Source organism: Pseudomonas sp. Root562 (assembly GCF_001427125.1).
Taxonomy (GTDB): Bacteria; Pseudomonadota; Gammaproteobacteria; order Pseudomonadales; family Pseudomonadaceae; genus Aquipseudomonas.
Genome location: NZ_LMGK01000006.1, coordinates 471 through 58141 on the forward strand (window position 1 = coordinate 471; position 57671 = coordinate 58141).

The 57671-nt window shown below is 56.9% G+C and carries 50 protein-coding genes and 2 pseudogenes (1 of these 52 only partly in view); 25 read left to right on the top strand and 27 right to left on the bottom strand.

Annotated elements, in window-relative coordinates; genetic code table 11:
• The 5 genes and pseudogenes from ASD60_RS29340 to ASD60_RS07020 all read right to left on the bottom strand — a co-directional run.
• A pseudogene (locus ASD60_RS29340) lies at window positions 1-172 on the bottom strand (aldehyde dehydrogenase family protein); the annotation flags it as partial.
• 75 nt (window positions 173-247) lie between these two features.
• Complete coding sequence (gene phnX, locus ASD60_RS07005) at window positions 248-1075, bottom strand: phosphonoacetaldehyde hydrolase (RefSeq protein WP_056853302.1); 828 nt, start codon at window positions 1073-1075, stop codon at window positions 248-250.
• Between the two features lie 39 nt (window positions 1076-1114).
• Window positions 1115-2455, bottom strand: a complete 1341-nt coding sequence (locus ASD60_RS07010) for an MFS transporter (RefSeq protein WP_056853303.1) — start codon at window positions 2453-2455, stop codon at window positions 1115-1117.
• A gap of 271 nt (window positions 2456-2726) precedes the next feature.
• On the bottom strand, window positions 2727-3893 hold the full coding sequence (locus ASD60_RS07015) for a 2-aminoethylphosphonate--pyruvate transaminase (RefSeq protein ID WP_056853304.1): 1167 nt from the start codon (window positions 3891-3893) through the stop codon (window positions 2727-2729).
• A gap of 246 nt (window positions 3894-4139) precedes the next feature.
• A complete protein-coding gene (locus tag ASD60_RS07020) occupies window positions 4140-5531 on the bottom strand; it encodes an FAD-dependent oxidoreductase (RefSeq protein ID WP_056853502.1) in 1392 nt (463 codons plus the stop codon).
• Window positions 5532-5695: 164 nt separating this feature from the next.
• Between ASD60_RS07020 and ASD60_RS07025 the strand changes: the two genes are divergently transcribed.
• Window positions 5696-6568 carry a LysR substrate-binding domain-containing protein gene (locus ASD60_RS07025; RefSeq protein WP_056853305.1) on the top strand — a complete coding sequence of 291 codons (873 nt, stop codon included), beginning with the start codon at window positions 5696-5698 and terminating at the stop codon, window positions 6566-6568.
• 16 nt (window positions 6569-6584) lie between these two features.
• On the opposite strand, the gene ASD60_RS07030 is transcribed toward ASD60_RS07025, so the two are convergent.
• The 4 genes from ASD60_RS07030 to ASD60_RS07045 all read right to left on the bottom strand — a co-directional run bounded on the left by ASD60_RS07030 (window position 6585) and on the right by ASD60_RS07045 (window position 11124).
• Window positions 6585-7043 (bottom strand): glycine zipper 2TM domain-containing protein, encoded by a 459-nt coding sequence (locus ASD60_RS07030; RefSeq protein WP_056853306.1) that lies wholly within the window; start codon window positions 7041-7043, stop codon window positions 6585-6587.
• A 14-nt stretch (window positions 7044-7057) separates the two neighbouring features.
• On the bottom strand, window positions 7058-7486 hold the full coding sequence (locus tag ASD60_RS07035; protein WP_056853503.1) for a hypothetical protein: 429 nt from the start codon (window positions 7484-7486) through the stop codon (window positions 7058-7060).
• Window positions 7487-7543: 57 nt separating this feature from the next.
• A complete protein-coding gene (locus tag ASD60_RS07040) occupies window positions 7544-8812 on the bottom strand; it encodes an OmpP1/FadL family transporter (RefSeq protein WP_056853307.1) in 1269 nt (422 codons plus the stop codon).
• 275 nt (window positions 8813-9087) lie between these two features.
• Window positions 9088-11124 (bottom strand): alkyl/aryl-sulfatase, encoded by a 2037-nt coding sequence (locus ASD60_RS07045; protein WP_056853308.1) that lies wholly within the window; start codon window positions 11122-11124, stop codon window positions 9088-9090.
• A 153-nt stretch (window positions 11125-11277) separates the two neighbouring features.
• Here ASD60_RS07045 and ASD60_RS07050 point away from each other — a divergent pair, with 153 nt between their 5' ends.
• From ASD60_RS07050 to ASD60_RS07065, 4 genes are all read left to right on the top strand, one after another.
• Entirely contained in the window at window positions 11278-12237 is a 960-nt protein-coding gene (locus tag ASD60_RS07050; RefSeq protein ID WP_056853309.1) for a LysR family transcriptional regulator, read from the top strand.
• Window positions 12238-12428: 191 nt separating this feature from the next.
• Entirely contained in the window at window positions 12429-12875 is a 447-nt protein-coding gene (locus ASD60_RS07055; protein ID WP_056853310.1) for a hypothetical protein, read from the top strand.
• Window positions 12876-13152: 277 nt separating this feature from the next.
• The gene (locus ASD60_RS07060; RefSeq protein WP_056853311.1) at window positions 13153-14865 is read left to right on the top strand and encodes an arylsulfatase; all 1713 of its coding nucleotides are present in this window, start codon (window positions 13153-13155) and stop codon (window positions 14863-14865) included.
• A 345-nt stretch (window positions 14866-15210) separates the two neighbouring features.
• Window positions 15211-16869, top strand: a complete 1659-nt coding sequence (locus ASD60_RS07065) for an arylsulfatase (protein ID WP_056853312.1) — start codon at window positions 15211-15213, stop codon at window positions 16867-16869.
• 116 nt (window positions 16870-16985) lie between these two features.
• Here ASD60_RS07065 and ASD60_RS07070 read toward each other — a convergent pair whose 3' ends face one another.
• On the bottom strand, window positions 16986-17180 hold the full coding sequence (locus tag ASD60_RS07070) for a hypothetical protein (protein WP_056853313.1): 195 nt from the start codon (window positions 17178-17180) through the stop codon (window positions 16986-16988).
• A 325-nt stretch (window positions 17181-17505) separates the two neighbouring features.
• Window positions 17506-18240 carry a FadR/GntR family transcriptional regulator gene (locus ASD60_RS07075; RefSeq protein WP_056853314.1) on the bottom strand — a complete coding sequence of 245 codons (735 nt, stop codon included), beginning with the start codon at window positions 18238-18240 and terminating at the stop codon, window positions 17506-17508.
• A 359-nt stretch (window positions 18241-18599) separates the two neighbouring features.
• Between ASD60_RS07075 and ASD60_RS07080 the strand changes: the two genes are divergently transcribed.
• Together ASD60_RS07080 and ASD60_RS07085 are read left to right on the top strand one after the other, a co-directional pair.
• On the top strand, window positions 18600-19610 hold the full coding sequence (locus ASD60_RS07080; RefSeq protein WP_201783974.1) for a mandelate racemase/muconate lactonizing enzyme family protein: 1011 nt from the start codon (window positions 18600-18602) through the stop codon (window positions 19608-19610).
• A gap of 117 nt (window positions 19611-19727) precedes the next feature.
• The gene (locus tag ASD60_RS07085; protein WP_056853316.1) at window positions 19728-20669 is read left to right on the top strand and encodes an AEC family transporter; all 942 of its coding nucleotides are present in this window, start codon (window positions 19728-19730) and stop codon (window positions 20667-20669) included.
• On the opposite strand, the gene ASD60_RS07090 is transcribed toward ASD60_RS07085, so the two are convergent.
• Complete coding sequence (locus ASD60_RS07090; RefSeq protein WP_056853317.1) at window positions 20636-21064, bottom strand: hypothetical protein; 429 nt, start codon at window positions 21062-21064, stop codon at window positions 20636-20638. The genes ASD60_RS07085 and ASD60_RS07090 overlap by 34 nt on opposite strands.
• A 168-nt stretch (window positions 21065-21232) precedes the next feature.
• On the opposite strand from ASD60_RS07090, the gene ASD60_RS07095 reads away from it, so the two are divergent.
• Window positions 21233-21931 (top strand): TetR/AcrR family transcriptional regulator, encoded by a 699-nt coding sequence (locus ASD60_RS07095; protein ID WP_056853318.1) that lies wholly within the window; start codon window positions 21233-21235, stop codon window positions 21929-21931.
• A 173-nt stretch (window positions 21932-22104) separates the two neighbouring features.
• On the top strand, window positions 22105-22935 hold the full coding sequence (locus ASD60_RS07100; RefSeq protein ID WP_056853319.1) for an alpha/beta fold hydrolase: 831 nt from the start codon (window positions 22105-22107) through the stop codon (window positions 22933-22935).
• A gap of 98 nt (window positions 22936-23033) precedes the next feature.
• Here the strand turns inward: ASD60_RS07100 and ASD60_RS07105 are convergent, their stop codons facing one another.
• Entirely contained in the window at window positions 23034-23576 is a 543-nt protein-coding gene (locus tag ASD60_RS07105) for a cytochrome b (RefSeq protein ID WP_056853320.1), read from the bottom strand.
• 199 nt (window positions 23577-23775) lie between these two features.
• Between ASD60_RS07105 and ASD60_RS07110 the strand changes: the two genes are divergently transcribed.
• From ASD60_RS07110 to ASD60_RS07140, 7 genes are read left to right on the top strand one after another with little or no spacing between them, the layout of a single operon-like run.
• Window positions 23776-24453 carry a thermostable hemolysin gene (locus tag ASD60_RS07110; protein ID WP_056853321.1) on the top strand — a complete coding sequence of 226 codons (678 nt, stop codon included), beginning with the start codon at window positions 23776-23778 and terminating at the stop codon, window positions 24451-24453.
• The gene (locus tag ASD60_RS07115) at window positions 24443-25924 is read left to right on the top strand and encodes an AMP-binding protein (protein WP_056853322.1); all 1482 of its coding nucleotides are present in this window, start codon (window positions 24443-24445) and stop codon (window positions 25922-25924) included. Before ASD60_RS07110 ends, ASD60_RS07115 begins: the two co-directional genes overlap by 11 nt.
• Window positions 25921-26595, top strand: coding sequence for a TenA family transcriptional regulator (locus ASD60_RS07120; protein ID WP_056853323.1), 675 nt, complete (start codon window positions 25921-25923; stop codon window positions 26593-26595). Before ASD60_RS07115 ends, ASD60_RS07120 begins: the two co-directional genes overlap by 4 nt.
• Window positions 26582-27391: an SDR family oxidoreductase gene (locus ASD60_RS07125; RefSeq protein WP_056853324.1), complete on the top strand. Its 810-nt coding sequence runs from the start codon at window positions 26582-26584 to the stop codon at window positions 27389-27391. Before ASD60_RS07120 ends, ASD60_RS07125 begins: the two co-directional genes overlap by 14 nt.
• Window positions 27388-28032, top strand: coding sequence for a tetratricopeptide repeat protein (locus tag ASD60_RS07130; RefSeq protein ID WP_056853325.1), 645 nt, complete (start codon window positions 27388-27390; stop codon window positions 28030-28032). The genes ASD60_RS07125 and ASD60_RS07130 overlap by 4 nt, the downstream gene beginning before the upstream one ends.
• A gap of 11 nt (window positions 28033-28043) precedes the next feature.
• Window positions 28044-28706 (top strand): response regulator, encoded by a 663-nt coding sequence (locus tag ASD60_RS07135; protein ID WP_056853326.1) that lies wholly within the window; start codon window positions 28044-28046, stop codon window positions 28704-28706.
• Window positions 28703-30070, top strand: a complete 1368-nt coding sequence (locus ASD60_RS07140; protein WP_056853327.1) for a sensor histidine kinase — start codon at window positions 28703-28705, stop codon at window positions 30068-30070. The genes ASD60_RS07135 and ASD60_RS07140 overlap by 4 nt, the downstream gene beginning before the upstream one ends.
• A 173-nt stretch (window positions 30071-30243) precedes the next feature.
• Here ASD60_RS07140 and ASD60_RS07145 read toward each other — a convergent pair whose 3' ends face one another.
• Entirely contained in the window at window positions 30244-31074 is an 831-nt protein-coding gene (locus ASD60_RS07145) for a type 1 glutamine amidotransferase domain-containing protein (RefSeq protein WP_056853328.1), read from the bottom strand.
• A gap of 667 nt (window positions 31075-31741) precedes the next feature.
• Here ASD60_RS07145 and ASD60_RS29815 point away from each other — a divergent pair.
• Window positions 31742-31831 (top strand): annotated as a pseudogene (locus ASD60_RS29815) (DUF6124 family protein); the annotation flags it as partial.
• Between the two features lie 156 nt (window positions 31832-31987).
• On the opposite strand, the gene ASD60_RS07150 reads toward ASD60_RS29815, so the two are convergent.
• Window positions 31988-32431: a GNAT family N-acetyltransferase gene (locus ASD60_RS07150; protein ID WP_056853329.1), complete on the bottom strand. Its 444-nt coding sequence runs from the start codon at window positions 32429-32431 to the stop codon at window positions 31988-31990.
• Between the two features lie 214 nt (window positions 32432-32645).
• On the bottom strand, window positions 32646-34826 hold the full coding sequence (locus ASD60_RS07155; protein WP_056853330.1) for a TonB-dependent siderophore receptor: 2181 nt from the start codon (window positions 34824-34826) through the stop codon (window positions 32646-32648).
• Window positions 34827-35433: 607 nt separating this feature from the next.
• Here ASD60_RS07155 and solA point away from each other — a divergent pair.
• The 3 genes from solA to ASD60_RS07170 all read left to right on the top strand — a co-directional run bounded on the left by solA (window position 35434) and on the right by ASD60_RS07170 (window position 37832).
• Entirely contained in the window at window positions 35434-36612 is a 1179-nt protein-coding gene (gene solA, locus ASD60_RS07160) for an N-methyl-L-tryptophan oxidase (protein ID WP_056853331.1), read from the top strand.
• Window positions 36609-37388, top strand: a complete 780-nt coding sequence (locus ASD60_RS07165; RefSeq protein WP_080758108.1) for a MetQ/NlpA family ABC transporter substrate-binding protein — start codon at window positions 36609-36611, stop codon at window positions 37386-37388. Before solA ends, ASD60_RS07165 begins: the two co-directional genes overlap by 4 nt.
• Window positions 37389-37466: 78 nt before the next feature.
• Window positions 37467-37832, top strand: a complete 366-nt coding sequence (locus ASD60_RS07170; RefSeq protein WP_056853332.1) for a histone-like nucleoid-structuring protein, MvaT/MvaU family — start codon at window positions 37467-37469, stop codon at window positions 37830-37832.
• 103 nt (window positions 37833-37935) lie between these two features.
• Here ASD60_RS07170 and dctA read toward each other — a convergent pair whose 3' ends face one another.
• Window positions 37936-39237 (bottom strand): C4-dicarboxylate transporter DctA, encoded by a 1302-nt coding sequence (gene dctA / locus ASD60_RS07175; RefSeq protein ID WP_056853333.1) that lies wholly within the window; start codon window positions 39235-39237, stop codon window positions 37936-37938.
• Between the two features lie 71 nt (window positions 39238-39308).
• Window positions 39309-40664: a class-II fumarase/aspartase family protein gene (locus ASD60_RS07180; protein WP_056853334.1), complete on the bottom strand. Its 1356-nt coding sequence runs from the start codon at window positions 40662-40664 to the stop codon at window positions 39309-39311.
• A 116-nt stretch (window positions 40665-40780) separates the two neighbouring features.
• Here ASD60_RS07180 and ASD60_RS07185 point away from each other — a divergent pair, with 116 nt between their 5' ends.
• The 3 genes from ASD60_RS07185 (at window position 40781) to ASD60_RS07195 (ending at window position 43724) form a co-directional block, all read left to right on the top strand.
• On the top strand, window positions 40781-41521 hold the full coding sequence (locus tag ASD60_RS07185; RefSeq protein WP_056853335.1) for a GntR family transcriptional regulator: 741 nt from the start codon (window positions 40781-40783) through the stop codon (window positions 41519-41521).
• Window positions 41522-41836: 315 nt separating this feature from the next.
• Window positions 41837-42232 (top strand): hypothetical protein, encoded by a 396-nt coding sequence (locus ASD60_RS07190; protein ID WP_201783975.1) that lies wholly within the window; start codon window positions 41837-41839, stop codon window positions 42230-42232.
• 238 nt (window positions 42233-42470) lie between these two features.
• The gene (locus ASD60_RS07195) at window positions 42471-43724 is read left to right on the top strand and encodes a HEPN/Toprim-associated domain-containing protein (protein WP_056853336.1); all 1254 of its coding nucleotides are present in this window, start codon (window positions 42471-42473) and stop codon (window positions 43722-43724) included.
• A gap of 392 nt (window positions 43725-44116) precedes the next feature.
• Here ASD60_RS07195 and ASD60_RS07200 read toward each other — a convergent pair whose 3' ends face one another.
• From ASD60_RS07200 to ASD60_RS07210, 3 genes are all read right to left on the bottom strand, one after another.
• Window positions 44117-45862: a hypothetical protein gene (locus ASD60_RS07200; RefSeq protein WP_056853337.1), complete on the bottom strand. Its 1746-nt coding sequence runs from the start codon at window positions 45860-45862 to the stop codon at window positions 44117-44119.
• Between the two features lie 154 nt (window positions 45863-46016).
• On the bottom strand, window positions 46017-46241 hold the full coding sequence (locus tag ASD60_RS07205; protein WP_056853338.1) for a hypothetical protein: 225 nt from the start codon (window positions 46239-46241) through the stop codon (window positions 46017-46019).
• Window positions 46242-46610: 369 nt separating this feature from the next.
• Window positions 46611-47264, bottom strand: a complete 654-nt coding sequence (locus ASD60_RS07210; protein ID WP_156386255.1) for a hypothetical protein — start codon at window positions 47262-47264, stop codon at window positions 46611-46613.
• Window positions 47265-47917: 653 nt separating this feature from the next.
• Between ASD60_RS07210 and ASD60_RS07215 the strand changes: the two genes are divergently transcribed.
• On the top strand, window positions 47918-48313 hold the full coding sequence (locus ASD60_RS07215; RefSeq protein WP_056853340.1) for a hypothetical protein: 396 nt from the start codon (window positions 47918-47920) through the stop codon (window positions 48311-48313).
• Window positions 48314-48776: 463 nt separating this feature from the next.
• Window positions 48777-49136, top strand: a complete 360-nt coding sequence (locus ASD60_RS07220; protein WP_056853341.1) for a DUF6124 family protein — start codon at window positions 48777-48779, stop codon at window positions 49134-49136.
• A 72-nt stretch (window positions 49137-49208) separates the two neighbouring features.
• Here the strand turns inward: ASD60_RS07220 and katG are convergent, their stop codons facing one another.
• The 6 genes from katG to ASD60_RS07250 all read right to left on the bottom strand — a co-directional run.
• A complete protein-coding gene (gene katG, locus ASD60_RS07225) occupies window positions 49209-51470 on the bottom strand; it encodes a catalase/peroxidase HPI (protein WP_056853342.1) in 2262 nt (753 codons plus the stop codon).
• 341 nt (window positions 51471-51811) lie between these two features.
• Window positions 51812-52579 (bottom strand): phosphonate ABC transporter, permease protein PhnE, encoded by a 768-nt coding sequence (gene phnE, locus ASD60_RS07230; protein ID WP_056853343.1) that lies wholly within the window; start codon window positions 52577-52579, stop codon window positions 51812-51814.
• On the bottom strand, window positions 52576-53403 hold the full coding sequence (locus ASD60_RS07235) for a PhnE/PtxC family ABC transporter permease (protein WP_056853344.1): 828 nt from the start codon (window positions 53401-53403) through the stop codon (window positions 52576-52578). The genes phnE and ASD60_RS07235 overlap by 4 nt, the downstream gene beginning before the upstream one ends.
• Window positions 53397-54194, bottom strand: coding sequence for a phosphonate ABC transporter ATP-binding protein (locus ASD60_RS07240; RefSeq protein WP_056853345.1), 798 nt, complete (start codon window positions 54192-54194; stop codon window positions 53397-53399). The genes ASD60_RS07235 and ASD60_RS07240 overlap by 7 nt, the downstream gene beginning before the upstream one ends.
• Window positions 54191-55042 carry a putative selenate ABC transporter substrate-binding protein gene (locus ASD60_RS07245; protein ID WP_056853346.1) on the bottom strand — a complete coding sequence of 284 codons (852 nt, stop codon included), beginning with the start codon at window positions 55040-55042 and terminating at the stop codon, window positions 54191-54193. The genes ASD60_RS07240 and ASD60_RS07245 overlap by 4 nt, the downstream gene beginning before the upstream one ends.
• 183 nt (window positions 55043-55225) lie before the next feature.
• Window positions 55226-57671: the 3' portion of a bifunctional nitrate reductase/sulfite reductase flavoprotein subunit alpha gene (locus ASD60_RS07250; protein WP_056853347.1), read on the bottom strand. It continues 1658 nt past the right edge of the window; only the last 2446 of its 4104 coding nucleotides appear in the window; its start codon lies beyond the right edge, outside the window — the gene reads right to left on this strand; it ends in the stop codon at window positions 55226-55228.

The window sequence follows — 57671 nt, forward strand, 5'->3', positions numbered from 1 at the left end:
TGTCTTCGGCCGTGGAACGGGGGAATTCGGCAATCGGTTGGCCATTGACTGGCGAAGTATTGGTGAAGTACTGACCTTTGACAGGCGCGACGAACTCGCCACCGATGTAGTTACCGTAGCGCGACTTGAAGGAAACAATGGCACCGGGAGTGCCTGGATGGGCGTAGATCATGATCGGGTTCTCTTGTTGTTTTTGGGTGTGACCGTCCCGGGGACGGTCACTGTCAGGAGCACAAACGGCAACGGGTCAGCAACCCTGAGGGGTTTCGCCACGAGCCAGGCGCGCATTGATGTCTTCAATGACCGCTGGCAAATCGACGATGGTGTCGATCACGTAGTGCGGGCGCGAGCCTTCGAACATTTTGATGATGCGCGCGCGTTCCTCGGCCAGCTTGTCCGAGGGCAAGTCCCTGAACTGGTCATAGGTCAGGCCCAGTGCGTTGCCGGAGCAGGTCAAGGCAACCGTCCACATGCCGGCGCTGCGGCCTTCGAGAATGCCTGGCCAGGTGTCGTCGACCTTGACGCAAGCCGCCACATCGCTGATCCCCAACGCGATTACGTTGGCCAGTGCCTGGGCCGGGTGAGGGCGGCCATTGGGCACTTCGTCAGTCGCCACGACGTGGTCGGCGACATAACCGTTCTGGCGTGCCAGCTCGACGACTTTTTCCATGACCACAGCCGGATAACCGGAGCACGAACCGATTTTCAGGCCCTTGTCGCGCAAGGCATCGATCGTACTGAGGGCACCGGGAATCAGCGCCGAGTGTAGGGCGATCTTTTCGATCTGCAAGGGCATGAAACGCTCATAAAGGGCAGTGACATCATCGTCGGTCGGCAAGCGACCGAACGCCGCGCGATAGCGTTCGGCAATCTCGGGCTCGTTGCACAGCGTGCGAATGTGATCCCATTTACCCATGCCCATGGGGCCACGGGCTTCTGCCAGAGAGACGGCTACGCCAAACTCGGCGAAGGCTTCGACAAAAATCTGCGTGGGGGCAAAGGAACCGAAATCAACGACGGTGCCCGCCCAGTCCAGAACCACGGCTTGCAGGTGGGAAGGTTGTTGGTATTGCATGATGATTGCTCCTTGGAAAGGTAAGTGAGTAGTACGAATTCAGGGTGTGGTGCTGACAATGACCGGTTGTACCGGGGTCGATACCAGCAGCGGGTTTTCCAGTGTTTTCGGCCGGCTGTTCCAGAAGGGCACCAACATCAGGCTGGCCAGCAGTGCTGCACCGGTGAACACCAGGAACACGGTGATGGTGTCGAAGTAACCCGGCAGCAGGCCGCCAAGGACCGCACCCACCGAACCACAGCCGTTGACGAAGCCCGCGGCGGAGGCAGCCCCGTCCTTGCTGCCGAAATCGATGGCCGCCGAGCCGCTGATCATCGAGTCCGGCCCGTAAAGCGTCAGGCCCATCATGAACAGCAGGCCGACCACCATGTACAGACTGCCGCTTTGCATGGCGGGAACGAACAGTCCCAGGCAGACAGTGAGGACCACCAGGCTGAGCACGCAGGCCGGTATACGGCGAGCGCCGAAGTATTTGTCCGATGCGATACCGATGAGGATGGGGCCTACCAGACCTGCCAGTTCAAACGCAGTGGGGACGATGGCCGATGCAACCTTGCCGATCTCGGGCATGCGTTCGTAAATGATCACCGGGCCCCACAGCAGAATGGCGTAGCGCGCGGGCTTGAGCATGAAGTAGGCCAGGCCGAGAATCAGGACGGTGCGATTTTTCATCACGGTCCGTAAACCGGCCCACATGCTTTCGCGGGGAACCACGACGCCGCTGACGGGTTCGATCTCGATTTCGACAGCAGGCAGTCCCACGTCTTCCGGACGGTTGCGTTGCAGGAAATAGAACAACACCGCCACCACCAGCACGACAAGGGCACTGCTGATGAACGCGATGCGCCAGTCGTGATAGGCCTGATAAGCCCACCAGCCGGCAAACGGCGTGGCGACCAGACCGCCGAAGGCGTAGCAGGTGCACCAGTAACCCAGTACACGGCCACGTTCGCCAGTGCTGAAGAAACTGCCGACGTTCTTGCACAGGCCTGACCAACCGGTGGACTGCGCAAGCCCCTGTACCAACATGCAGGAGACGAAAATCGGCAAGGTGGCGTAGGTGCCCATGAGCAGCGCCGCCAGGGCCGAGATGACCAGGCCGCTAAGTACCACGACCCTGGGCCCGAAGCGGTCAGCGAAATTGCCCCAGAGGAACTGACCCACGGCATAGGCGATCAGGTAAAGGGCGTCGAGATTGGCCATCATGGACTTTTCGAGCATGAAGTCCGGGTCTTCGCCAATACCCAGCTTGGCGACGGAGAACGCTTTGCGAGTGAAGTAGAAGGCGGCATACGCCACCCAGGTGATCAGGAAAATCTGCACGCGCCAACGCTGGAGGGATTTCCAGCCTGTTGCGAGAGGGCTTGTCGTGTTCGTCATGGTGTTCTGATCCCGTATGAGGTGCCAGACAGCGCAAATTAGGTCGGTTTTTGTTTTTGTTTTCGGTGCACAAGTCTGTCCAGACGCACGCCATCGATCCGATGGCCGTGAGAATGGCATCAGGCTTTAAACGTTATGAATGACTGTGGTCGCTGACTCCTGCCCGGCACTGCCGAGCGATTCGCCACCGAATCCATGGTTTGAAAAAGATCCCTGCCCCCAGGTGCTACCCATTGCACCTGTGCTCGAATTGGCAGAGACCTTAAAGCGCTCAGGCCGCGGGCTTCAGAATGTCTACGTCCATGGCGGCAAGACAGTCAGCGATAGCGCGAAGCAACTGGTGGACGATGTATTCGTCGATCTGGCCGATGCAGCCGATGCGGAAACTCTCGGCAACGGTCAATTTGCCGGGGTAGATGATGAACTGCCGGGCCTTGAGTTCTTCGTAGAAACGCGTGAAATCGAAGTTGGGATGTTCAGGGCTGAAGAACGTGGTGATGATCGGCGACAGCCAACGGTCTTCCAGCAGCGTCTTGAAGCCCAGTTCGCGCATGCCGGCAACGAGTACATCGCGGTTGCGGGTGTAGCGCGCCAACCGGCCGTGCACGCCACCTTCGTCGCTGTGCTGTTCCAGTGCTTTGTGGAACGCCACCACGCTGTGGGTTGGAGGTGTGAAGCGCCATTGGCCGGTGCGCTCCATGTAGGCCCATTGTTCGTAGAGATCGAGGGACAGCGAATTGGCGCGGCCTTTGGCGGCTTCCAGCACGGACCGGCGGATGATCACGAAACCGAAGCCCGGGATGCCCTCGATGCATTTGTTGGCCGAAGACACCACCACGTCGAAAGTTATGTCGTTCACCGTCAGCGGCACGGCACCGAAGGAGCTCATGGCATCGATGATCAGACTCTTGCCGTGGGCCTTCACCACATCGGCAATTTCACGCAGCGGGTTGAGGATGCCGGAGCTGGTTTCGCAATGGACCACGAAGACGTTGGTGACGTCTGGGTTGGCCTTGAGCAGGGCGTCCACTTCTTCGGGTTGGGGCGGCAGGTAATCGCCCTTGTCCAGGGTAATGAATGCGCGACCGAGGTATTCCAGGGTCTTGGTGGCGCGCTGGCCGTAGGCGCCATTCATCAGCACCAGGGCCTTGCCGTCACGGGGGATGGCGGTGGCCAAAGCGGCCTCGACCGAGTAGCTGCCGCTGCCTTGCAGTGGCACGCAGGCGAAGCTGTCATCCTCTACGCCAGCCATGCTGAGCAATTGCTGGCGAACTTGCGCGGTGACCTTATTGAAGGCACCGTCCCATGACCCCCAGTCCCGAAGCATGGCTTCCTTGGTGGCTTTCGAGGTGGTCAGCGGGCCTGGCGTCAGCAGGTAGGGTTCACCCAGGGCAGGGCTTGCCAGTGGCTGGGTTGTCGGGAATTGGGCTTTGGTCATGATCTTCTCCGGCGATGTTGTTTTTGTGGGGAGTGATGCATGGATTGATAAAAACATTTGGCAAGAAATAACTGAAATCGATTTATCACATGTCACAAACAATCTGAGCTTATAAGTTGGAGTGTATGAGGCCTGAGCAGGGTCGGCTCATCTGCCGAAGCAATTTTCAAGCAACGCAAAACCCCGCGCGGTGAATCCCGGGCGGGGTTCTTTGTGGTCAAGGATCAGCGTTTTGGGGGGCGGGACTCAGCCCTTGTCTGCCTTGCCGGCGGCTGCCGCGAATTTTGCCAGGCGCACATCGAGTCGGCGGGGAGGCCGGTTGCGGTCCTCGGCGTGTTCTTTGCGGCGAATGGCGTTACGCACCATCAATGAACCCAGGTAGCGGATCGGCTCTGGCGGGAAATACCCCAGCGGGCCCTGCACCAGCGGCGAGCGCGTCCAGGGATTGTCCAGGCCCAGCACCAGTGACGAAAGGATCTGGCCACCCATATGGCACGGTCCGACGCCGCTGCCGGAGTAACCGAAACCGTAGAAGATGTTGCCGCCCGCGCCCATGCGGCCGAAGAAAGGCAGGCCGGTGACCGAGCGATCGGAGGGGCCGTTCCAGGTGGCGGCGATACCAACATCGGCGAAGTCCGGAAAGAACTCCGTCAGCGTGTTGCGCAACAGCCCGGCGTAGGGCGAGGGCTGGTCGAAAACCGGCAGGATGCGACCGCCGTAGGCAAAGGTGTTGCCGCCTTTACCGAGCATGATCCGGCCGTCCGGGGTGTTGTGGTAGTAGTGCACGAAAATCCGCGAGTCGAGTACGGTGACCCCGCTGGTCAGACCGATCCGTTCGAGCAAGTCGGGTCGCGGCTCGGTGATGATCATGTCACTGGAGACGATCGCCACCGAACGCGAGAACTGCGCAAAGGCGCGGGCCATCCAGGCGTTCATTGCCAGCACGACGCGGTCACAGGTCACTTTGCCGTTCGGTGTATTGACGACAGCGGGCATGCCTTCTTCCAGCCCGGTCATCGGCGTGCCCTCAAAAATCCGCACGCCCCGTTCCAGAGCCACCCGGCGTAGTCCACGGACCAGTTTGCCTGGCTGCACACTGGCAGCCGCCGGCGAGAACCAGCCCTCGATGTGCCGGACCGAGCCGGCCATGCGTTGCACCTCAGGTAGCGCGCATTTGGAGAAAGAGTTGATGCCATGGCGCTCCAGCGCCGCGATGACCCCGTCGGTCGAGCCGACCTGAGCGCGGTTGGTTGCCGTGTAGAGCGTGCCGTCGAGACGGTAGTCGGCATCCACCGCATACCTTTCGCAAAAGGTACCGATGGCGTAGATGCTCTGCTCAGACTCCTTGACCAGGCGGATTGCCTCGTTGACGCCGAACAAGCGCTCAAGAGTGAAGTACTTGGCCGACCAGGACAGCGCGCAGCCGCCGTTGCGCCCGCTGGCACCGGCACCGCAGATATCGGCTTCGACAATGACCACGTCCAGTTCGGGATTCTGTTCCTTGAGCATGATGGCGGTCCACAGACCGGTATAGCCGCCGCCGACGATACAGACGTCGGCGCGGGTGTCCTGTTGCAGCGCAGGGCAGGGCGTAGCGGGTTGATTCTTCAGGGCCTGGTCCAGCCAGTAGGGGCGCATGAGGTCATTTCGTTTGGCCACGGCGAAACGTTCAGTTTCCATAGAGCTTTCCTGATGAGTACGAGGGGCGGCACTTGTGAAAAACATGCTTGCAGTTCATCGTTCATAAATAAAATCGATTTAACGTATGGACGAATAAGCTGAATCTATAGCGAGGTGCGCCGATGATTTCCCATACCCAGCTCAAGGCGTTTCACGCCGTTGCGATGAACGGCAGCTTTACCCGGGCAGCCGAACAACTCTGCCTGTCGCAACCCGCGGTATCCGACCAGGTGCGCAAGCTTGAGGATTACTACGGCGTGATGGTGTTCTATCGCGACAAGCGCCTGGTGCGCTTGACCGAAGTCGGCGAGCGGTTGTTTGGCCTGACCCAGCGCCTGTTCGATATCAGTATCGATGCCCACGACATGCTGACGGACTATCGTACGCTGTCGACGGGCACACTGAATCTGGCCGTGGATGCGCCGGTGCATGTCCTGCCCTACGTTTCACGTTTCTGCAGGCGTTACCCCGGCCTCGACGTGAAGATCGAAACCGCCAACACCGATGAGGTGTTGCAGCGGTTGTTCAGCCACCAGGCCGACATTGCCTTGCTGGGACGCAGCATCGAAGACGACCGGCTGCTGACGTTGCACCTGCGCAGCGATCCCATGCTCGCCTTCGTCGCCCATGACCATCCCTGGGCGCAACGTGACTCCATCTGCCTGGCCGACCTGGACAACACGCCCATGGTCCTGCGTGAACAGGGCTCGGTCACGCGCTTATCCCTGGAGGAGGAGATGGCCGCGGCGGGTCTGCAAATCTGCAAGGCCATCGAAGTGGAGGGGCGTGAAGCTGCGCGCGAGGCGGTGGCGATCGGCATGGGGGTCGGTGTGGTCTCCGCGGCCGAGTTGGGCTCGGATTCACGGCTTCGTGGCTTGCCGATCGCCGACTGTCAGCGGCATTTCACCGAGACATTGGTGTGCCTGCGAGCACAGAGCTCGCGGCGTATTTTGACGACCTTTCTGGACATGGTTAGAGAAGGCTTGGCCGACTGATGTTCACCGCCGCAAACTAACCCCCTTGCGGCATTACCCGGGCATTGTTGCCGGAGCCTTCGATGTAGACGTTCATGCCTTTGTTCAGGGCCGGATTGATCGGCTGGGTCACCGATACCAGCACTCCACTTTTCACCCGCACGATGATCTGTTGCGCGGCGACCGGCTGATCGTACTTTTTCTTCTCTGCATAGTTGCCGCCTACCGCACCGGCAAGGGCACCGGCAACCATCGCGACGTCGCGTCCGGTGCCACTGCCGATCAGGCTACCGATGCCGAGACCGCCGAGACCACCGAGAACGGCGCCGACGCCACTGTCGTGATTGGTCTGCATCTGGGTCAGCGATATCTGCTCGATCTTGCCCGAGCGAATTTCCATTTCACCCGCGCCGCCCTCATTCGACCCCACGGCGGAACAGCCGCTGATCAAGATCGCCGTCAATGTGACCGTCAGCCAGGACATGATTGCTTTCATTGCTGTGCTCCTCGTCATTGGTATTTGATGGCAATGCCTTTGAGTTTGCGGCCCTGAATCGTATCGATGTCGCGGCTCCACAGAGGGCCGGTCACATAGGCGGCGACGGGTTGGATCTGGTCATAAACCACTACCACTGCATCCGCGCCCAGTTTGGCGCCTTCTTCGCGCAGCTTCTGTTCGACCTGGGTGATGGGCGGCGCCGGATCGATGCTGGCATCGATCAGGATTTCGCCCAAGCGCACACTGGGGCGCGTTGGCTCGGTGCGTAATATCTGCACTTCGCTGGGCAGGGTCGGCGCGGGATGCTCGACCCCGACGTAAGCGGTGGTTTGCGCATCGACGGTGGCGCAGGCGGCTAACGCCAATGCACTGGCGATGAGCGCGGCGATGAAAAAAGATCGGTGCAAACTCGAGAATCGAAGCAATGCTTGGGAAGCCATCTCAGCCATACCTCTGTCGGGATCGTTCCAACCGTCGCCACGGGGGTGGCAAGGTACTCAAAAGCGCCAGGTCATGTTCCCGGTCACAGCTTGAATCCAGGCGCTGTCGAATTGACCGGAAATTCGATTGCCCGAAACGTTTTTGGTCTGGTCCACCGGCATGTCGCCGATCCAGATCATGGCCCAGCTGACGTTGACGTCGGTGTCCTTGTTCAGTGCATAGGTGGCGCCTGTCGCGAAGCGCCAGGATTCGGCCATCGGTACCGTCACGGTGCGCTTGTTGTCGGACACTGCGCTGCTGTCGTAAGCCACGCCGACGTTCCACAGCCATTGTGGCGTGGCCTGGTATTGCGCCCCGAGCGACAGGTGCCAGGTGTCCTTGAAGTCGGCGTCGACCGTGGTTGATTGGGCACCGAAAGCCGTGGTGTCGACCTGCACGGCGATGTCGCCGAATTTTGACCAATCCTGCCAGTTGACCGATGCGAGCAAGGCCCACTGCCGGTCGAGTTGCTGGAACAGGCTCAGGGTGACTGTCTGTGGCACGGTCACGTCGAGTTGGGTGTTCAGGCCGTTGAGGCGATCCAGTGCCGGACCGTTACCTTTCACATCCAGCCCGTCTTCGAAATCCAGATCGACTTTGCTGGTGTAGGTCAGGCCGATGCGGGTGCCGGTTTGCGGTGCGTAGATCACCCCGACATTGGCGCCGAACCCCCAATCGTTGTCCTTGTATTTGAACTGGCCGTCGCCGCGGTCGGTAAAGCCGAACGGCGAACGGTCGATGGCGGTTTGTGCCTGCAACATGCCGTACATGGCTTTTACGCCCACCCCGACCGACCACTGCTCGTTAAAGCGATAGGCCACGCTGGGCACCAGCGACAATCCACCGATGCTGGCGTTCTGCGCGAAGTAGCGTCCGGACCATTCGTTGTCGTAGTTGACCGCCAGGCCGAAGTCGGCGTACTGGCCGAAACCGACGCTCCAATGATCATCCAGTTCATGACTGATGAAAAAACTGCCGCCGGGAATCGGATCAAGGCCATTGCCGCTGCCGCTGCCAGACACATTGGTGTCGGCATCGCGATCGAAGCTCAGGTCGCCATACAGCACCTGCAAACCACCGGTGATCTGCGTGCCGGGCAGGTAGCTCAGCCCCGCCGGGTTGCTGGCAATTGTCGAAGGGCCTTGCGCGCGGGCGGCGGCACCGGCGTTGGCCAACCCGGCGTTATCGGTGCCGATTTCGTAGAGCATGATACCGCCGGCCCAGGCTTGTTGACTGCACAGGGCCAGTAACGTGAAGGCGGGCATTGCACCTGTTCTTGTTTGCATGGATTAGATCCCGGCAAGTGTGCATTTTCGAAATAAGGCTAATAGCAAATGTCGAATAACTTTAACTGCATTGAATCAGCGCGATTCGATCACTCATAAGTGTTAGTTCATATTCGTGACATTGGAAGGGGCAAGGGACGAATAAAGTTGCTCGCGCCGCATCATGAAAGTCCGATGTCTGGCTTTTCAAGTAAGGCGGACCAAGTTAGGCCATAGTTACGGTCGAGTACGAAAGCGCTTCACCCTGGGCAGGATGAAACGCTATTTCTTACAACTTACTGACGAGTACCCGGCAGGAGTTCAAACGTCGGCGTGAACGGAGTGATGGCCGACATCAACAGTTCGAAGGGTTTACGATCGCCTTCGAAAGTGGCTTTGCCGGCTGCAACAAGTTGATCGAATCCGGTTTTCCTGGCCATGACACCTTCCAGATCAGCTCGGTCGACGGTGATGGTGAGATCAGGTTTGCTGGCTTGTTGCCCCTTGATATTGGTCAGCGTCGAGTTGCTCAATTCCACGACAAATTGCTCGCCGTTATCCGGTGTCTTGAGATTGAAAGTGAAGTGCTGATCCGCCACTTTGCTGCCATCCAGGGCAATGCCCAGGTACTCCAGCCATAACTCGGTGCTCATGCCGCGGATCATGTCCGCGCCGCCGGTTTTTGGCGGCACGCCCTTGGGCATGCCATGGCGCAGTTCATACGCTGCCGAAAGGAAACTGTTGCGCACACCGGCACTTTCCTTCTGATAACCGACTTGCTCATAGACGTCCGCCAGCAGGTCCTTGGCCTTGCTGTTCTGCGGTTCGGCATACACCAGCTTGTTGAGGATTTCATACGCTTCGCGGTACTTGCCCTGATCGAACAAGGATTGTCCCTTGCTCATGATCTTGTCGGCGCCGCCCATCATTTCCACATACAGCGGGGCCGAGTCCTTGGGCGACAGTGGCATCAACGTCGCCGGATTGGCATCCCAGTAACCCAGGTAGCGGTTGATCACGGCGCGACTGTTGTGTTCTTCCGAGCCGTGGTAGCTATGGGTCGCCCAGTTGTTTTTCAGGCTTTCGGGCAATTTGTAGACGTTTTGAATCTCGTTGATGGTGACGCCCTGGTTGGCGGCATGCAGCACGGCGTTGTTCAGGTTTGCATAGGCATCGCGTTGCGCGCGCATCACATCCTGAATCCGCTCATTGCCCCAGCGTGGCCAACTGTGGGAGGCGAACATGACGTCTGCCGTTTGACCGTAGCGATACAGGGCATTGTTGATGTTCTTCGACCAGACCAGCGGGTCGCGGACAAGGGCGCCGCGCAGGGTATAGATGTTATGGATGGTGCCAGTGATGTTCTCGGCTGCCCAGAACGCCTTGAACTGTGGGAACCAGGTGTTCATCTCGGCGGGCGCTTCAGTGCCTGGCGTGCTCTGGAATTCCATCTCCACACCGTCGATGGTCAGGGTTTCGAAATCTTTGGTAATAAAGCGATTAGGTTCGATCAGGCCCATGTTGCCACTGGAAGCGTTTTTACCAATGGCCATGTCGACATGCCCATAGGGGCTGTGCGGCAACAGCAAACCATATTGCAAGAACGCCCGTCGGTTCATGGCGTTGCCGGCGTAGACGTTTTCAGCCACGGCATGCTCCATGAAACCTTGCGGCGCAATCAGCGGGATCTTGCCGCTGCGGACATCGGCCTCGTCGACCACGCCGCGGATTCCGCCAAAGTGATCGGCATGGGAGTGGGAGATCACCACCGCTACGACCGGGCGCTTGCCCAGTTTTTCGTTGATGAAGTCCAGGGCGACCCTGGCGGTTTCCTTCGACAACAGCGTGTCGAAGACAATCCAGCCGGTGTCGCCCTTGATGAACGTAATATTGGCCAGGTCAAACCCGCGCACCTGGTAAATCTTGTCCGGCACGACTTCATAGAGGCCATAGGCCGTATTGAGCACCGCCTGACGCTGCAGCGACGGATTGATGCTGTCGTAATCCTTGCCTTCATTCAGGAAGTTGTAGCTCCCCATGTTCCACGCGACGTTCCCGGCGTCGGCCATGATCTTCTTGTAGGGCGGTGCGGCGATGAAGCCTTTTTTCGCTTCTTCAAGGTCGCGCTTGTCTGCAAAGGGGAGTGTCTTGCGCACAGTGTTTTGCATGTCGACCGTGTAGGACGAAGGCGCCTTGCCCTTGCTGTCGAAGTGCACGTTTTGCGATGGAGCCGGATCGGAAGCTGCGCCGTTTGCATCGGCAGCGAAAACGCAAGGGCTGATGCCACCGCCAAGTGTGATCGCCAGTGCCAGATGGAGGGTCTTGTTGTACATGAAAGGTTCCTGCGCCAGATGAAGTGTTCAAGGGCGTCAAGGCAACGCGAGTGTTCTGCGTTGTCAGCTTGACCAGCCGAACCATGAATAGCATATTCATTTGATTCCAAAAAATTCCTGTTTAACGCGTTTCGATAGCATAAAGGTTATGAGATGACGCCCACCCGTTTACGCCAGTTTCTGGCATTGATCGAACACGCCCACTTTGGCCGCGCGGCAAAGGCGCTGGGTGTTTCTCAGCCGGCGTTGAGCAAAAGCATTCAGTTGCTTGAGCGCGAACTGGGCGTCACGTTGTTCGATCGTCGCAGCGATGGCGTGGCATTGACCGCATTTGGTCATTTGCTGCGGGAGAAGAGCCAGCGCTTGTTGGTGGCTGAGCAGGATCTGCGGCGCGACATCGCCTTGCTCGCGGGCGGGGACATCGGCGCGCTGAAAGTCGCTTTTGGCCCTTACCCCAGCGTCATCAGCGGCTATGCCGCCATTGCGCGGATGCATGCCCGCCATCCGCAAATCAAAGTGACGGCCCATGTCGCCGGGTGGCGCGAGGTGGCGCATCAAGTGCTGACAGGCGTGGTCGACCTGGGCATCGCTGAAATCAGTACGCTGCAAGGCCGGGAAGAACTCACCTGTCAATTGTTGGGCGAGCACGAGGGCCGGCTGTTTTGTCGCCCCGATCATCCGCTGCTGGCACAAAACCGCCGCGTGACCCTTGCGCAAACGCTCGATTACCCGTGGGTGGCATCGCGCATTCCCTTGCGATTGGCGACCCACTTGCTTCCGGCAACCCTCGGTTGTGCGGGTGCCTATGATGCGCTGACCGGGGACTTCGTTCCGGCAATCGAAATTGATGTGCCCATGCAAATCGTCCAATTCGTCGAGCACAGCAATGCCCTGACGCTGGGGAATCTGTCGACGTTCGAGCGCGAACTCAACGCAGGCGAAATCGTGCCGTTACCGGTTCAAGACCTCGCACTGCGTACGCGCTACGGCTTTATTCATCTCAAGGAGCGCTCGCTGCCGCCTGCGGTGGAGGTGTACATGAACGAAGTCAGGGAAGTGGAGGCCGATGTTCGTCAGCGTGAAAGTCTGTTGATCAAGATCATGGAGGCGTGAGTCCGAATGCCCGTCGCAGAGCCTTCGCTTGAGAGTGGCGGTCGCTACCTGCGATTCTTCCATTTTCCGTCCGGGGCAGTGAGTGACGGAAGTTAAGTTTCACGACGCGGATCTATTGAGAACCGCCCATTTATTTATGAGCTATACCCAATGTTCCCCCCATGCACTTCTTCCACTTTTGGAGGTTGTTTATGAATATTCGCAGCGTCCCGTTAGCGCTTCTCGTGGCAAGTCTGTTCGGTTGCAGTACCGCTTCAAACCACTCCATGAATTTGCCTCTGGCGGCCACCCACGCCAATGTCGGACATACCGGCAACGCCACGTTGACCCCCGAGGGCAATCAAACCAACTTCGATTTCTTCATCTCGGGTGTTCCGGACGGAACGATTCTGCCACCGCGCATTTACACCTTCATCAATAAAGGCAGTTGCCAGAAACCCGGGCCAGTGGCTTACGCGATGAACGATAAGGTCAATACAAAAGACGAAGCCGGGTCCAACGGTTGGAGTTTTTACCGTAATGCGCCTATTGCAACATCAGAGTTGCTGTCCGGGCAGTATTCCGTCGTCGTACGAACTTCACCCGAGGACGGCAACGTCGATATCTTTTGCGGCGATGTCGCCCAGGCAAAGCGGTGAAATGACCTGAACCCTGACGCGCCTTTGCGGCCGGCACTTGGTAAATGCGCGTCTATACTCACTCTCCTGTTAGTGGCAGGGGCTGAATTGGGTATGTACAAGGCAAGAGCCACAAGCCATTACGGTCAAAGCTCAATTTATTAAGAGTCCCACACGAAAGGCGGATGACCGTCGGTACAGGGATTGGGGTAGTTGCAGTTTTTGAGCCTTGAGAGATGAGAGCACGACGTATCCGAGACGGGTAGTTCTGTGAATCAACTGCGAGAGGATCAAATTCATGAAGCTCAGAAAACTTGTACTGACGGGATTGGCGTTGAGCAGTCTGGCAGCAGGCGCCAGCCTGTCGACAGTGATTCAAGCTGCCGATCAGAAACCCAATATCGTATTCATCATGGCCGACGACATCGGCTGGATGCAGCCGAGCATCTATCACCAGGGTCTGGCGGTCGGTGAGACGCCGAACATCGATCGCATCGCCCAGGAAGGTGCGAAGTTCATGACCTACTATGCCGAGCAGAGTTGTACGGCAGGACGTAACGCTTTCTTTACCGGGATGCACCCGCTGCGCACCGGTATGATTCCACCGCAACTGCCCGGCAGTCCGTCCTGGCTGCGGCCAGGCACACCTGCACTGTCGAAGTTTTTGCTGGACCTGGGCTATACAACCGGTGAGTTCGGCAAGAATCACCTCGGTGATAACTTCGAAGCACTGCCCACATCCCATGGTTTCCAGGAGTTCTGGGGTTATCTCTATCACCTCGACGCGATGCAGGGCGTAAGTTTTGTCGACATCAACAAGACGCCGCAAGTGCAGGGCATCGCACCACCGTGCAAGGCCACACCGATCAATGGGCTGCCGGACGTGCCTGGCGCGATCGATCCGCGGGAAGGCACCTGCCTGACGCCACCTCGTCCGGTCATGTCTTGCGTTTCCAGTGATGGTACGCAGAAGAACACCACGTGCAAGGACGAAGGTCCGCTGACGCTGGAACGCTCGAAGTCCGTGGATGAAGAAATCTCCGCCAAGGTCATCGACTTCCTCGACCGCAACGATCCGAAGAAAACCAACAAACCTTTCTTCGTCTGGTACAACCCGGCGCGCATGCACATCACCACGGTGCTGCCACCCAAGTACGACGCCATGGTCGGTGAGCCCGGTGGAAAAGACTGGGGCACCAACGAAGCCGGCATGAAGCAACTCGATGACAACATTGGGTATGTCCTGAAGAAACTCGAGGACATGGGCCAGTTGGACAACACCATTGTCGTCTTCACCACCGATAACGGTGCGGAAACCATTACCTTTCCGGACGGCGGCACAACCCCGTTCAAGGGCGGCAAGTTGACCACCTGGGAAGGAGGCATGCGCGCGCCACTGGTCATCCGCTGGCCCGGAAAGATCAAACCTGGCACCGTCCTGACTGACATCTTTGCCTCGCTCGACTGGGTACCGACGCTGGTCAATATCGCTGGCGGCAAGAAGGGCAATGAACTCAACGAGCAAATCATGGCGGGCAGCTACCCGGGCATAGTCAAGACCAAGCTCGATGGGGTGGACCAGACAGACTACCTGACGGGGAAAACCGACAAATCGGCGCGCGATACATTCTTCTACTACACCGGCTCGCAACCTTCGGCGGTGCGCTACAAGAACTGGAAGATGTACTACACCATGGTGCCGGATACCGCGACAGGCGGTTTGTATGGCGCGACCACGTTCCACTGGACCCAACTGCTCAACCTCAAGCGCGACCCGTTTGAAACAACGGTCGGCGCTGACGCGAAGTCCATAACCGGTTATGGCGGCGCCTTGGGCTCCCCTGGCAATGCCTATGTCTACAACTGGAACATGTTGCCGATCGGGCAGTTGCTCTGGGAGAAGGAACTCATGTCATACAAAGACTTCCCGCCCATGCAGGCGCCGGAAACCTACAACCTGGACGGCATTCTCAAGGCCATGAAGCAGAAGGGTCATAACGGACACGATTAACGCCGTGATCAGTCAGTTGCCATAAACGACGGGCGCCTCTTACAGGCGCCCGTTTTTTTCAGCCAGGAACGACACCGTTCACCGAGCCGCTTGTGCGATATCCCCGCAAAAAAGATCGACGCTGCCATCCTTGCGAAATCCACGTATGAGCAAAATGCCTCCCGCTGAGCTGAAAAAATCGCACTAGACTCCTTCGTGCGCCTTGAATCGTACGGGCTCATGCAACAAGGGGGGATGATTCTGTATGCAGTACCTGGGCTAATTACACGGTGGTCAATGCACCATGGACCCATGCAGTTGTGCACTTATCACCGGCCAACATTGTGAAACTACGAGGTTGCTGGAATGGATAAGCTATCGAATCGTTTCAAGTTGTCTGTCGTGTTTGTTGCACTGTTGTCATTGAACGGGCTTGCCCACGCTGCTCAAACGGAAAAAACCAATATCCTGTTCATCGTTTCCGATGACACTGGCTACGGCGATCTGGGGCCGTACGGAGGTGGGATTGGACGCGGCATGCCCACGCCGAAAATCGATGAGTTGGCGGCAGAAGGTGTGACCTTTTACTCCTTCTATGCGCAGCCGAGTTGCACACCCGGCCGGGCGGCCATGCAAACCGGGCGCATCCCCAATCGCAGCGGCATGACCACCGTGGCGTTTCAAGGGCAGGGCGGTGGCTTGCCAGCCGCCGAATGGACGCTGGCATCCGTGTTGAAAACCGGCGGCTATGACACCTACTTCACCGGCAAATGGCACTTGGGCGAAGCCGACTACGCACTGCCCAATGCCCAGGGCTATGACGTGATGAAGTACGTCGGCCTGTACCATCTCAATGCCTATACCTACGCCGACCCCACGTGGTTCCCCGACATGGATCCGGAGACCCGTGAGATGTTCCAGAAGGTGACCAAAGGCGCGCTGTCCGGCAAGGCCGGCGAAAAAGCGGTAGAGGAATTCAAGGTCAATGGCCAATACGTGGACACGCCGGTGGTCGACGGTAAACCCGGCGTGGTCGGCATTCCGTTCTTTGATAACTACGTCGAAAAAGCTGCCCTTGAGTTTCTCGACACGGCGGCCAAATCCGACAAGCCGTTCTTCATCAACGTCAACTTCATGAAAGTGCATCAACCGAACTTGCCGGCACCGGAATTCGTTCATAAGTCGATGTCCAAATCCAAGTATGCCGATTCGGTTGTCGAACTCGATACCCATATTGGCCGCATCATGGACAAGCTCAAGGCGCTGGGCCTGGATAAGAACACGCTGGTGGTTTACACCACTGACAACGGGGCCTGGCAGGACGTTTACCCGGATGCTGGCTACACGCCGTTCCGCGGCACCAAGGGCACCGTGCGTGAGGGTGGGAACCGCGTACCGGCGATTGCCGTCTGGCCAGACAAGATCAAGCCGAACACGAAAAATCACGAGATCCTCGGCGGCCTGGATTTGATGGCGACGTTCGCCGCTGTGGCCGGTGTGAAACTGCCAGAGAAAGATCGCGAGGGTCAGCCGACCATCTTCGACAGCTACGACATGACGCCAGTACTCACCGGCAGTGCACCTTCGCCGCGCAAGGAGTGGTTCTACTTTACCGAGAATGAACTGTCCCCAGGCGCGGCGCGTGTCGGCAACTACAAAGCGGTATTCAACCTGCGAGGCGACGATGGCGCACAAACAGGGGGGCTGGCCGTGGACTCGAACCTGGGCTGGAAAGGCGCACAAAAATACGTAGCCACCGTGCCGCAGGTGTTTGACTTGTGGCAAGACCCGCAAGAGCGCTATGACCTGTTCATGAACAACTTTACCGAGCGGACCTGGACCATGGTGCCGATCTCGGCAGCGATTATGAAACTGATGAAAACCTACGTTGAATACCCACCACGCAAGTTGCAAAGCATGGGTTACGACGGGCCGATGGAATTGTCGCAGTACCAGAAATTCCAATACGTGCGTGATGCGCTGAAGAAAGAAGGGATCAACTTGTCGCTGCCAAACGGCAATTGATTAAACCTGCAGCAAAAGTGGCGATCTCATCCGAGATCGCCACGGGCGGCCAGTGCCGCGGATTGGTAATCACAGGTCGAGTCAAAAGCTACGCGGCTGTTTCACAATTTGCCTGCTCACTCATCTTCCCGCTCGCCAAAGCATTGAAGAAGGGCTGTGTAATCTGGATAAAAGGCGTCCTGGTCCGGCGTAATCAACGCTTTATCCTTTCCTTCCTCATCTCCCCTGATCGGGTTGCCAAGTACCGTACTGACTTGGGTCAGGCCTACCATCACGGCGTTCAGGTTGGCAGAAAATTTTCTTACACGCATTTTTGTTTTTCTCCACAGGACTGAAGACTGCAGGTCAGTAGTTCGCTGACTCTGCATGCCTTCGAATAACGGGGGTTGCTCTGTGAAGAAGATATTATTGACGGTGTGGCTTCCGATCTTGCATTGGGCGACAGCATTTTTTCATTTCATGACAGGTCTTTACCGCTGGTCCGGGCTTTTGAACAGCGTAATAGCGGCTCGCAAGTCGCGAGTCGATTCTCAGTTGATATCTGCGACGCAACTGTGATGCACCCGGCAAATGCACCTGCGCTCTCGGATGTTGTTCTTGTAGGACAACGAAACAACCGCCGTCCGGCCGTCCACATTAAAAGAAATCAATTTCGTAGCCGAATCGTGAGGCGGCGTTGACGATGTGCTGCCCCATGATCTGGCGTGCCGCCGCCGCATTGCGGTCGGTCATCGCCTGCACAAGGTCTTCATGCTCACCGCGTGCCGCATGCGGAATATTGCTGAACACCGGGCCGCGCCGTGCGAAGTTCATGGTGATCAGAGCCCGCATCGGCTCGAGCACGGTACGAATCATCGTCTCCAGATAGTCGTTGCCCGATGCTGCGGCCACAGCTCGATGGAAGTCGAGGTCGGCATTGACCGTCTCCAGCGTCGGTTCGCCTTCATATTGCATCCGCAGAACGGCAGCCTGGATCGTTTTCAGCTTGTGTGGGGTCATGTGCGACGCCGCGAGTGCAGCAGCCTGGCTTTCCAGTACGGCGCGCACTTCGAACATATTGCGGATCGTATTATCGCCGTCCAGCAACGGCGCGCGCTCGCGCTGAGGTGAAGGCTGCGGCGAGTGCGCCGCGGCCGAGACGAAGACGCCAACGCCCTGGCGCGACTGGATCAGCCCTTGAGCACGAAGCGTCGCGATCCCTTCGCGAACGACATTCCTGCTGACGCCGAAGTTCTGCGAGAGAAATTGTTCCGTCGGCAAACGGTCTCCCGGCCGCAGGCGCCCAGAAGCGATCTCGTCGCTCAACGAGCGGGCAATGTGCTCGGCAAGATGAGGTCGCCGCGCGACGGGTTGCACATTCATTTCACTCATGCTCATTCATCCCTTTCACTTGTCTTCTTAATCTACATGAGAAGACTTGTTCCAGACAGTAACAACTGAAATACGCCAACGACATCAATCATTAAACTCAATTAAAACAATAAGTTAAGGTGTTTTTTGTGAGTGCGTGTGAAAAAGCGATAGTTGTTCAGTTGAGGGACAACAGGACGTCATATACGTTGTTCTCAACCCTGACGCGGACGAACTCCGAAACTCGCCGCGCCACTCTTGCAACCTGCCCGAGGCGCAGCCTTATGAAAATTGCCAGCATTGAAACCATTCCGCTTCGAATTCCCTTCACCACGGGGGGCAAATCGGCCGGGGGCGTATGGGGCCCGAAAGATCTTCAGATGGTCGATTCCCTCGTGGTTAAGGTCACCACGGATGACGGTATCGTCGGCTGGGGTGAAACCTTCGGCTTCACCGCAATACCAGCAGTGAAAATCGTGATCGACACAATCCTCGCGCCTGAGCTGATCGGCGCGGATGTCACGCGACGCGAGAAATTGCAGGGCGACTTGCAGAGGAAGTTTCACGTCTTCGGTCGCAGTGGTGCGTTCATTTATGGCTTGTCGGCGATTGATATCGCCTTGTGGGATATCGCCGGCAAAGCGGCCGGTCAACCGGTTTTCCAACTGCTGGGGGGCAGCGAGGCCACTTCGCTGGCGGCGTACGCAAGCTTGATCCGCTATGCCGACCCTGAGCTGATCAGGATCAATGTGCAGCGTGCGGTGAACAGCGGTTTCCGTCATCTGAAATTGCATGAGGTGGATGCCGATGTCATCCGCGCCGCATGCGAAGCCGCAGGCCCCGGTGTGGAAGTGACCCTCGACGTGAACGCCCCGTGGTCGGTGCGCGAAGCGCTCGATATGACCGAGAAACTTCGCCCGTTGAACCTGCGCTGGATCGAAGAACCGGTGTGGCCGCCGGAAGATTATTCGGGGCTGGCGAGGGTTCGTCAGCACGGCGGCATCCCGGTTGCGGCCGGTGAGAATGCTTCGACGCTGATGGACTTCCAGCATCTGCTGGAGGCTGGCGCGGTCGACTTCATTCAGCCGAGCCCGGCAAAAATGGGTGGCATCACCGAACTGCAAAAAGTTTATGCGCTGGCCAATGCCCACGGCGTCACGGTAATGGTCCACGCCTTCTATGACGGCCCCGGCCTGCTGGCCGCCGTGCATGGCAGTGCCGCTCTCGGCGGTGCGAAGTCACTGGTCGAATGGCGTTACTTCGATCTCGAAGCGCAACTCTATGGCGACGCCATTATTCCGCGTAACGGCCGCATCGACGTGCCGCAGGGGCCGGGGCTCGGAATCGAACCGGACCAGGACGTCATCCGCGACTATCGCTTCAAACCCTGATCGCAAGGACCGCCGGGTCATTGCCACGATGGATCGACGCCCATACGGCTGTAGCCGTGTCGGCCTCGATCAGTCACGACGACATTCTTGATAAAAACAAATACGAGGATTGAGCACATGTTAGACAGAATCGTAGGGCCGATTTTGCCCGTCGCCTTTGTGATCGCGCTCGGCTATATCGCCGGCAAGCGTGGGCGGCTTACCCATTCGGACAGCCTGCTGATCAGCCGGCTGGTGCTGGGCTGGATATTCCCGGCGCTGCTGTTTGTCGGGATGGCGAGCACGCCTCGTGAACAGCTGTTCGACTTCAAATTTGTCGTGGCGACGTTTATCGGCATCATGGGCATGTACACCATAGCGCTGGCGATCGGCTGGTTCACCACGCGCAACCTCAAGGTTGCAACGCTCAAGGGCTTCGTCAACGGTTATCCGGATGCAGCGTTCATGGGCATTCCCATCCTCGCGACGATGTACGGCGCCGGGAGCATTTATTCAGTGCTCGTGCTGAACCTGGTTGCGAGCCTGGTAATGATCCCGCTGACCACCATGCTGCTCACCATCGCCGATGGAAAAGGCAGCGGCACCCAGGCGTTCGTATCGAGCCTCTCGGGAGCGGTACGCCGTCCGCTGATGTGGGCGCCAGCCCTTGGCATCCTGATCTCGCTGCTGCAGTTCAAACTGCCGCCAATTGCTGCGGAGTCACTCAATCTGCTCGGCAAGGCGACGCCTGGGGTGTCACTGCTGTGCCTGGGACTGATCATGTCCTCCGAAAAACTGAAGATGTCGGGTGAAGTCTGGGGCAATCTTGGGCTCAAACTGCTCATTCACCCGGTGTTGATGTTCGCTGCCACTGTGATGCTGGGCACCCATGGGCTCTACGCCCAACAGATGATCCTGCTCTGCGCGCTTCCGTCGGCGACGATCCCGGCGATGTTCGCCAACCAGACCGGCGCCTATCAGAGTGAAGCCGCGACTTCCATCCTGGTCAGTACGGTGCTGTCGATCGTGACGTTTTCTTTCGCCATCTACCTGATTGATGGTGGGCTGGCCGCAACCTGATTTGGGTGCTGGGCCGATACACCGACTCGCGAGAACACCAGCCAGACAAAAAGCAGCACGCTGCAGCCAATCAGCACCGAGGCGATGGCAATCAACGGCTCCACTGCGGCGAAGCCCTTGAGGCGCAGGGTCAATGCGCCGAGCATGACCGGCACGCCGACGTTGTAGGTCCACAATTGCGCTGCAGCAATGCGTCCTTCAGTCATTGAGGGGTGCATTGCACCGATGAGCCCGAACAGGGCCATTGACACCCATCCCAACAAATTGACATGGGCATGTACCGCGAAGAGCGAGTGGTCGCCGGTTGCGCCCATTGTCACACCCATCAACACGCCAAAGGCAAAATAGAGAGCAGCCAGCCGAAACCAGGTCCGCGAACGGGGATTGAAATTCATGACACTCACCTCATGCGCGCCTGAGGCGCGCTCAGTTGCCGGATATCGATGTGAAGTCGTTCTGCCCGGCGCAGCGGTCGTGCCGTGCTCGGGGTTGTTGGCATATCCCGTGCCGTGCGCCTATTATGAGACTAAAGTCTCATGAATAGACGGAGTATCATTTATTCCATGCCGAAACCGAAGTCAAGCCCGTCCGTCAGCAACATCGATTCCCAAGGCCGCGCCAACCAGAAACACCGCACGCGCCAAGCGCTGATCGATGCCGCCATTGCCATGCGCGACGAGGGCCATAACCCGACAGTCGCACAGGTGGCCGAGCGCGCAATGGTCTCGCGCGCCACGGCCTATCGCTATTTTCCTTCCATGGAGGCCCTGATCAGTGAGACCGCGGCCGATCGTGAGATGAAGCCGCTGGAGCATTTCTGGCAGCCGGGAGACGATCCGGTGAAGGCCGTCGGGCTTGCGGCGATCGCGTTGAACAAACTGTTGATCGAGGACGAAATCGGCCTGCACGTGATGGAGCGTTCTTTCATGACCGTGTGGCTGGAAAGTGAGACGCACGAGCCGTTAAGGCCGGGCCGGCGGATGAGCTACATCGAGCCGATCGTCGACTCACTCAAGGACACGCTTTCACCCCGGGCACGCAAACGACTGAAGCAGGCGCTGTCGATCGTCATGGGTACCGAGGCGATGATTGCCGTGCGTGATATCAGCGGTGCAAGCATCGACGAATCACTCGACTGCGCCGCTTGGGCAGCGAGGGCGCTGGTGCGTCAGGCGCTGGTGGAAGGCGAGCAGGCGCGACAAAAGCGCAGGGCCGATCCTGCGATCAGGCCTGAATCCTCAATCGTCAAAGGCCGTGGGTAGTCTTGAAGGCGCCAATGCGCTGATTGTTGCCAGTTCGCCTATGCTCATATTCCGCCTGGCAAAACCATTGACCTTGAAGTTGACTTCAAACCTGTGATTGGGCGGCGAAGCAGTGCAGATGCAACAGGACACGATGCCGATCGTGACCTCCATTTCATACAGGAGATGCGAGCATGGGTTATGTGACGACGCAGGACGGTGTTGAGATCTTTTACAAAGACTGGGGGCCACGTGATGCCCAGGTGCTGTTCTTTCATCACGGATGGCCACTCAGTGCGGATGACTGGGATGCGCAGATGCTGTTTTTCCTGGCAAACGGCTACCGGGTCATTGCACACGACCGGCGCGGCCACGGGCGCTCCACACAGGTCTGGGACGGGCACGATATGGATCACTATGCCGACGATGTCGCGGCCGTGGTCGACCATCTTGGGGTGCAAGGCGCTGTCCATGTAGGACACTCCACCGGCGGTGGCGAAGTCATCCACTACATCGCGCGCCATGGCGAAGACCGTGTGTCGAAGGCCGCAATCATCGGCGCCGTACCACCGTTGATGGTTCAGACCCCAGGCAATCCTGGAGGCTTGCCGAAGTCGGTTTTCGATGACTTGCAGGCGCAACTGACCGCCAATCGCGCGCAGTTCTACCATGACGTTCCAGCAGGACCTTTCTACGGTTACAACCGCCCGGGTGCAACACCGTCCGAGGGCATCATTCGCAACTGGTGGCGCCAAGGCATGATGGGCTGTGCGAAGGCGCATTACGACGGAATCGTAGCCTTCTCCCAGACCGACTTTACCGACGATCTCAAGAGCATCACGATACCGGTGCTGGTGATGCACGGTGATGACGACCAGATCGTGCCCTACGAAAACTCCGGGCTCCTGTCGGCCAAACTATTGCAGAACAGCACCCTGAAAATTTACTCGGGCTACCCGCACGGAATGCCTACCACCCACGCCGATGCAATCAATGCTGATTTGCTGGCGTTCGTAAAAGGCTAGGCGAAGGGCGGGGCGGGTGGAAAACCTGCCCCGGCCTCTTGTGGAGTTGAAATCGAAGGCGTTCGGATTTTGATTGAATGTCCGGGGCTCAAGGGCAATCAACGCCTTGGCAGCATACGGGTCAATGTGTTGTCGCCCACGTAGTAATGATGAAACAACCCCGCCGCCGCATGCAGGCCGATCAACCAATAACCGGCGCTGCCGAGCAGCTCGTGCCATTGCTTCAATTGCTTGGCCAGGTCAGGATCGACCGCCACCGGTGCTGGCAGGAAAAAACCGAAATACGGCATCGGTTTGCCGCCTGCTGCCAGCATCAGCCAGGCTAGCAATGGCGTGGCGATCATCAGGACATACAGCGCCAGATGCATCAGGTGAGAAATAGCGGTTTGCCAGGCGGGCAACGCTGGCGTGATGGGTGGGCGTGGTGTCAGTCGCCCGAGCAGACGGACCCAGACCAGGGCAAAGATGGCAAGACCGAACAGCCCGTGCAACCCGAGAAACAAACCCTTTAAAGGGTTGCCCCGTGGCAACAATCCCTTGGTTTCGATGCAAACGTATACGCCGACGAAAAGCGCCAGCATCAGCCAGTGCAAAGTGATCGACAGCCTTGTGTAGCGTTGTGTTGTTTTATCGCCAGTCATTTTTGGCCTCATGCAGGTAATAAACTGTCAACTCGATTGAACAGCGTGGGTTCGGCTATCGAGCCGACGGCTGTCACACTGCCCGCCAAGCCTTAAGGCAATCTGAAGACGATTTTGGTCAAACTTTTTTCACCTTCAGACTTCGTTAAGAAATGCGTTTGATACTTCTCCCAAATTGATCCGGGGGAGGTGTCTTTCAATGTCCGATTTCAACTGGAGTGTTCAGTTGCCGCTGCATTTCGGCCAAGCCGAAACGCCGCAGATGCGTCTGGTCAGAGCACTGCCCGACGACCCGCAACGGTGCACCTTCGAAAGTTTCATCCAGCAACGTTTTCGCCAGGCCCATGGTGCCGACATTCGCCATTTCATGCCGCAATTGTTTGGCATGAGCGATGCGCTCGGCGCGCTGCATGCGGTGGTGGGTGTACGTCTGGCAAGCGACGGACCGCTGTTTCTCGAGGGTTATCTGGATGAAGCGATTGATCCGCTGATCAGTGCTGCCGCGGATCAGGCCATAGTCCGTTCGGGTATCGTCGAGGTGGGCAATCTGGCGGCCAGCAGCACAGGAAGTGCTCGGCTGAGCATTATCGCGATGACTTATCTGCTGGCCAGGGGCGGTCTTGAGTGGGTGGCATTTACTGGAAACCTGGGGCTGGTAAACAGTTTTCATCGCTTGGGTTTGAAGCCAGTGACGCTGTGTGCCGCCGACCCTGCGCGGCTGGGCGAGGACCGCCACGCCTGGGGCAGTTACTACGAAAGCAAACCTTGGGTCCACGTTGGCAACATTCGGGCCGGGTTCGTTCATTTAAGCAACACAGGTCTGTTTAGCCGCTTGGGCTTGCCAACGTCCATGGAGGGGGCCTGTCATGTCGCCTGAAGTGGAACGTTTCAAACTGACCCTGCGCAACCATGCCGAGCGAAAATCCAATACCACCGCGCTATGGGACGATCAGCAAAAGCTGGACTATGCCACGCTGTATGCAGAGGTTGTTCATCGCCAGCAGCGCTTGCGCGATGAGCACGTCAAAGTGCTTGCATTGGCACTGGGCAATGGCATCGACGCCATGCTCTGGGACTTGGCTGCGTTGTTTGAAGGCTTGACCTGTGTGGCCTTGCCGCCGTTTTTCAGCCCGGCGCAACGGCAACATTGCCTGGAACAAAGCCAGGCCGAACGGGTGATCGCCGAGCCTTCATTGCAAGAGGAACTGCAAGCAGCGGGCTACCAGAAGAGTGGCGAGTTCTGGTGTCGCGCTTTCAACAGCCCGAGCCGTTTGCCTGAGGGCACTGCCAAACTGACGTTCACATCGGGCACGACAGGTACCCCCAAAGGTGTGTGCTTGAGCGCCGAGAGTATTCTGCGGGTCACCCGCGAATTGGACCAAGCCAGCAAGCCTACCGATCCGCAACACCACCTGGCCCTGCTGCCGTTGGCCATTTTGCTGGAAAACATTGGTTGTTATGCCGCGTTGTACGCGGGTGCCACCTTGAGTCTGCCAAGCCAGGAGACACTGGGTATTCAAGGCGCCAGCGGTGTGAATGTACCGCTGCTGCTGGGATGCCTGGCCAGTCGATGCCCTCACAGTCTGATTCTGGTGCCACAGCTGCTGCTAATACTGGTCAGCGCTGCCGAGCAGAAAGCCTTTGATCCCCGGCATTTGCGTTTTGCCGCCGTGGGAGGGGCCCGGGTTTGCGAAGATTTGCTGCGGCGTGCCGAGCGTGTGGGCATTGCGGTCTACGAAGGTTACGGGTTGTCGGAGTGTGCGTCGGTGGTGTGTCTCAATCGTCCGCAAGCACGGCGTCTCGGCAGTGTCGGGCGGCCATTGTCCCATGTGCAGATTAGCCTGGCCGACGACGGCGAAGTGTTGATCAAGGGGGCGACCCTGCTGGGCTATCTGGGGGACGCACCGAATACCGCCCAGTGGTGGCCCAGCGGTGATCTCGGTGAGTTCGACGCCGACGGGTTTCTATACATCAAGGGCCGCAAGAAGCATCAATTCGTCACCAGTTTCGGGCGCAATGTGAACCCCGAATGGGTCGAGGCCGAATTGACCCAGCGCCGCCATATCGCCCAGGCCTTCGTCTACGGCGAAGCCATGCCACGCAACCATGCGCTGCTCTGGCCCCATCATCCCGACTGCACTGACGAACAACTGGCCGCCGCCGTGGCCCAGGCCAACGAGGCTTTGCCCGATTACGCCCGGGTCCACCACTGGACTCGCCTTAACCAACCGTTCACCGCCACCAATGGCTTGCTGACAGCCAATGGTCGACCCCGCCGGGACGCCATCGTCGAGCGTTACCGGGCGCAACTGAGCGAATCTGCATTTTCCGAGGAATCCGCGCCATGAGTTTTTTTGAAACCCTGCAACAAGCCACTCACCAAGAACGCTTGACGTTGTTCAACCTGCCGATCATTCGCAATGCGTTGCAGGGCAACGTCAGCCTCGAAAGCTACCGGGCCTTTCTGACGCAGGCCTATTACCACGTACGCCATACCGTGCCGTTGATGATGGCCTGCGGTGCACGCCTGCCATTGCGCCTGGAATGGCTGCGTGAAGCGGTGTGCGAATACATCGAAGATGAGTACGGTCATGAAAAATGGATACTCGATGACATCGAGACTTGTGGCGGTGACAGGGATGCCGTGCGCGACGGCCGCCCGTCCTTGCCTATCGAATTGATGGTCGGTTTCCTTTACGACCTGATTGCCCGAGACAACCCGGTAGGACTGTTCGGCATGGTCAATGTGCTTGAAGGCACCAGCATTGCCCTGGCCACCCACGCCGCCAGCAGCATTCGCGAACGCCTGGACCTGCCGGAAAGCGCCTTCAGCTACCTCAGTTCCCACGGCTCTCTGGATATCGAGCACATGCAGACCTACCGGCGACTGATGGACACCCTGGATGATCCGGATGACCAGGCCGCCGTCATTCATGCATCGAAAGTGGTCTATAAGCTATACGCCGACATGTTCCGTGGCTTGCCGGGCGACGGGGAGAACCGCCATGCGCCTGTCTGAAGCTCGAGTCGTGTTGACCGGTGCCAGCGGTGGCATCGGCCTGGCCATCGCCACCGCCCTGTGTGCCAGTGGTGCCCATGTGCTGGCGGTGGCTCGACATAGGGAGCCGTTGGATGCGTTGCTTAAACGCTACCCGAATAATCTGTGCTGGGTAGGCGCCGATCTGACCGTCGCCGCCGAGCGCCGGGAGGTACAGGCAGAAGCCGAAAGCATGGGCGGCATCAACTTGTTGATCAATGCCGCCGGCGTCAATCATTTCGCCATGCTCGAACAACTCGATGACAACGAGATCAACGCGATGTTGGCGGTGAACATCAGCGCGCCGATCTGTCTGACCAAAATCCTGCTGCCGATGCTCAAGCAAGCTGACAGCGCCATGGTGGTAAACGTCGGTTCGACGTATGGCTCCATTGGCTACGCCGGATACGCCAATTATTGCGCCAGCAAGTTTGCCCTGCGCGGGTTTTCCGAAGCCCTGCGCCGGGAGCTGGCCGACACGCGGGTCAGCGTCCTCTACGTTGCCCCGCGAGCCACCCGCACCAGCATGCACAGTCCGGCAGCCCAGGCGCTGAACGATGCGCTCAAGGCCAATGTCGACGATCCGCGAACCGTGGCGACCGCGGTGATTCATGCCATTGCCGGTGACCGTCGCGACTTGTACCTGGGATGGCCGGAACGTTTTTTCGTGCACCTCAACAGTTTGCTACCGCACCTGGTGGACCGTGGCTTGCGCAAGCAATTGCCGCTGATCCGCCGCTTGAGCCAGAAAACAGACCAGGAGAATCTCAAACCATGAAATACATCATCGCATGCCTGCTGCTTGGCGCCTTCAGCCAGGGCGCCTGGGCGCTGGACGCTGCCGATCAGCAGCGCCTGAACGATATCCAGCAAAGCTGGGCACATATTCAGTACGAAGTGCCGGAAGGGCAGCGAACCGCCGCGTTCGAAAAGCTCGCTGCACAAGCCTCACGCTTCACTCAGGAGCGCCAATCGGTTGCTGAAGCGTGGATTTGGTCCGGCATCGTCACCAGCAGTTGGGCCGGTGCCCAGGGAGGGCTGGGGGCGCTGGGCAAGGTCAAGGAAGCCAAGGCCGATCTGGAAAAGGCACTGGCGATTGACCCCAAAGCGCTGCAGGGCTCAGCCTACACCAGCCTCGGCGCGCTGTATGATCGTGTACCGGGATGGCCCATCGGTTTTGGCGACTCGGACAAAGCCGGGGAGTTTCTCGAACTGGCCCTGCGCATGAACCCCAATGGTATCGATAGCCTGTACTTCTGGGGTGATCACCTCTACCGTCAAAAGCGTTACGTTGAAGCCAGGGCTGCGCTACAAAAAGCACTGCTGGCGGCGCCTAGACCCGGACGCGAAACCGCCGATGCCGGGCGTCGCAAGGAAATCGAAGCACTGTTGGTGGACGTAAACAAGAAACTTGGCTGACAGGAGTCCATGTGCGTTTATTACTGATAGAGGATGACGTGGCCCTCGGCGAAGGGATATCTCAATCCCTGGGTCGCGAGGGTTACACCGTCGACTGGTTGCAGGACGGCAGCAGCGCATTGCATTCGCTGCTCAGCGAAACCTTCGATCTGGTGGTGCTCGACCTCGGCCTGCCGCGCATGGACGGTCTGCAGGTATTGCGGCGTTTGCGTGACAGTGGCTCCAACCTGCCGGTGCTGATCCTTACCGCGCGCGATGCCACCGAAGACCGTATCGCCGGGCTGGATGCCGGGGCCGATGATTACCTGATCAAGCCTTTTGACCTGGCGGAATTGAAAGCTCGCCTGCGTGCGCTTTTGCGCAGAAGCGCCGGGCGCGCGCAATCGACGATCGAGCACGCGGGCATCAGCCTTAATCCCGGCACTCAGCAAGTCAGCTATAAGGGCGAGCCCGTGGCCCTGACGCCCAAGGAATACCAACTGCTGCACGAACTGCTTTCGCCGCCCGGGCGGGTGATGACTCGCGACCATTTGATGCAACTGCTGTACGGCTGGAGCGAGGAAGCCGAAAGCAACACGCTGGAAGTTCACATCCATCATTTGCGCAAGAAATTCTCCACCGACCTGATCCGCACCATCCGTGGTGTCGGTTATCTGGTGGAGGAGCGCGGATGACTTCGATCAGGCGGCGCACCCTGACGCTGATCATCGGCCTGATGCTGGCCGGCCTGGCCGTGATCAGCCTGCTCAACCTGCACGACAGCAACCACGAAATCGCCGAAGTCTATGACGCACAACTGGCCCAGAACGCCCGGCTGCTGCAAGGCGTGATGCGCATGCCCATGACCGGCAAAGAACATGCTGATTTGTACCAGGCTTTCAATCAGGCCCTGAGCGAAGCGGTGCCAAGGGTCGACGGCCATCCCTACGAGACGAAGATTGCCTTTCAAGTCTGGAACGCCAGTAACGAAGTACTGGTACACACCGCTAGCGCGCCGTCTTTCAACCCACCGCCAAGGACGCCAGGCTTCAGCGATGTCGTCGACTTGAGCAATCGCCGCTGGCGTGCCTTTCTGCTCGAAGACAAGCAAAACGGTTTGCGCATCTGGGTAGGGGAGAGAGACGACGTCCGCTCGGACCTGGTCGACCGAATTGTGCGCCATACGTTGTGGCCCAATATTCTGGGAAGCCTGATGCTGGCTGCCATGATCTGGTTGGCCATTGGCTGGGGCTTGCAGCCGCTGGTCAACATGGCCGCGACATTACGGGCCAGGCACCCTGGCTCGCTCGAGCCCTTGCAATTTACGCCGTTGCCCACGGAGCTTGAACCCATGCAGGCAGCGCTCAACCGAATGCTCGCGCAGATTCAGGAAGTGCTGGGGCGTGAGCGACGATTCGTCGCTGACGCCGCCCACGAAATGCGCACACCACTGGCCGTGCTCAGGGTCCATGCGCAGAACCTACTGGAGGCAGGGAGCGAAGCTGATCGTCGCACATCACTTGAACACCTCATCGCTGGCGTGGACCGTACCAGTCGGCTGGTCAATCAATTGCTCACGATGGCCCGCATCGAACCCCAGGCAGGCACGCAAACACCCGCGCCGATCGATCTGGTTGCCACCGTTCGTGAGAGCCTTGTTCAGTTGACGCCCTGGTTGTTGAGCAAGGAGCTCGAACTGGTTTTCGATGTCACCGCCGACATCCAGCCTGTGAGAGTAGACCCGGCTGTCATTGATATTGCCTTGAACAACCTGGTCACCAATGCGGCGAATTTCTCCCCGCTGCATGGCGTGATCACGGTGAGGCTGAGCAAAAAGGACAATCGCTACGAACTCAGCGTCGAAGACGAGGGGCCGGGAATCAACGAAGAAGATCGCGATCGACTTTTCGAGCGTTTTTACAGTCGCGGAAACGACCAGGGTGCAGGTTTGGGGCTGGCTATCGTTCAGACAATTGCGGAACGCTTGGGAGGGCAAATCAGATTAGAGAATCGTATCCCTGCAGGACTGCGCGCAACATTGGAGATTTGTCGTTTCTGACCCGGCCTTTCATGTTTCGATGGCCGATTTCTCTCCGGTGCGGTGCGAGCCCTTGGGCCTGAGCGAACAATGCGGGCGTCGTCTTCCGACGCCCAAGCTTCCAGCGTGTCGGCAGAGACGGCGGTGCTGGAGCCAAAGCTGATTGACCCGCAGCACCTGCAACCAGGCTGGGATTACTTCATTTTCGCCAGCATGGCCACGGCGACTGCCTTGGCCGACTGTGGGTTCTGGCCGGAAATGACTTCGCGATCCTCGACCACGTTCTCGCTCCATGGCTTGGCTTCGGAGAAGTTCGCACCGGCTGCCATCAGGCCATCCTGCGGGAACAGTTTCATATGACCGCCACCGAGGAAACCTTTGGCCTGCTCTTCTTCCGCGTCGGTGAAGGCGGTGACTTTGTAGCCCTTGTAAATCCAGTTGGCTGGCGCTGCCGGCTGCTTGCCCGATTCCAGCGCAGAGACAAAACCGCGCGCGTCCGGGATCGCCGACAACATGGCTATGGTGCCATGGCAGGTGAAGCCGGTGACTTTGCCTTTTTCATGGAAGTTGGTCAGCAGTTGGCCCAGTTGCTTGTCCTTGAGCAGATCCTGCATCGGGACATGGCCGCCAGGCACGAATACGGCATCGAACTTGTCGTAGCCGATTTTCTGAACCTGCGCGAAGCTGATTGCTGGCGAGTCGCTCTTCGAGGTCAGCTTCAGCGTGGCCAGCAGCGCGAGACTTTCCTGACGGGCCTTTTCATCGCCGCCCCAGAAGTTCACATCATTGGATTTCTCGTCCGCCGTTGGCGCCTTGCCGCTAGGGGTGGCAAATACAACGGTTTGACCCGCGGCAATGAAAGTCTGCACCGGTTGCATTAATTCGTTCAGGAAGAAACCTGTCTGCATGACCTTACCGTCTTTCAGGTCCAGTTGAGCCTGATCCGACAGGACAACCAATACCGTGCCGGCATTGGCATAGTTAGTGGCAGCGGCGAGCAGGGCGGCAATAATGGTTTTTTTCACGGGATGCTCCAGCAGGGATGGTTTGATGGAGTCATCTTATTGCTAGATCTGGCGGTGGTAGAGACCAATAATTGAATTTCACTTATTACATTGAGTAATCAATTGTAGGGAACGTTGGCGCCGAAAATCAGTGCTGGGTTGTGTTGGCCGTCGCAGTAATGGCAGCTTCAACCAATTCGCAAATGAAATGAACAGCAGGAGGGGGCGAAAAACATTGATATGCACGCGTAGACAATACATTTTTCAATTGTTTCGATCTCGAGCAGGCTCGCTCCTGCGGGCGCGTTGTTTGGCGTTTTAAACGTCGTTGTGGATTTGTGTTTAAGCGTCCTCAGGCTTTCTTCCAGAAAGCCACAAAACCTTGCGCCGTTGCCTACGGTTACGCCAGAATCCGCCGGCTTGTGCGTCTTGGGGCTGCTCGGTAACTTGATTCGCGTCACTGCACATCAGTGATCGGGTTTCGCAGCCCGGTAATCTCTAGGCGCACATCGTCTACCGTCCCTGAGCAGATCGTCAGGTCTGCCTCTCATGTCATGGCGGCTGTGCGTGGGAGACCTTCGGGTCTGCCAGGTTCCTAGAGTCCTGGTCTGCGAACCCGCGTACAGTTGCCACCTAACTTTCGTTTCGCAGCGAATGGTGTCAGCTCCATTTCTCTAGGAGTTTCATCATGATCAAACCGACGCCCTATCCCCCGGAAAACGATCCAGTTTCCCCCTACGAATCCGACTCGAAAAAGCTCAACGACGCCGCCGAGCGGGACGAATTTATTATTCTAAAAATAGATCTGTCCCCTTTTTCATTTTTTTCATTCTGACCACCGATTGCCTCGGAATTCACCAGCACCATACTCGGCAGAGAACGGGCAAAAGTGGACGGTCGCCTACTCTGGCAACTGAGCAAATCACAGCCTTGATCAGCTCAGTCGCTCATACCGGAGGTAACCATGGGAATCGGTTTCCATGCATGAGAAGCCTGCTCTCTGGTACATGAGTGCGGCTGGATTATCGGGTCGCACGCTTAAACGCAGATAAGCAAATCCATTTTGCTTAGCGGTGGCCGCGTAAGCGTTGAGCAGCGATAGGCCAACGCCGTTCCGCCTGTAGACCTGGCTGACGTTGATGGTGCAGAGCTCCGCGTAATCTTGTTCGGGTGTCCACAACGAGTAACCGGCAAACTGCTCGTCAATGATCGCAACCGTCAATCGATCGAAGTTTTCAACCCATCGAGTGAGGTGACGCTCCAACTGTAGCCGCCAGGTATCTTCGTGAGTGGGCTCCCAAGACCGAATGTAGTCCTGCTCTCCCCGGTATATCGAAGGAAGATCGGTCACGTGGGCTTGCCTCAAAATGAGGGTCATCTGAACGCCTCCTGCGTGTTGAGCATGGGGATTTACCGCGTGATATGACGCGGAAATCCGGCTTTGTGATGTTCGGGGTTATCGACCGCTTTCAAGTGGTAGTGACGGCAAAAATCACGTTCAACTTACGACCACCGCACAGAAAGGGAGCAGGCTTAACGTGCGTCCCTTTCTGTGCTGTTTGCAGCGCGGCGCATCCCGGCGCCTAGATAACTCAGAAGCTGTACTTGGCGGTCAGCATCAAATTGCGCGGGGCACCGTAGCTGTCGCCACCATAGCTAACGGAGTTGGAGATGGAGGAGTAGTACTTGCGGTCGAAAATATTGTTGGCATTGAGTTGCAGGTCTAGGTTCTGGTTGACCTGGTAACCGGTCATCAGATCGGTAACGGCGTAGGCACCCTGCTTGAGCCGGTAGCTGCTGCCATCGAGCAACTCGATGTCGTTGTACATACGGCTCTGCCAGGAGACGTTGCCGCCGACGCGCAGTTTCTCCAGCTGGCCTTGGAAGCGGTAGGTGGTGGCCAGCTTGAACAGGTGCTCAGGGGTATCGGTGTCAAAGCGCTGGTTCACGGTCTGCGGGTTGGCGTCATCCTTGATGGTGTGCACGCGGGCGTAGGTATAGCCACCGCCGATCTGCCAATTTTCGGTAAGAGCGCCTTGCAATTCAAAGTCGATGCCCTGGCTGCGAATCTCGCCTGAGGCCTCATAGCAGGAAGACTGTGGGCAGTTTTCCACGAACACCTGCACTGCGCGGTTTTCCTGGTCGACACGGAACAAGGCCAGGCTTGCATTCAACGCACCGTCGAAGTATTCGCCTTTGATGCCGACCTCGTAGTTCTTGCCGACGATCGGCTTGACGGGGGTCGCGGAGGTGTCTTTAGAACTCTGTGGAGTGAATATATCGCTGTAGCTGACGTAGACCGAATGATGGTCGTCCAGGTCGTAAATCAAGCCTGCATAACGGGTGACGTTGCGGGTGACCTTGTAGTCTCCATCGCCGTCACGGTTGTCGTAATCATACCAATCCAGACGTCCGCCAAGGATCAGCTTCAGCGGGTCGGCCAGGCTTAGGCGAGTGGTCATGTACACGCCGTCTTGGGTGGTGACTTCGCGGCTATTGTCAGTGTGGACAAAGTTTGGCTTGCCGGCGTTGATCGGCCAGTTGGTGTCGTACGGGTCGTAGTTGTGGGTGGTCATGTCGTAGATGCGCTTGCTGGCACCCACCACCAGCTCGTGTGTCCGCCCGAACGCTTCGAATGGGCCACTGACAAAGGCGTCCACGCCGGCCTGGTTTTCATCGTGGGCCGACTGGTAGACGGTTCGGGCCAGCGTGTTGTTGACCCAGCGCGACTGGTAAGAACCGGTGAACAGCGCGTTCTGTTCAGAGTAGTTGGCGTTGACCTGAAGATTCCAGTCATTGGCCAGGCGCTGACGCACTTCGGCGAAAATGGTGTTGATCTCCTGATCCTTGTTCTCCCAGTCGGTACCCGGGTTGTACGAGCGCGGCAGGTTCAGGTGGTGGCCGTCGAGGCCGATCATCGAGGCGCCCCAGAAGTAGTTGGTCTTGTCTTTCTGGTGGGAGAAACCCAGGGTCAGGGTGGTGTCATCACTCAGGTCTGCTTCAGTGACCGCGTAGAACAGGCCGTGATCTTCCTCGACATCATCAATGAAGCTGTTGGCGTCTCGGTACGAAGTGACTACCCGCCCGCGCAAGGTGCCACTGTCGTTAAGCGGGCTGGAAGCGTCGATCTCGCCACGGTAGTCGTCCCAGCTGCCGGCGGCACCGGTCAAGGTGACCTTCTGCTCGGCGAGGGGCCGCTTGCGTATCAGGTTGATGGCCGCCGAAGGGTTTCCTGCACCGGTGACCAGCCCGGTCGCACCGCGCACAATTTCGACCCGGTCGAACATCGCCAGGTTCGGCTGGGCGCCGACCGTCCAACCTTGGTAGCCACTCGGGATACCGTCATACATGAGGTTATCGATGTCGAAACCACGCGCCGAGTAGGTCTGCCGGCCGGGGCCGCTGGAAAAGTCCAAAAACAGGCCTGGTGTGGCCTTCACCACATCGTTGATGCTGGTCATGGCCTGATCGTCCATGCGTTGCCGGGTGATGACGGTCACCGCCTGAGGGGTCTCACGCATGGTCAGCGGCAGCTTGGTCGCGGTTTGCATGGGGCCAGTGGTGTAGGAGCCGGTACCTTCCGTAGTGCTGCCCAGTTGAGTGGCACCGATTTCGGTGGCGCCGAGCTCTAGAGTGCTGGACGGGGCGGCATTTTCGGACGTTGTCTGAAGCGCTTCTTCCGCTGAGACGGTGGTGATACTGGCCATGCAGATAGCCAGTGCCAACAGGTTAGGAGAAAGGTTCGAACGGCGGTGAATGGTGTGAAACGACATCAATCTGCTTCCCCAAGTGATACAAAACGAATCTGATGCGAGTGCGTGTAAGAACTATTCGCATTAGCATGTCAGATCGAGTGTCTTGAAGAAAGCTTTACGAGTCAGTTAGTTAACAAAATTTTCACATTTGCTGATTTCTATGCGGGCATGAAAAATCCGGGAAGGCCTCCCAAAATGTGTGAGGGGTGCAAGTTAGAGGGTGTAGAGGTTGACTGCTATTGACCGTCCTAAAGATTACGTACTGCTGAGTTATACGAAGCATGAAAGCTCCGCCAGACACTTGGGAGTCGAGTTCAATAACGCGAGGTCTGCCTATCCCTGTAAATGGTGATCCCGCAAACGATTCACCAGGGTCGAGTTCCGTCTGTATGGTGTCCCGTTAGAAATCCACTGCCTGCTTTATGCCACTTATGACAGCTTTAAACTCGTCGCGTCGTGATCAGAATTGACGATGATCAAACGCGAAGTATTGACGCCTTTCTGATAAAACACTCGAGGCAGTGCGGCTGCTTGCACGTGATTTAGAATATGCATATGCTCTTTTAGATGTTGATTCTTAATCTGTTTCACTCTCAACTAGCTTCTTTTTGACAGGTGAGAGCTGATGTCCGAGCGGTGTGATGTTGCGATTTTGGGCCTGGGTGCCATGGGCGCTGCAACGGTGTATCAGTTGTCGAAGGCCGGTGTGAGTGTTGTTGGTATCGACCGCTATCACCCACCTCACAATCAGGGCTCTAGCCACGGCGATACGCGTATTACTAGGCTTTCGGTCGGTGAGGGCGCGCAGTACGTTCCCATCGTGCGCAACTCCCACCGCATCTGGCGCGCGCTTGAGGAATTGTCGGGGGAGTCGCTGTTCGAACAGTCGGGCCTACTGGCGCTGACCTCGAGTCCCGAGTTTGACCCCAACGACAAAACTGACTTCACCTTGCGTACCATCGGCTTGGCGCAGACATATGGCATCGAGCACGAAGTCTTGTCCGCCGAGCAGATTCGCCAGCGCTTTCCCCAGTTTGCCAACGTGCACGACAATGCCATCGGCTATTTCGAGCCTGGTGGAGGCTTTGTACGCCCTGAACGTTGCATCGACGTGCAGCTCAAGCTGGCCGAACAGCACGGCGCGATCCTGTACAAAGGCGAGACCGTCACCGCGATTAGCTCGAATGAGCAGGGTGTTGAAGTCACCACGAACTTGCGGACGCTCTTTGCCAACAAGCTAGTGATCAGCGCCGGCAACTGGAGCAGCGAATTGCTGGGCAAGCCGTTTGACAGCCTGCTCAGTGTCTACCGGCAGAAGCTGTTCTGGTTCGAGCTGGAGGAGAGCGCCGGGCTGGTGGGCCACTCACCGACGTTTATCCTCACCCACGGTCGCGGCGACGACAAAATCAATTATGGCTTCCCCGCGTTACACGGCGAGGGCAGCCTGAAAATCGCTACCGCGCAGTACCACACTACCTCGTTGCCACAATCAATGGATCGTACAGTCTCGGCTGCCGAAGAGCAGGACATGTATGAGCACCAGGTGCACAGCCGCATCGCCGGTGTTACCTCGAAGGTGGTCAAGTCTGCTGTCTGCGCCTACACCGTTACGCCGGATCGCCATTTCATCATCGACGAGCATCCGTCGTTGCTGCACACCTTGGTGGTGTCAGCCTGTTCCGGCCACGGTTTCAAACATTCCGCTGCACTTGGCGAGGCGTTTGCGCAGTGGTGCATGCGCGGCTCGACCGACCTGGATCTCTCTTCTTTTTCCCTGAAACGCTTCGAAGGTAAATTATCGTGAAACGCGTCGCTCTCTCCGTTGCACTGCTCGTCGCAGCCATGGGTTCTGCCTATGCCGAAACCCTGAAAATCGCAGTGGTGCCTGTGCCCCATGCCGAGATCCTGGAATTCCTCAAACCTGAGCTTGCCAAAGAAGGGGTGACGTTGGATGTCAAAGTCTTCTCTGACTATATCCAGCCAGACCGGCAAACGGATGAAGGTTTGTTGGACGCCAATTACTTCCAGAGTAAGCCGTACTACGAGGCGTATAAAAAAGATCGCCCAAGCAGCGATCAAGTGCCAATCGTGGCCGTGCACATCGAACCGTTCGGTGCCTATTCGAAAAAGATCAAATCCATTAGTGAGCTCAAGGATGGCGCCACCATCGCCATTCCCAACGACCCGACCAACTCCGGTCGTGCGCTGCTGCTGATCGCCAAGCAAGGCCTGATTACCCTCAAGGATCCCGATAACATCATGGCTACTCGCCTCGACATCGTCAGCAACCCCAAACACCTGAAATTTCAGGAGCTGGAAGCGGCCATGCTACCGCGCGTGCTTAACCAGGTCGACCTGGCATTGATCAACGCTAATTACGCGCTGGAAGCGAAGCTTGAGCCTCATAAGGATGCTCTGTTTATTGAAAGCTCGGAGTCACCGTACGCCAATTACCTGTACGTACGTCGCGACAAGGCGAACGCTCCGGCCGTATTGAAACTTGGCGCGTTGCTCAATTCGCCTGAAGTGAAGAAGTTCATCCTTGAGCGCTATCACGGCGATGTCGTGCCTGCCTTTTGACGAAAGTAGGCTTACGCCAATTACAAACTTTTTTTTATTTAGTGTACGGTTAGGAGACTAACCAACTAGAGACCTCTCATGTCCAAGCTCGCAGAATTCCGTCAGCTCGAAAAACACTTGGCTGAACAGCTTCAAGCGCTCGAAGCCCTGAAGGGTGACGCTGGCCTCAAGAAAGAAATCGAATTCGAAACCAAGCTGCGAGCCCTGCTTGCCGAGTACAGCTACAGCCTGCCGAACGTGATCAACCTGCTTGATCCGAAGTCTGGTCGTCGCGCACCGACAGTCGAGTCCAAGTCTGGTAGCCGCAAACCTCGCCAGGTGAAGGTCTACAAAAATCCTCACACTGGTGAAGTCGTCGAAACCAAAGGCGGCAACCACAAGACTTTGAAAGAGTGGAAAGCTGAGCACGGCTCCGAAACAGTCGAGTCTTGGCTGACCAAGTGAGTATGGTTTGAGTACAAGAAAGGGCCCCTTCGAGGGCCCTTTTTTGTTATCGATTTTTAATCAATCTAGGGTGTTGGTATTTTCAGTTACCACCTTAGATCCGTTAAAGCGCTGCCTCCAGATTACGCCCAAACACTCTCTTGTATTCGGCCTTGGCAGTCTGTTCGGTAAACTCCCCCGACCACTTCGACACCACAACGGTCGCTACGCTGTTGCCGATGGTGTTGCAGGTCGCGATGGCCATGGACATGAAGCGATACACCCCGAACAGCAATGCCAGTCCTTCCACTGGCAGTACGCCGATTGCCGTCACCGTGGCGGCGAACACAACGAAACTCCCACCGGAAACCGCTGCTGCACCCTTGGACGTGACTAGCATGATGGCGATAGTACCCAGTTGTTGCTCCCAGCTCATCGGCACGCCGTAGGCGTTGGCGATGAACAACACGCAGAGCGACATGTAAATGGAGGTGCCATCGAGGTTGAAGGCGTAACCGGTAGGCAAGACCAAACCGACGCTCTGCTTGGAGCAACCGAATTTTTCCAGTTTCTGCAGCAGGCGTGGCAGGGCGCTTTCCGAGGACGCCGTTCCCAAGACAATGAAAATCTCATCTTTGATGTACTTGAGGAATCGCCATAGGCTGAAGCCTGAAATACGGCAGACGGCACCCAGCACCACGAAAATGAAGAACGCGACACTGACGTAGAACATCAGCACCAGATTGGCCAGCGACATCAGCACCGCGCTGCCATTGCTGCCGACGGCGTAGGCTACCGAACCGAAGGCGCCGAGCGGAGCGAACTTCATGATCAGGTTGATGAACTCGAAGAAGCATTCGGAGACGCGGCTCAAGCCGTCCTCAATCACGCTGCGACGCTCGGGCTTGAGGGCCAGCAGGGCGAAGCCGAATAGTACCGAGATCACCAGCACCTGCAGTAGTTGTCCGCCAGCGAAGGCACCGACAAAGTTGTCCGGGAAAATCCCGTAGATGAAATCCATCGTCGAGGCAGGTGCGTGACCCTTGGCGACTGCCGCACTGGCCGCCGCTGCCGTCGCGCTGCTCGGATGAGCATCGTGCATGCCCGAGCCGATGTTCAGCAGATTGCCCCACAGCAGACCGATGGCCAAGGCTATGGTAGAAACGATTTCGAAATAGATCAGCGCGCGCAAGCCGACCTTGCCAACCCGCTTGATATCGCCTGCCGAGGCGATGCCATGAACAACGGTAAAAAACACCAAAGGAGCTACGGCAGTCTTGATCAGCTTGAGGAAGATATCGCCGAGGATCTTGAACTTGGCCGCCAGTTCCGGAGCCATGAAGCCGAAGGCAATACCCAGCACCATGGCGGCAATGACCTGGAAGGTCAGGTCTTTGTAGAACGGCTTTTTGTTGATAGTGGTCATGTCTGCAGTCTCGTTGTTGTTATTTGCGAGCGGTAGGCAGAGGGGCTCGATGCTGCCGAGCCCCGAAACAATCAGCGTTTGACGCTACCCTCACGAGCGAGGGCGATATCTACCATCTGCGGCGCAAGACCCAAATAGTTAGACGGGTCGGTCAGGCGCTTGAGTTCCTCGATATCCAGTTGTGCGGTGGCTTCGCCCTGAGCGAGCAACGCATCAAGCAAACTGGTGCCTTCATCGTTAGCCATGCGGCAGGCGGCATACACCACGTCATGCGCCACCTGGCGTCCGAGCGCTGGGGCCAGCCCCATCATCACGGCTTCAGCCACAATCAGACCTTGGGTCATGTCGAGGTTTTTGCGCATGCGCTCAGTGCGGACTTCCAGGCCGGCGAGCATGAACTTCGCCTGGCCGAGGGATGCCGCGCTCAAGGCGAACGCTTCAGGAATGGCGATCCATTCGGCCTGCCAAGGGCCGGTGGAGCGTTCGAAGTCCTGAATCATTGCATCCAACATCAGGCCTGCGTGCTGACGCACACCTTTGGCTGCGGCATACATCAATTCACAGGAGATCGGATTGCGTTTCTGCGGCATGGTGCTGCTCGCACCGCGACCTTTGACGAAGGGTTCGTACACTTCACCCAGCTCGCTGGTCATCATCATCATGACGTCCAGGGCAACCTTGCCCAGGGAACCGGTGACCAGCCCGAGGAAGTTCAGGGTTTCCGCCAGGCCGTCACGCGCGACATGCCAGGTGGCTTGCGGAACGCCCAGACCCAGTTCTGCCATCAGGGCTTCCTGGACTTCCAGACCCTTGTCGCCCAATGACGCCAACGTGCCCGCCGCGCCGGCGAATTGACCGATCTCTACTCGCGGGCGCAACTCCACCAGGCGCTCGGCGTGACGGTCGAACATGCTCAGCCACACGGCACATTTGTAGCCGAAGGTGATCGGCAGTGCGTGTTGCAGGTGAGTACGGCCAGCCATCGGGGTATCGCGGTAGCGTTTGGCCAGGTCGGCCAGCAAGCCGCGTACAGCCTGGATGTCGCGCTCGACCAGTGCCAGCGCCGCGCGCACTTGCAGCACAACAGCAGTGTCCATGATGTCCTGGGTGGTAGCCCCCCAATGGACGTAGCGGCCGGCTTCGCCACAGCTTTTCGACAGTTGTTCAACCAACGGCAGGATCGGGTAACCGACAATTTCGGTTTCGTGCTGCATCAGCGTCAAGTCGAGGGAGGTATAGGTCGCCAGTTCAGCGATCTGTTCGGCGGCCTGGCTCGGGATTACGCCACAGCGTGCTTCGGCGCGGGCCAGTGCCACTTCCACTTCGATGTAGCGTTCGATCAAGGCTTTGTCGGAAAACACACCGCGCATCTCGGCGGTGCCGAACATGTCGCGAAAGAGGGCGGAGTCGAAGACAGTACTGGACATGAGGTAATCCTGATATGTTTGTTATTGATCGGACATATTTGATATGTCCGTACATAATTTTTACGTGCTCACTGATACACTGTCAACTCGGTGAACGCTTCGGACTGATGAAAGGTATGAACCAGACGCGCTATGCGGTCGTTGCAAAAGACTTGATGGAGGGGATTTCCAGCGGGAGATTTCCTGTAGGTACGTTGCTGCCAACGGAGTTCGAGCTGTGCGAGCTGTATGACGTGAGCCGCCATACGGTGCGTGCCGCCATCACCCAATTGCAGAACCAAGGGCTGGTGTCACGGCGAAAACGGGTGGGCACGCGGGTTGAGTCCGCCACACCAAAGGGCGGGTATTCGCAGTCGCTGGCCTCGGTATCAGACCTGGTTCATCTGGCCGAAACCCAAGTGCGCAGTATTCAGAGCGTGCAGCACTTTGTGGCCGACATCGCCTTGGCCAAACGCCTGGGCCTGGAACCTGGCGAGCATTACTTTTGTGTGTCGAGCATCCGGGTCGACCAGGAAAATCTGCGTGCGCCACTGTGCTGGACTGACGTGTACGCCCAGGATATTTACTCTGAGGTCATTGAATTGGCCGAGCAGCATCCTGACGAACTGATTGCCGCTTTGATTGAACAGCATTTTGGTCGGCACATCGATGTGGTGGATCAGCAGGTACGTGCGGTACTGCTGTCGCCGGAGATTTCCAAGAGCCTCAATGCTGAAGCCGGTTCTCCGGGCTTGAACATTCTTCGCCAGTATCGTGATGAGGCGGGGGCTGTGATGGTGGTGTCGGAAACCACCCACCCTCAAGACAGGTTTACGCTGGTCACTCAGATGCGTAGAGAAAAGACTCTGACTCCTTAGGAGTGACTGCTATTGGCCGATTTCTGCCCCTCACGACAGGCAGAATTCGGCCAAAAGCCGTCATTCTGGAAAGGCCGAAACGGCCAGAATTCGACACTCGGACTGTCTGGAAAATACGGAGTGATTCAGTACACCTGCATGCCATCCAACACTCGCGAACGATCTGACGAAAACTATTTTGAGTGGGGGAGGCTTTATTCTGAGCGAGTTTTTTGGGTGAATCAGAGGAATATTTACTTATCTCCGGTCTGCCATCTTTCCGACTGTCTCTGTTAGAGTTGATGCGTTGCTCACCATAAACAAAAGGAAAAGTATATGACTGTGGAGACTCTGCAGGCTTCGACGCAATACAGTGATTTAAAGGGTGGTGCTGCTGCTGACCGAGCCGACAAGGGTGGTCCTTCGGAATGGCTTCGCCACGAAGGTTACATTTCCGATGGCGAATTTGTAGTCGGCATCGACTTTAGCGTTGGTGAAAATCACGGTGTTCATCGTGACCCGGTATACGTATCTTTCTTGATCATTGAAACGCGCGGCTTTGACAACGTTGTAGCACAAATCGCCGCGCTTCCAGCTGATGAGCCAATCGCCGTGCGTAAGGTATCCGTAGATATGGCATTGGTCGATTTTTTCGCCCTTTTCAAGAGGTTCAACGTGACACTCACTCCCTTATCTGAGATGGAAGGGCGGACGTATCACTACACCGATTGAGGCACCAGTTGGCAGGTCAGAATAGGGTTAGGCCAACAACTCCGGTATATGTGACCTGTACCGGCTTGTAGGTATCGTTGAATGGAGCCAATCGTCCTGAGCTTCTTTGGCCGCCAAACTGTCGCCGATACGGTAATCTCCGCGATCATACTCTGCGAAGCCAGTACGGCTCCGAAAAATTGATTGTTCGCGGGTTGATTCGAAGATTAACCAAGAACATTAATTATGAAGGTGCATCGTGGGTACAGTCATCAGTCTCGACGTCGGCGGCGTGACCGTTGACTGGGCAAAAAATAATTCTGGTGCCGATCACCGCTCGTTATTTCAAGAGGGTGATCGGGTATGGATAAAAGCAGATAACGACGATGAGGAAGACAGTTATGGATATGATGCTTTAGCTCGTCCGTTATTGAGAGTAATACCTCGGTTGAATTTATTAGGGAGCACAATCGAAGCAGCCCGAGCGGAATACGATGCACTGTTGACCGAGTATGACGATATTGCAGTACGTGTTGGGAAGGATTTTAATGGCACTATGTCGTTCGACGAATTCTGTGAGTTTGTAGGTCGTTATTCCATTGAGTCTCTTGATGATAATTACATTGAGGTCGATGGTAATTGTGTCCGTGGTGTTATGGGGCGGTTTAAGGAGGTCGAGGCTGATATTAATAAACTGCCTGTCTTTGGCGGCGATATATACTGGTCGGAAAAAAGTTATTTCGCGTCAAGGATCTGCTGTCTAAGTGCCTACTCTATGCTGCAAGTGTTCGGGCAAAGCGAAAATAATATAAACGCGAAAGTCGTTTGGGATTATGGACCTCTTGTAGAGGCTGGCTGGGCTTCAAGTGAGGACTTCACGCCAGGCGCAATCCGTTCAAAGACCATTTTAGTCGCAACTGAAGGGTCTACTGACTCTCGCATAATCAAAAGGGCATTCAGTGCATTATGTCCTGACTTGGAAGATTTTTTTCGTTTTGTTGACGTTGATGAGAGGCATCCTTTTTGGGGGACTGGTAACTTAGTAAAATTCGCAGAAGGCCTAGTGAGAATAGATATTCAAAATAAAGTGTTATTTATTCTCGACAATGATGCCGAGGGTGTTGATGCAATGATGCGCCTTAAGGAACTAGCGATGCCCTCTAATATGCGTGCCATGATTCTTCCAAAAGACGATACGCTACTCAAATTTCCTGCGATAGGTCCGGAGGGAACACGAGAATCGGACATTAATGGGCGAGCAGCTTCAATAGAGTGTTATCTTGACCTACGACTCCCCAATCAACCTCCGGCAGTGGTCCGATGGAGCAATTATAAGAAAGATGTAGATGCTTGGCAGGGCGCGCTTGAGCATAAAGAAACTTATATGCGATATTTTCTAAGTCAATCGATAGATGATTTACGTAAAGATGATTATGATACGTTACGATTAGAACGCCTCTTGCATGCAATAACGGCTGAGGCTACGAAATTGCAAAAGCATTACGTAGAGTAGTAGTAGGCTTAACTGAATAAGTTCGAAGTTAACTTTATTGCGATTTGTGATACATAGAAATTCTTACAGTCTCCTATTTTCTGGCTTGTATAACCGGATTCTGCCGTTGCCCGCCGGCAGCTGTTGGCCGAAAACGGCCATTAGCTGACGTTCACAAGCGGCCGCTACCGGCCAAAAGTGTGTAAAAACGCTTCGCCAAAATTGAAGTGTGCGCGTCTACGTTGAATCTGGAATTTATCGGCACGTCAGCAGATGTGGATTTCGCGTAGAAACGCGATTTTCAGTCCGGTTTTGACTACCTGTCACGCTCAAAAACGTTTTTACACAGTCTCGGCCAAAAGCGGTCAGTCGACGCCTACGAAATTAGGGGTGATGTACGTGCTTTTTTTTACTCAAACGCTAGTGCTTTCAATAAGCATTTTACGAATAGTCAGGTTTTCTAGCTTTGCAACTATAGGGCTGCTGTTATCAATATGTTCTTTTACATGCATCCCTTCATTGTAAATTACACCGAGCAAGTAGAGTGTCTCGTTCACCTCCACGCCAGCGGATTCTGCAATATCTAATTTTGCTTTTGTTCCATTGGTTGTTAGAAAAGTATTTCTATCAGCCTCTAAGGTAATTTTTCCGAAAAGGATATTTTCTATTTTTACTCGAACATAACAACAAATCGCAAATGGATCATAGTCATCGCTGCCGTTTAAGTACTTCTGCCATTCACCGTGTGTATGTGTATGGAATATTGTTGAGTCCCCCCATGTCTCTTTTAATCCGAGGGATTGAAACTCCGCTCTTAAGTTTATAACTGAAGGGTAATAATGCAGATGATATCTATCTACACCAGAAGAAATTGCAGGATCAGACCTCTTAACAATCAATTTTTTGAAATGTTCATTCAAAGCAGGTTTAGATTTTTTGAGAAAATAAACTTTTTGATCTTTGAATGTGAAATTTTTGAAGTAAATAGGGTTCAAGTGGGTAAGGATGAGTGGATATATTTTTTGCCCTAGAGATTTTTTTTCTTTTATAAGGTTTGATATGTAATATTGCACCGCCACAAGGTTTGCGTCATCTAAGTAATCAAATACTTCATCTATGACTAGTATGCAGTCCTTTCGATTTTGTGCGTTGTTTACTTTTTGAAGCCACACCGCAAAGCACAGTGAGTCTCGTTGCCCATTTGATATATTGGATGCCGCTGGGAATTCTACAATGAGCTTTCCTCCCGACTCTGTTGGGCGAATGTTTTTCCATGTTGTATCAAAAGAACTTATAACTTTTTCGTACCTGACTTTATCATTGAGATACGATCTATACTTACAAGCTTTCTTAAAGGTTTCTTTGTCCTGGCTGTAATTTAAACATATTTGATAAGCGTTCAGGAGCGTATCAATTCTATCTTGCTGAGTTGAGTCGATTCTGGCTAGCAATGAGGAAACTGTGTTTATGCATTCGATGTTTCCAAGGTCTTCTGCTATATGATTAGTGGCCCATAAACGTAGGCTGTCGGCAGTGCCAGTCTCTTGATTGATTCTTCCAATTATGGAGCTTACTTTTTGCTGAATGCGAATCCCTGAGTACTTGTCCAAAAGGAGATATAAGTTTTGAATTTCTTCTATAAACTCGGGAGCTATTAGTAATTGATCAATATTTCTCAGTATCTTTGCATTTGCGCCAAAAGTCGACTTTGTCTGCCTAAAGCTGTACAAGAAATTTGTTTTGGTCGGGATTCGGGCGACGAGTACAAATGGATCAATTGCGATTGATGCCGAAGCAGTTGTGAAATTTCCCATGTTTCTTTTTGTACTTTTGGCTATTAGCCTATTGCTTATAACGTGAACGTCGTATCTGTCACTTATAGCGTTCGTTGTTCCGTCAGCGCTTAATGTAGCAACTGAATCATCTTGGGAGATAGTTATGGATAATTTGGGTTGTAGATCTTCATTGCCTTGATGTATGTGTTCTTTAGCCAGAGTCAAGCGTACAGAATTGAGGCCTGAAAAGGCTGCAGCGAAGGAGCTTTTCCCGAAGCCATTAGGCGCGACAAGTAAAGAAGGTTTGTTTGGGATTATATTAAGCTCAAATAGCTGATTCTCAATGCCCTTTACATTTTCAATGTGGATAGACCTGATCGTCATATTTCACTCCGATGCTTTTTTCTTATCGTTTTTTTTGTTTTGGAGGGTTGTTCAATATTTAGAATCAAGGAATATTAATAACAAGAAGACAGGCTAGGCAAGATTGTTTAGCCCCTTGTATGTGGCCAAACTTTTTTTAGGCATTTGGAGTAAATTACTTTTGTAGCTCTTCGACAATCTTTTCCAATTCTTCTTGTGCTTTTTTTATTATCGCAGGCGCACACTCCATGCAAATATTTAGGCGCTGACCCGGGACCTTTTCATAAGCAAAATGTTTTTCGCCTTTGGATATTGTATGGCTGCTTTTAGCATCACACTTGCGGGTGCCCGCGCTAATTTCAAACCTGAAGTCGCTGATGATGTTCCTAATATTTGACATGTTCGTCTCCCTGAACGTGGCGTTATGCCTTCTTGGTTGGCGTCGTGCCAGCATGCCACAGCTCAACACACGAATGATAGGGCATTAATTCGAAGCTACAGAGCTTCTCGGGGTGTAGGTCCACCAAGGTCTGCCGCTACCAGCACGGGGCTGATTCAACTCACATCCATCGACTAATTGCCTTCGTTGGACAGGTGCCCTAACTGACTTTCGACCATGATCAACTTTTTGTTTGGAAGCCGCTTTTGGTCAACACCGGTCGCCCTTGAACGTCCGCTCCTGGCCGATTTCTGCCTGTCGCGAAAGGCAGAAAACGCCAGAAATGATCATAGTATGCTTATAAAAAGGCGTCATTCAGCCTGGTTGAAACTAGTCTTGCCACAGCGCTCTTTTTTTCGCCAGTTGACGGTACTCTTCTTGGAGTGCTTTGGGCACTTTTAAAAGCTTAGCGACGTCATCGATCAGATCAGGGGCAAGCCATAGAGGCGCATTGCTCATGTGCATATGATTTCTACGACTCACCTTCTTGCGAGTGCTCGTGCTGAACATTAGATTCTTCCAGACCAAAGCCGATCTGGCAGGGTCGTTCTTGTCCACTAGCATCTTTTCCAGACGCCCCCCAATTAGGTCGCCTTCCCGCGGAGCAGTCATTTCCCGCCCCTGTATCGCTTTAACGTTCTGCTCCAGTACGGAGCGAGACGGCTCATCGGCATAGTGCACAACATCTAAAGGCTGGCAGTACTGCCGAATCCGCCAGACCATCTGATCCAAATAATGCAGTTCATGGCCCATCACGCCAGCGTGATTCAGAAAATATCTATCAGACTCCCACTCGGCGATTGCCTCAAATACTTCCTTCTGCCGCGGAGTAAGAGGGATTTCAAACCCAAGTTCTGTTTCTATCAGCGTCAAGGCTTTCGATATGTCGTGCCCGATAGTTAGAGCGCTTACACGGTGAAGGGTGAGAATGCCTTTTAGGTATTTCTCTAGGGCCTGCTCCGCTGACCACAAAAACTGAGGCACTAGTCGATGTCTAGCTGCTAGCCGAGCTGCTACGTAATCCCCATCACCTGTGTCTCTCAAGCAACGAATTATTGCGAAATTGACTTTGGCGTGCTTAGTCGGAGGCCTGTATCCAGAGTTATCCATTTCTCTTTTGAACCTTGAATTCGAAAGAATCATTGTCCCAAGTCCTGCTCATGCCGATAGTGCTCGGCCATCAGTTGACCGAAGGGAATAATCGTTAAAAATCTTGCGTCAGCATACACGTACCGCGGTGTTAAATATTTTGAGTCCAAGGAGAGAGTCAGACCTTCCGCTAGAGGATGCGGAGCTGAATGACCCCGAGATCCCTAGACCGAATCGAACCTGATAATGAGGCTTGGATCGAAAGCTTTTGTGACACAGCCTCCCATCTGAGTCTGTGTCTCACCGATTGAATAATTTGACAACGTCTGTTTTGGGTCGAAAGCGATTACTCGCGAGCGTCCGTTTCTGGCCGATCGCTGCCTGTCTACAACACCCACTATCGGCCCCATACCTAACGAATGCCAACAAAAAGTAGAAGTGTGCACCTCACCGTCAACCGTTGGGCGCCTGCATCGGGGTGGGTCAAACGCGTTGACTAAGCTTTGATTTACCGAAAATTTTTTCGGCAAATACAAGGAAGATGCGGCATGACTTTCTTAAAGTTCGGAATGATCGCCTCGTTGATTTTTCTCGCCGGATGCGCAAGCAGTAGCGCTTATCAACCGCCATCTGTGCCGGCAAACGCCGTCACGTTAAATGACGAGCAAATCCACGGCACGTTAATGAACAAGAAGCTGTATGGCACCACTCGGGAGGGCAGTCGTCCGTATTCGATTTTGTTTTCGCCCGATGGAACGGACATTTTTCAAATGGCACCTGACCCTCCCGAGAAGGAACGCTGGACACTTAACGAGGGTGTTGTTTGCGTCATACCCAAAGGCTACCCAACGGAATGCAGCCAGGTGAAAGTAGCTAATAATGAGTTCTGGTTTGTTGATCCAAAAAACGGGCGGGTCAATGCGCATTTGAAACTCAATCCGTGACGCGAGGCAGGTCCACGGGGGCTCCGGCTGGAGCGGCACCGTCCGCTCTGGCTCTTTTCGCGAGCAGGCTCGCTCCTACAGGTGAGTGTTTGGCGTTTTTAAACGTCGATGTGGGGTTTGTGTTTAAACGTCCTCAGGCTTTTTTCCTGAAAGCTACAAAACCTTGCGCCGTTGCCTACGGTTACGCCAGAATCCGCCGGCTTGTGCGTCTTGGGGCTGGGTTCTATTGTTTGCCGGTCGCTGAAAAAAACAGCGATCGGGTTTGGTAGCCCGGCCACCACAAGGCTCACAGCGTCACCTTTTGCAGGTGCTTTTCGACACCTGTCTTATGGTGGCCATGCGCAGGGCGCCTTCGGGCGCGCCGGGTTTGCCTTGTGTGCCGGTCTACCAACCTTCGTATGGTCACCACCCTTCGTTTGGTAGCAAGGGTGATGACTCCTTTAAATACACAAGGAGTTTCATCATGATCAAACCCACGCCGAATCCGCCAGAAACCGATCCCACGTCACCCTACGAACCCGATCCAAAGACTCTCAACGACGCCGCCGAGCGCGCGCTCAACTCCCACTTCCCCTCGACGGCCGACATCAAAGCCACGCCGCGCACAGTCAGCACGCTGTTTACGGTAGACCCCGAGGTCAAGACTGAAACCCTGATGGTGTATCTGGTGGAGACGCTGGCCTCGGTGGATGTGATGGTGCATCAATTGGTCGATCATCTGGAGGGTGGCGACCGCAATGCGCTTCTGGGCATTTCCAACAGCATCATGCTGGCGGAGATCACGGCGAACCGCGTACTGGATCAGATTGATCCGCCGCTGTGATCCCATAATCAGCGAAGTCCCCCAAAAAAAACACCCCGGCACGTTCATGCCGGGGTGCCAACACACACTGCGTTATTTCATTTTCAAGTCGAACCGATCCAGGTTCATCACCTTGGTCCACGCTGCCACGAAGTCCTTGACCAATTTCTCCTGGCCGCCGGCGCTGGCATAAACTTCGGCCAGCGCCCGCAGTTGAGAGTTGGAGCCAAAGACCAGATCGACCCGCGTCGCGGTCCATTTCTGTTGCCCGGTCTTGCGGTCTGTTCCGGTGAATTCCTCATTGGCCTCCGACACCGGTTTCCATTCCACGCCCATGTCCAGCAGGTTGGTGAAGAAATCGTTGGTCAGCGCTTGCGGGCGGCTGGTGAAAACGCCGTGGGCGGTTTTGCCGACGTTGGTGTTGAGCACACGCATGCCGCCAATGAGCGCAGTCATTTCCGGTGCGGTGAGCGTCAACAATTGCGCCTTGTCGATCAGCAACTTTTCCGCCGGGACGGTGTAACGGCCCTTGAGGTAGTTGCGGAAACCATCGGCGATGGGTTCAAGGAAGCCGAAAGACTCGACATCGGTCTGCTCCTGGCTCGCATCCATTCGCCCGGGTGTGAAAGGCACCGTGACGGTGTGTCCGGCATTTTTCGCTGCCTGCTCGACCCCGGCACAACCGGCCAGCACGATCAGGTCAGCCAGCGAGACTTTCTTGCCGCCGGCGTTGAACTCCTTCTGGATACCTTCGAGTTTTTCCAGCACACCCGAGAGTTGTTCCGGCTGATTGGCCTGCCAGAATTTCTGTGGCGCCAGACGCAGGCGCCCGCCGTTGGCACCGCCGCGTTTGTCAGAACCGCGGAAGGTCGAAGCCGCCGCCCAGGCTGTGGAAACAAGCTGCGACACCGACAGTCCCGAGGCCAGCAGTTTGCTCTTCAGCGCAGCGACATCACTGTCGTTGACCAGCTCATGATCGACTGCTGGAATCGGGTCTTGCCACAGCAGTTCTTCGTTGGGCATTTCCGGGCCGAGGTAGCGCGAAAGCGGCCCCATGTCACGGTGGATCAGTTTGTACCAGGCGCGGGCAAAGGCGTCGGCCAGTTGGTCGGGGTTCTCCAGGAAACGCCGCGAAATCGGCTCGTAGATCGGGTCGAAGCGCAGCGCCAGGTCGGTGGTCAGCATGGTGGGATCACGCCGTTTGGACGGATCGTGGGCATCCGGGATGATGCCGGCGCCTGCTCCATTTTTTGGCTTCCACTGATGCGCGCCAGCAGGGCTCTTGGTCAGTTCCCACTCGAAGCCGAACACGTTCTCCAGGAAGTTGTTGCTCCATTGGGTCGGGGTCGTGGTCCAGGTGACTTCCAGGCCGCTGGTAATGGTGTCGGGGCCTTTACCGGTACCGAACTTGTTCCGCCAGCCCAGCCCTTGCTCTTCCAGACCGGCCGCTTCGGGCTCGGCCCCGACATTGTCCGCGGGACCCGCGCCGTGGGTTTTGCCGAAGGCGTGACCACCGGCGATCAGCGCCACGGTTTCTTCATCGTTCATCGCCATGCGACCGAAGGTTTCGCGAATGTCCAGGCCGGCGGCGACCGGATCCGGATTGGCTTCGGGGCCTTCCGGGTTCACATAGATCAGGCCCATTTGCACAGCGGCCAGCGGGTTTTCCAGATTGCGGCCAGGCTCGACACGGCTGTCTTCGTTTTCCCCAGGCTCGGCAACGAGCGGGCCTTCACCGGGTTTCTGCATCGGTTGATCGTTTTTGCCGTAACGGGTATCACCGGCCAGCCATTTGCTTTCCGAACCCCAATACACATCTTCGTCCGGTTCCCAGACGTCCGGGCGGCCACCGGAAAAACCAAACGTCTTGAAGCCCATCGACTCCAGCGCCACGTTGCCGGTGAGCACGATCAGGTCGGCCCAGGAAATGTTGCGGCCGTATTTTTGCTTGATCGGCCAGAGGAGCCGGCGAGCCTTGTCGAGGCTGACGTTATCCGGCCAGCTGTTGAGCGGTGCAAAGCGTTGCTGGCCGGAGCCTGCGCCGCCACGGCCGTCACCGGTGCGATAGGTGCCGGCGGAGTGCCAGGCCATGCGCACAAAGAGCGGGCCATAGTGGCCGAAGTCGGCGGGCCACCAATCTTGCGAGTCGGTCATCAGTGCCGTCAGGTCTCTTTTGACGGCTGCAAAGTCCAGCTGCTTGAAGGCTTCGGCATAGTTGAAGTCTTCGTCCATGGGATCGGAGAGGGACGAGTGCTGGTGCAGGATCTTCAGATTCAGTTGATTCGGCCACCAGTCGCGGTTGGTTGTGCCACCGCCGGCGGCCTGATGAAACGGGCATTTCGATTCAGTTGCCATGTGTGAGCTACCCTCGGTCGTGTCATTCAGCTGACCGCCCCGGTTGTGGTCGGACAGCGGTGATTGAAATCAATGACTCAGGCTTGCGGCCGTGCAATGCGATCTTCTGATCGATCTGGCCATGCGGGTATTCTGAACACAGGCAACGCAATTGCCGACAGGATGACCCACGGTACGCCCAGTCAGTTGCAGACTCGTTCTTATCTCGTTATCAGGTCTTGGCCGGCCAGATGGCACCGGCGTTAGATAATGCTAGTCGCCCCTTGGTAAGTCAGCTAATAGCCGCAGTATTGGCAGCCGATAGGCGAAATCTTTCAGGGCGAGCCGTTTTGCAAAAGCCGTCAGGCCTTGACCCAGCGTTGACGGCTCCAGCTGCTCAACGTATCGACAGCGAATACCAGTAATAGCATGGCCAGGATGACTGTGCTGGCCTGAGCCTCTTGAAACAGGCTGAGACTGACGTACAGCATCTGTCCCAGACCACCGGCACCGACGAACCCGAGCACGCTGGCCATGCGGATGTTGTTTTCCCAGCGATACAGAATGTAGGCCACCATTTGCGGCCACAGGTTGGGCAGCGTGCCGTAACAGAACGCCCAGACTGCATTGCCACCTTGCAGGCGGATCGCTTCGGCAGGTTGCGCCGGGGTGTTTTCCAGCGCTTCGGCGAACAGCCGGCCGAGTACTCCGGTGGTGTGCAGGGCCAGCGCCAGGGTGCCGGCATTGGGACCGAGCCCGGCGGCCAGCACCATCAACGCCGCCCACACCAGTTCCGGTACTGCGCGCAGGGCGTTGAGCACCAGGCGTGACGCGCTCTGCAACGGCCAGCCGAACCGTCCCGCCGCCGGCAATGCCAACATCAGGCCGAATACCGCCGCGAGCAAGGTGCCCAAAGCCGACATGGCGATGGTTTCCACTGCGCCATGACCGATGGCTTGCAGGTGAGTTGGGCTCAAGTCCGGGCTGAGGAAACGCCGGGCATAATCGGCCATGCGCCCGAAATTGCCGGTGGCGCCGAGTTCGCCGAGGTCGATGCCCAGGTAGACGAAAGAGGCGATGGCCGCGGCGACGATGCCCAGCAACAGCGCCAGGTTGATCATGCGATTCATGCCAGCCTCCAGCGCAGCAAACGGCTGAGTTGATCGGCGAACAGCACCAGCACCAGGAACGTCAGTAACAGACTGGCGACTTCACCGCCAGCGAACATGCGCAACGACAGGTCCATTTGCTGGCCGAGGCCCCCGGCACCGACAAACCCCATCACCACCGAGGCGCGGATCGCGCATTCCCAGCGGTACACCGTGTACGACAACAGCTCCGCCGCGACATTGGGCACAATCCCGTAGACGAAGGCCGCGAGGCGACCACTGCCGGCTTGCAGCAACGCATGGGCGGGGCGCTGGTCCACCGACTCGTAGATCTCCGCGTAGACCTTGCCCAACATGCCGCTGTAGGTAATGGCAATGGCCAGGACCCCGGCCGTCGGCCCGAGGCCCACGGCACGCACGAACAACAGCGCCCAGACGATCTCCGGCACGCTGCGCAGGAAGATCAGCAAGCCGCGCACCGGCCAGCGCAGCCATTGACCCCAGGAATCGGGACGCCCTGCGCGGGACGCCGCCGACAACGACAACGCCCGGCTGGCCAACAGACTGGCGGGCACGGCCAGCATCAGCGCCAGGGCCATGCCCGCGGTGGCGATGGCCAGGGTTTGCAGGGTGGCTTGCAGGAGCAACTGGAAGAATTCTTCGCCATGGGCCGGTGGCCAGAACGCCGAGACAAAACGGCCCATCTCGCTTTGGCTGTCGCTGGCCACCAGCACGCTCAAATCCAGTTCACTGAAGTGAATGCCTGGCCACAGTAAGGCAATGGCCAATAGCGTCAGTAGTAGACGCGGTCGGGCGGCCGGGTCTCGGGTATCGCGTTTCAGCATCGAGGAATCTGCACAACCAGAGGGAGCGGTGGGACCGGAGGGGAAAGCAACTGTTCGTTGGCGTAGAGCCTGTCGAGCAGTTCGCGGTCGACGGCGCTGGCCGGCAGGTCGAACATAATCTGTCCGTCGCGCAAGCCGATGATCCGTGAAAAATGCGCCAGGGCCAGTTCCACTGCATGCAGGCTGGCGACCAGCGTGACGTTGTGTTCCCGTGCATGACGGCACAGCACTGACAGGGTGTGTTCGGCCAGTACCGGGTCCATCGCCGACACCGGCTCATCGGCCAGCAACACCTCGGGCGCCTGATACAGCACGCGCGCAATGCCCACGCGCTGAAGCTGGCCGCCGGACAGTTGCTGGCATTGGGCGAACAACTTGTCGCCCAGGTCCAGCCTGGCCAACGCCGCCCGTGCGCCGGCGACATCCAGCGGATGCAGCAGGTTCATCAGGCTTTTACCCAGGCCCCACTGGCCAATCTTGCCGGCCAGCACCGCCGTGACCACCCGTTGGCGCGGCGGCAGCGGCGGCGACTGGTGGACCAGGCCGATTCGCGCGCGCAAGCGTTGACGTTGGCGGGCAGACAGTTGCCACGCACGTTCGCCGAGCAGTTGAAGCTCGCCGCTGCTCGGTTGCAGGGCGGTGCCCAGCAGATTGAGCAGGCTCGATTTACCCGCACCGGACGGGCCGATGATGGCGACCTGTTCGCTCGCCGCGATGTGCAAGTCCACGTTATGCAGCGCGTGGACGCCATTGGTATGGGTCAGGTTGACCCGGGTCAGCTGCAAGGTCATTTGAGCAGGTCGGCAGCGCGCGCGGCTTCCTCGATGCCCTTGTAGTTATCCGGGCTGGTTTCGATGAAACGGCTGGCGGCCTGCAGGTCGAGAATGGCCTTGTCCGCCGGTTTTGCCGGATCGAGGGCCAGGAACGCTGCCTTGATTTTCGCGGCCAGCGCCGGGTCGAGGGTGCCGCGCACGGTCCAGTTGTAATCGAAATAGGCGGGCGTGGTGGCAAACACTTTGACTTTGTTGGTATCGACTTTGCCGGCAGCAACCAGTTTTTCCCAGACGCTGGCGTTGAGCACGCCGGCATCGACTTTGCCGGCCTGGACCCAGGCAACCGTGGCGTCATGGGCGCCGGAATAGCCGACGCGGCTGAACCAGGTTTCCGGCTTGATGCCGTCTTTGAGCATGAAGTAGCGCGGCATCAGACTGCCGGACGTGGATGACACCGAACCGAAGGCGAAGGTCTTGCCCTTGAGGTCGGCGAGGGATTTGACGGCCGGGTCCGCGGTGATGAATTTGCTGGTGAACTGCGCGTCCTGTTCACGCTGGACCAGGGGAATGGCGTTGCCGGTTTTCAAACGGGCCTGGACGAATGTGAAACCGCCAAGCCAGGCCAGGTCGATGCGGTCCGTGGCCAGCGCTTCGACCACCGCCGGGTAGTCACTGACGGGCACGAACTCGACTTTCATACCCAACTGTTGTTCCAGATAAGCGCCCAGTGGCTTGAACTTGCGCAGCAATTCGGTGGGGGCTTCGTCAGGAATGGCGCTGACTTTAAGGGTGTCGGCGGCCTGCGCCAGCAAGCTGCTGATGGACAGGGTCAAGCCGACGGCCAGTGCCAGGGTACGCATGAGCATGAAAGTTCTCCGTTTCATTCACTACAAAAAAAGGCGCTGCGTCCCGCATGGGCGGTGAGTGGCATGGCGCAGTGTGAGGGTAGCCGAAACGGAGGGTGAGCATGAACTCCTGCTTTGCACTCAGTTAGTTTGATCAGGCCGACCGGCGACCTGAAAGGACCGCCAGACGCCAGCGATCAAACGTCAATAAACATCCCGCAGGTAGCGTTTTTGCTCGCTCATCTGCCGCCAGTAATCGGCGGCGCAGTCCGCGCCAAGTCCGCCATGCTGTTGCGCAACCTGGCGCAAGGCCCGGTCGACGTCCTTGGCCATCTGGCTGGCATCGCCGCAGACGTACACCTGCGCGCCTTCCTGCAACCAGCGCCACAGTTCGGCGCCTTGTTCGCGAATGCGGTCCTGCACGTAGATTTTTTGCGCCTGATCGCGGGAAAACGCCAGGCTCAATCGGGTCAACAAGCCATCGCGCTGCATGCCCTGCAATTCGTCGCGGTAGTAGAAATCGCTGGCGGCATGTTGCTCGCCAAAAAACAGCCAGTTATGGCCCTGATCACCTCGTGCCCGACGCTCCTGCAGAAAGGCGCGAAAGGGCGCCACGCCGGTGCCGGGGCCGATCATGATCATCGGTACATCCCCATCGACCGGCGTGCGGAAGTGCTTGGACGGCTGGACGAAAACCGGCACATCGCCGTTTTGCGCGCGGTCGGCAAGAAACGTCGAGGACACGCCTTTGCGTTTGCCATAGCGCACGGCGGCGACGGTGAGGTGCACTTCCTGCGGGTGCGCCTTGGGGCTGGACGCGATGGAATACAGGCGCGGTTGCAGGCGCTTGAAGGTGCTGAGCAGTTCGCTGGCCGAGCAATCGACCGGAAAGGCTTGCAGCACGTCCGCCAGTTGCCGGCCCCACAGCCAGTCTTTGAGCTCAGCCTTGCGCTCGCTACCCAGCAGTTGTTTCAGTGCGGGATTGGCACTGCGTTCGGCAATCAATGCCAGCGTTTCCTGGCTGGGGCGAGCGATTTCCAGATGCTCGGTCAGGGCCTGGTGCAACGGCACCTCACCGAGCTTGTCGAGGGTGACGGTGGCGTCGGCGCTCATGCCCGTCAGTTCGAGCAATTCGTCGACCAGTTCAGGGCAGTTGCGCGGGTAGACCCCCAGTGCGTCACCCGCCTCGTAGCTGAGGCCCGAGTCCGCCAGGTCCAGGGAAAACATGCGGGTTTCCTTGTTGTTGCTCTGGCGGTTGAGGTGAAGATTGGTCAGCAGTCGCGAGGCATGCGGTCGGGTCTTGCAGGGTGCCTCGACCGTGCTGGGCGCTACGATAATGGCCGGCTCGTCGATCACCGAAGGCGCAGGCTTGAGGACTTTGTGCAATTGAGCGAGCCAGTTGTCGGCACGCTCTTCGAACTCAGTGTCGCAATCGACCCGTTCGATCAGGCGGGTAGCGCCCAGCTCCTGCAGGCGTTGATCGAGTTGCTTGCCGTGCTGGCAGAACTGGTCGTAGTTCGGGTCACCCAAAGCCAAAACCGCAAAACGCAGGGATTCAAGGCGCAGTTGGGCATTATTGAGGGTGTGCCAGAAACCTTCGCCATTGTCCGGTGGGTCGCCATCGCCGAAGGTGCTGCTGATCAGCGCCAGGTTGGCGGTAGTCGCCAGTTTGCTGGCTGGAAAGTCAGCCATCGGGCTCAGCTCCACGGCTATCCCGTCGTCACGCAGGCGCTTGGCAAAGCGCTCGGCCAGTGCCTCGGCATTGCCGGTTTGCGAGGCCCACAACAGGGTCAGCGCGGGTGTACGGTCTGCCGCAACCGGGGTCGCTGGCGCCGGGCTGTCGGCCAGTTCGACGCGACTGAACAACCCACCCAGCACACCGTCAAGCCATAGCCGGGTAGTCGCAGCCAGTGGCGCGTTGGCCGGCATGACCGGTACGCCAGCGATCTGGCGGCCCGCGGTGGATTGCAGGCCACTGACAAAACCGGCGAGGTAGGTGCGTTCGTTATCGCTGAGTGACGGGGAGGGCAGGCTGCGAATGCCCGCGAGATCGGCGAAGGTCTCGATGCTCGACATGACGAGTTCCTCGGAGAGTGTGCAAGCGGGGAGTGGGGCGGTGGCCGGTGCAGGCGAATCGAGAAATTGATGGTTGATCAGTTCGACTCGTTGCAGGGCAACGGCACAAAACTTGAATTCCGGTTGCAGGGAGATCGGGTCGACGGCATCGCTGGTGACCGCGTTGATGGCCAGGTTGTCGCCAAACACATCGTTCCAGTGGAAAGGCGCGAAGCAATTGCCCTCGCGCACACGTTCGGTCACCACCGCCGGCAATACTGCGCGGCCGCGCAGCGAGCGCACTTCGACCGGGTCCTTGTCCTTGATGCCCAGGCGAGCGGCATCTTCAGGATGAATCTCGATGAACGGCCCAGGGTTGAGTTTGTTCAGGGTGTCGACTTTGCCGGTCTTTGTGAGGGTGTGCCACTGATGCTGCAAGCGACCGGTATTGAGCACGAAGGGAAAGGTTTCATCGGGCATCTCTGCCGGTGACAGGTGCGGGCGGGCGAAGAACTTGCCCTTGCCGTTCGCGCTCGGGAACACGATGGCGGGTCGGCTGCCGTCGGCTTCCAGCTTGAGTGCCTGGCTTACGCCG

What these genes read in the sequence shown, in the direction of transcription:
- ASD60_RS07100 (WP_056853319.1), top strand. Translation starts at nt 22,105, where the DNA reads ATGGGTTATGTGACGACGCAGGACGGTGTTGAGATCTTTTACAAAGAC.
- ASD60_RS07185 (WP_056853335.1), top strand. Translation starts at nt 40,781, where the DNA reads ATGAACCAGACGCGCTATGCGGTCGTTGCAAAAGACTTGATGGAGGGG.
- ASD60_RS07035 (WP_056853503.1), bottom strand. Translation starts at nt 7,486, where the DNA reads ATGGCTTCCCAAGCATTGCTTCGATTCTCGAGTTTGCACCGATCTTTT.
- ASD60_RS07205 (WP_056853338.1), bottom strand. Translation starts at nt 46,241, where the DNA reads ATGTCAAATATTAGGAACATCATCAGCGACTTCAGGTTTGAAATTAGC.
- ASD60_RS07215 (WP_056853340.1), top strand. Translation starts at nt 47,918, where the DNA reads ATGACTTTCTTAAAGTTCGGAATGATCGCCTCGTTGATTTTTCTCGCC.
- ASD60_RS07025 (WP_056853305.1), top strand. Translation starts at nt 5,696, where the DNA reads ATGATTTCCCATACCCAGCTCAAGGCGTTTCACGCCGTTGCGATGAAC.
- ASD60_RS07095 (WP_056853318.1), top strand. Translation starts at nt 21,233, where the DNA reads ATGCCGAAACCGAAGTCAAGCCCGTCCGTCAGCAACATCGATTCCCAA.
- ASD60_RS07015 (WP_056853304.1), bottom strand. Translation starts at nt 3,893, where the DNA reads ATGACCAAAGCCCAATTCCCGACAACCCAGCCACTGGCAAGCCCTGCC.
- ASD60_RS07045 (WP_056853308.1), bottom strand. Translation starts at nt 11,124, where the DNA reads ATGTACAACAAGACCCTCCATCTGGCACTGGCGATCACACTTGGCGGT.
- ASD60_RS07050 (WP_056853309.1), top strand. Translation starts at nt 11,278, where the DNA reads ATGACGCCCACCCGTTTACGCCAGTTTCTGGCATTGATCGAACACGCC.
- ASD60_RS07020 (WP_056853502.1), bottom strand. Translation starts at nt 5,531, where the DNA reads ATGCGCCCCTACTGGCTGGACCAGGCCCTGAAGAATCAACCCGCTACG.
- ASD60_RS07245 (WP_056853346.1), bottom strand. Translation starts at nt 55,042, where the DNA reads ATGCTCATGCGTACCCTGGCACTGGCCGTCGGCTTGACCCTGTCCATC.
- ASD60_RS07055 (WP_056853310.1), top strand. Translation starts at nt 12,429, where the DNA reads ATGAATATTCGCAGCGTCCCGTTAGCGCTTCTCGTGGCAAGTCTGTTC.
- ASD60_RS07115 (WP_056853322.1), top strand. Translation starts at nt 24,443, where the DNA reads ATGTCGCCTGAAGTGGAACGTTTCAAACTGACCCTGCGCAACCATGCC.
- ASD60_RS07105 (WP_056853320.1), bottom strand. Translation starts at nt 23,576, where the DNA reads ATGACTGGCGATAAAACAACACAACGCTACACAAGGCTGTCGATCACT.
- ASD60_RS07130 (WP_056853325.1), top strand. Translation starts at nt 27,388, where the DNA reads ATGAAATACATCATCGCATGCCTGCTGCTTGGCGCCTTCAGCCAGGGC.
- ASD60_RS07240 (WP_056853345.1), bottom strand. Translation starts at nt 54,194, where the DNA reads ATGACCTTGCAGCTGACCCGGGTCAACCTGACCCATACCAATGGCGTC.
- ASD60_RS07080 (WP_201783974.1), top strand. Translation starts at nt 18,600, where the DNA reads ATGGTCGATTCCCTCGTGGTTAAGGTCACCACGGATGACGGTATCGTC.
- phnX (WP_056853302.1), bottom strand. Translation starts at nt 1,075, where the DNA reads ATGCAATACCAACAACCTTCCCACCTGCAAGCCGTGGTTCTGGACTGG.
- ASD60_RS07065 (WP_056853312.1), top strand. Translation starts at nt 15,211, where the DNA reads ATGGATAAGCTATCGAATCGTTTCAAGTTGTCTGTCGTGTTTGTTGCA.
- phnE (WP_056853343.1), bottom strand. Translation starts at nt 52,579, where the DNA reads ATGAATCGCATGATCAACCTGGCGCTGTTGCTGGGCATCGTCGCCGCG.
- solA (WP_056853331.1), top strand. Translation starts at nt 35,434, where the DNA reads ATGTCCGAGCGGTGTGATGTTGCGATTTTGGGCCTGGGTGCCATGGGC.
- ASD60_RS07155 (WP_056853330.1), bottom strand. Translation starts at nt 34,826, where the DNA reads ATGTCGTTTCACACCATTCACCGCCGTTCGAACCTTTCTCCTAACCTG.
- ASD60_RS07200 (WP_056853337.1), bottom strand. Translation starts at nt 45,862, where the DNA reads ATGACGATCAGGTCTATCCACATTGAAAATGTAAAGGGCATTGAGAAT.
- ASD60_RS07070 (WP_056853313.1), bottom strand. Translation starts at nt 17,180, where the DNA reads ATGCGTGTAAGAAAATTTTCTGCCAACCTGAACGCCGTGATGGTAGGC.
- ASD60_RS07220 (WP_056853341.1), top strand. Translation starts at nt 48,777, where the DNA reads ATGATCAAACCCACGCCGAATCCGCCAGAAACCGATCCCACGTCACCC.
- dctA (WP_056853333.1), bottom strand. Translation starts at nt 39,237, where the DNA reads ATGACCACTATCAACAAAAAGCCGTTCTACAAAGACCTGACCTTCCAG.
- ASD60_RS07170 (WP_056853332.1), top strand. Translation starts at nt 37,467, where the DNA reads ATGTCCAAGCTCGCAGAATTCCGTCAGCTCGAAAAACACTTGGCTGAA.
- ASD60_RS07030 (WP_056853306.1), bottom strand. Translation starts at nt 7,043, where the DNA reads ATGAAAGCAATCATGTCCTGGCTGACGGTCACATTGACGGCGATCTTG.
- ASD60_RS07040 (WP_056853307.1), bottom strand. Translation starts at nt 8,812, where the DNA reads ATGCAAACAAGAACAGGTGCAATGCCCGCCTTCACGTTACTGGCCCTG.
- ASD60_RS07110 (WP_056853321.1), top strand. Translation starts at nt 23,776, where the DNA reads ATGTCCGATTTCAACTGGAGTGTTCAGTTGCCGCTGCATTTCGGCCAA.
- ASD60_RS07140 (WP_056853327.1), top strand. Translation starts at nt 28,703, where the DNA reads ATGACTTCGATCAGGCGGCGCACCCTGACGCTGATCATCGGCCTGATG.
- ASD60_RS07235 (WP_056853344.1), bottom strand. Translation starts at nt 53,403, where the DNA reads ATGCTGAAACGCGATACCCGAGACCCGGCCGCCCGACCGCGTCTACTA.
- ASD60_RS07190 (WP_201783975.1), top strand. Translation starts at nt 41,837, where the DNA reads ATGACTGTGGAGACTCTGCAGGCTTCGACGCAATACAGTGATTTAAAG.
- ASD60_RS07180 (WP_056853334.1), bottom strand. Translation starts at nt 40,664, where the DNA reads ATGTCCAGTACTGTCTTCGACTCCGCCCTCTTTCGCGACATGTTCGGC.
- ASD60_RS07075 (WP_056853314.1), bottom strand. Translation starts at nt 18,240, where the DNA reads ATGAGTGAAATGAATGTGCAACCCGTCGCGCGGCGACCTCATCTTGCC.
- ASD60_RS07090 (WP_056853317.1), bottom strand. Translation starts at nt 21,064, where the DNA reads ATGAATTTCAATCCCCGTTCGCGGACCTGGTTTCGGCTGGCTGCTCTC.
- ASD60_RS07125 (WP_056853324.1), top strand. Translation starts at nt 26,582, where the DNA reads ATGCGCCTGTCTGAAGCTCGAGTCGTGTTGACCGGTGCCAGCGGTGGC.
- ASD60_RS07085 (WP_056853316.1), top strand. Translation starts at nt 19,728, where the DNA reads ATGTTAGACAGAATCGTAGGGCCGATTTTGCCCGTCGCCTTTGTGATC.
- ASD60_RS07120 (WP_056853323.1), top strand. Translation starts at nt 25,921, where the DNA reads ATGAGTTTTTTTGAAACCCTGCAACAAGCCACTCACCAAGAACGCTTG.
- ASD60_RS07060 (WP_056853311.1), top strand. Translation starts at nt 13,153, where the DNA reads ATGAAGCTCAGAAAACTTGTACTGACGGGATTGGCGTTGAGCAGTCTG.
- ASD60_RS07150 (WP_056853329.1), bottom strand. Translation starts at nt 32,431, where the DNA reads ATGACCCTCATTTTGAGGCAAGCCCACGTGACCGATCTTCCTTCGATA.
- katG (WP_056853342.1), bottom strand. Translation starts at nt 51,470, where the DNA reads ATGGCAACTGAATCGAAATGCCCGTTTCATCAGGCCGCCGGCGGTGGC.
- ASD60_RS07010 (WP_056853303.1), bottom strand. Translation starts at nt 2,455, where the DNA reads ATGACGAACACGACAAGCCCTCTCGCAACAGGCTGGAAATCCCTCCAG.